The organism is Thioclava sp. ISO4, from assembly GCF_058105145.1.
This window is the reverse complement of record NZ_CM176571.1, coordinates 1-53947: the sequence shown is the minus strand read 5'-3', so window position 1 is coordinate 53947 and position 53947 is coordinate 1. Positions and strand designations below refer to the sequence as shown.

Genomic DNA, 53947 nt, shown 5'->3' with positions numbered 1-53947 from the left:
TCGTGCCGGTCGATGCGACGGGCGCGGGCGATCAGTTCGCGGCGGGCTTCCTCTACGGCTACGCGACGGGGCAGGGCCTCGAGACCGCGGGCAAGATGGGGTGTGCTGCGGCGGCCGAAGTGATCGGCCATTACGGCGCACGGCCCGAGATCGATGTGAAGGCGCTCTTCGCGGAGCGCGGGCTCATCTGAGCCTGTCTGGCGCGCCCGGGATAAGGGCGCGCCGCAAGACTTAACGCATCAGCAGCATCGGCCCGAGCGGGCGACCTGCGAGGATATGCAGGTGGTAATGCGGCACTTCCTGCACGCCGTTCTCGCCCGCATTGGTGATGCCGCGATAACCCTCGCCGCCTTCGCCCGGGCTCGCGCCGGTCATCTTGCAGATTTCGGCCACGGTGCGGTGGAAATCGACGATCTCGGCATCGCTCGCCTCGGCGCAGAAATGATCGAGCGCGACATAGGCGCCTTTCGGAATCACCAGCACATGCTCGGGCGCTTTCGGGGCGATGTCGCGGAAGGCCAGCGTATGTTCGGTCTCCAGAACGGTGTCGTTCGGGATCTCGCCGCGCAGGATCTTGGCGAAGATGTTCTGATCGTCATAGGTATAGGCCATGGCCTCTCTCCTCAGTCGCGGAAGATGTAGTCGAGTTCGGCCAATTCCTGCGCCATATCGGAGGGGATGTCGAGCGCATGGGCCAGCGCGCGGGCGTTGTCTTCGATCTCGCCGCCCTCGCGCATGAGGGCGTAATTCTCGAACTCGGCATCGCGGAGCCGCTCGGATTCGTGGTGCAGATCGGCGCGGATCGTCGGCAGCATCTGATCGAGCACCTGCGGCGGCGTATGCTGCCCCGCGAGGCCGACGCGCTGCGCGTGCCCCTTGAGATAGTCGTCGGAGAACTGACATTCGATCTCGAGGATGCGGGTCTGGCATTTGTCGCGGGTGAAGTCCTCGATCACGTCCAGCTCGGCGGGATCGACGCAGATCACCATGCGGTCGGCGTTCTCGTGGTCGAAGACCATCCGCATCAGCGCGCGGCGGTGACGGTTGCGCTTTTCCGGGCTGGTCTCGATGCCGCCGAGATCGGGCAGGGGGCCCATCTCGTTGAAGACGTAATCGAGCGCGGGGATCGAGGAGCGTTTGCGGAACTCGGCCACCAGCCGTTTCGCGACATGCCATTTCTTGCACAGGATCAGGGTCAGCGTGCGTTCGCGGCCCAAGGTCGCCTCCGCCTCCCAGAAGCGCGGCGCGAAGCGACGGCCGACGCGACCGCGCCCGGTGAGGAAGCGATGCAGCGCGCGGCCTTCGTTCGAGACGGCGAACTCGACGCCCTCGCGCGTCCACAGCTCGCCCAGACGCTGCTTCAGGTCGCGCGCTTCGGGGCTGATCTTGCGCGCAAACAGGTAATCCTGCGCCAGCAACAGATCGTAATGGTCGTTGTAGAAATTCGCGGGCATCCCGTAATCGGTGAACATCAGGAAGGTCAGCGTCCGGGTGCGGATCTCTGTCTCGGGGATCAGGTGATGGACGATGGTCTGGAAGAAGGTCTCGTCCGGGATCCATGTCGTGCGGAAGAACCGCATCACATCGGGCCGCGCCTTGATGAAATCGAGCACCTGCTCCATCGTCCGGCGGCGCAGGCACCACCATTGCGAGCCGATCATCATCTGCAGATCGCCGGGCACCTCGCGCGACAGCTTCAGCTGCTTTTGCAGGTTATAAGCGAAGTAGAACCGCTTGGGCTGATTGCGCTCGTTGAACCAGTGGCGATAGACCAGCCGGTCTTCCTTCATCCCCGTCTTGATCCAGCCCGACGAGAAGAAGTCGAAGCTTTCGATATAGTCGACCTCTTCCGCATCGAGGAAGTTATGCGCGTATTCGGCCGATTTGATCTGCATGCAATCGCCCGAGAGCATGTAGAAATGCGTGGCACGCGGGAAATCGGCGACGGCGGCTTTTACCGCCTCCAAGGTCGCGGCGACGAGGCTCCATTCGCCCCAGCCGCATTTGACGCGCTTTTTCGCGAAGGTGACATTGGGATTGGCATCGAGCGCGCTGCGTAGCTTGCGGTAATGTTCGGGCTTGGCGCGCGCGTCGAAATGGATCGCCACATAATCGCCCGTCTGCGTCAGCCGTTCCGCCTGCGCGATGATCCCGTCAGGATCCTTATGGGTCAGAAGAATAAAGGCGATTCGGGCCATACGGGAAACGATGCGATGTCACTTGCTGGTATTATCCGACTTGTTAGCCGGAATGAGCGTTGAAAAGACAGGACTTCTTTGCTCTTTACTCGATATTTATTATGTCTGCGTTACCCGGTCACGGGTATGCGACCTTCTGGAGGGCTTTGAATGGGATTTCCCGGAACCTGGATGACCGAGAGCGAAAGCATGGTGTATCGCGTCGTGCCGAAATGCGCCTGCTCCTCCATCGGGCAGATCATGTTCTATTCCGATCACGGGAAATTCTTCGACGGCGACATCCACGATTCCAAGACCGGGCTGCATAAGTGGTCGCAGGACGAAAGCCAGCAGCCGATCACCGAAAACGTGCTGGCGCACAAAAGCTACGCCTTCACCTGCGTGCGCAATCCCTATCAGCGCATCCTGTCGTCCTTCTTCGACAAGATCGCGGGCATCCAGCGCAACGGCAAACGATATCGCGGCAAGCTGGTGCCGCAGCTGATCCAGAAATACGGGATCGAAGTCGGCTCTCCGGAGGACAATTTCGATTTCGACCAGATCGCCTCGTTTCGCCGCTTCCTGCTGTTCGCGCGCGACACGATCCGCTGGCGCCGCCCGATGGAGCCGGACATTCACTGGTCGGCCATGTCGGGCCATATCTCGACCTTCATCGTCAACGGCGGGCGCTACGACAACATCTTCTTCACCGAGAAATTCAACGAAGGCATGCAGTCGGTGCTCGACGCGGTCGAGACGCCGGTGAAAGTCGATCTGGCCAAGGTGCCGCGGTTCAACGAGTCCGAGGGGCACGGGCCGAAGCGCGCGCATAAGGTCAGCGATTATTTCGACGACCTGTCGCGCCACTTGATCTGGGAAATCTACAAGAAGGATTTCCAGCTTTTCCAATACGATTTCGACGATCCGGACAACAAGATGCCGGTGGGCGAGGTCGATCTGGACGAGGTGCACGCCAAGCTGGGCGACTGATCACCAGCGTTTCAGGGCGTCCTCGTCTTCATCCTTCGCAGCGACCCAGGAGGTGCCCTCGGGGCCGTGTTCCTTCTTCCAGAAGGGCGCGCGGGATTTCAGGTAATCCATCAGGAATTCGGCGGCTTCAAACGCCGCGACGCGGTGGCGCGCGGCGGTGGCGACCATCATGATCTGCTCGCCCACGCCCAGCCGTCCGTGGCGGTGGATGACGGTCACGTCCGACAGGTTCCAACGCTCGACCGCCTGATCGACGATACCCGCGATCGCGCGTTCGGTCATGCCGGGGTAATGCTCCAGCTCCAGCGCCTCCATCGCGCCGGTGTCGTCGCGCACGATGCCGGTGAAGCTGACGACGGCGCCGACATCCGCGCGGCCGGTGCCGAAATCGGCAAGCTCTGCGCCCAGATCGAAGGGCTCGGCCTGAACGGAGACTTTCATCTCAGCCCCCCGTCATCGGCGGGAAGAAGGCTACCTCGCGCACGCCTTCGAGCGGCGCGTCGAACTCCGCCAGATCCTGATCGAGCGCCACGCGCAGCGCCGAAATGTCGGCAAAGGCCGCCTCGTAGCGCGGCTCGCGTGCCTTCAGCTCCTCGACGAGATCGGCCACGGTCTTGGCCTGCGTCTCGACCTTCTCGCGCGGCAGGCCGATCCGCTCACGGACCCAAGCGAAATAGAGCACGTCAATCATGGCTCGGCTCCTTCAGATAGGGCAGGGCCTTGCGGAAATAGTCCCAGCCGGTGATCGCGGTCAGCACGGCGGCGATCCAGATCAGCGCAAGGCCCATATGGGTCGCGATATCGGCAAGGCTCGCGCCCATCCGGATATCGCCTTCGCCGGCGCGCGGGGCCTGCCCCTGTTCGAGATAGGCGAGCCCGGTGCCGAGGAACAGCACGGCAATCGCCACCATCTGTGCGGTCGTCTTCCACTTCGCGAGCTTCGTGACCCGCAGTCGCCCGGCATCCGCGCCGAGGAATTCGCGCAGCCCCGAGACGAAGACTTCGCGGAAGAGGATTACGGTGGCGGGCAGGATCAGCCACGGGTTCATGCCCGAATAACCGGTCAGTACCACCAGCGCGATCACCACCATCGCCTTGTCGGCGATCGGGTCGAGCATCGCGCCGAAGCGGCTCTCCTGTTTCCACGCCCGGGCGAGATAGCCATCGAACCAGTCGGTGATCGCCGCGCTGATGAAGAGCGCAAGCGCCAGCCAGTCGGCCCAGGGGCGAGAAAAATAAAGGAACAAGACCGCCACACCGGGGGCAGCCAAGAGCCTGAGTACAGTCAGGATATTGGGAAGGGTCCATTTCATGGGAGGCAACCTAGCTGCGTGGTTCGCAAAGCGGAAGAGGGCGCGTTAACAGGTCGCGGGATCGCGATACGCGTGCACCGTCCCATTGCGGTCGGTAACGCACCAGTCTCCGGGGCTGTCGCCCGGTGTGAAGTGGTCCGAGGTGATCGGGACCTTGCCGTGCCCGCCGGGGATATCGAGCACGTAGGTCGGCAGCATCGTCCCCGAGCAGCGGCGGCGCAGTTCGGCCATCAGCGCGCGACCCTCTGCGATGGTGGTGCGGAAATGCGAGGTGCCGCGGGCGAGGTCGCAATGGTGCAGGTAATAGGGTTTGACCCGTAGCTTGGTGAGGGCGCGGAACAGCGCCTCCAGCGCGTCGGCACGCGCGTTGACGCCCCGCAGCAGCACGGTTTGCGACAGCATCGGAATGCCGCGATCCACCAGTCGCGCAATAGCATCGCGGGCGGCGGGCGTGAGTTCCTGCGCGTGGTTGGTGTGCAGCACGATCCACGCGGTCGGCGCGGCGCGCAGGATGGTGCAAAGCTGCTCGGTGATCCGCTCGGGGGCGACGACCGGCACGCGGGTATGCAGCCGGATCTGGTCGAGATGCGCGATTGCGGAGAGGCGGTCGAGCACCGCGCCCAGCCTGCGCGTCGACAGCGTCAGCGGATCGCCCCCGGTCAGGATCACCTCGCGAATGGCCGGGGTCGCCGCGATATAATCGAGCGCCTGCGTCAATTGGTCTTCCGGCAGCGGCCCGGTTTCGCCCACCGTCTCGCGGCGGAAGCAGAAGCGGCAATAGACGTCGCAGGTCTTGGTGATGTGGAGGATCACCCGGTCGGGATAGCGATGCGTCAGCCCGGGTGCGGGGGAATGGGCGTCGTCGCCGATCGGATCTTCCAGTTCTTCGGGACGGGTGACCAGCTCGGCAGCCGAGGGCACGAATTGCGCGGCCACTGGATCGGTCGGATTGGCAATCGCCCCGCGCATCTCGGGTGTCACGCGGATGCGGAACTCTTCGGCTACGCGCTCCAGATCGGCGCGGGTGTCCGAGGCGGTCAGCCCGTCGCGTTCGAGATCGGCCACGCGGGTCAGCGCGCGGGGGTGGCGGCTGTGATCGGTCATCTCAGCCCTTCTCGTTGAAGAAATTGTGGATCGTCTCGGCCATCGCCTCGGAGATGCCGTCGACCTCCATCAGGTCGATGGGGGCGGCGCGGCTGACCGCCTTGGCGGAGCCGAAATGCGCGAGCAGCGCGCGTTTGCGGGCGGCCCCGATGCCCGGAACCTCGTCCAGCGGGTTCGCCATCTGCGCCTTGGCGCGTTTCGCGCGGTGGGTGCCGATGGCCCAGCGGTGTGCCTCGTCGCGCAGGCGCTGGATGTAATAGAGGACCGGCGATTGCCGGGGCAGGGCGATCGGCCGCTGGCCGGTGCGGTGGAACTCTTCCTTGCCGTGGTCGCGGTCCACGCCCTTTGCGACGCCGACCATCGCGACGTCGCTCACGCCCATCTCATCCATGATCTCGCGCACCGCCGAAACCTGCCCGGCGCCGCCGTCGATCAGCAGCAGATCGGGCCAGGCCTCGGATTTCCGCTCTGGGTCTTCCTTCAGCAACCGGGTGAAGCGGCGCGTCAGCACCTCCTTCATCATCCCGAAATCGTCGCCCGGCGTCAGGTCCGCGTTCTTGATGTTGAACTTGCGGTACTGGCTTTTGATGAAGCCCTCGGGCCCTGCGACGATCATCCCGCCCACAGCATGCGCGCCCTGAATATGCGAGTTGTCGTAGACCTCGATGCGTTGGGGCGGTTTCTCCAACCCGAAGGCCTCCGCGACGCCCGCCAGCAGTTTCGCCTGCGCGGCACTTTCGGACATTTTCCGACCGAGGCTCTCGCGGGCATTGCGCGCGGCATTCTCGACCAGCTCGGCCTTTTCGCCGCGCTGCGGGACGGTGATCTCGACCTTGCGCTCGGCGCGCTCGGACAGGAATTCGCTCACCAGTTCCTCATCCTCGACCGGGTGCGACAGCAGGATCAGCTTCGGCGGCGGGCGGTTGGTGTAGAACTGCGCGATGAAGGCCTGCAGGATTTCGGGCGCCTCGGCCCCGGAGCCGGTCTTGGGGTAGAAGTCGTGATTGCCCCAGCTCTGATTTGCGCGGATGAAGAAGACCTGCACACAGGCCTGCCCGCCCTCCTGATGAAGCGCGATCACATCGGCCTCGGCGGTGGTGCGCGGGTTGATTCCCTGACTTTGCTGCACATTGGTCAGCGCCTTGATCCGGTCGCGGAGCGCAGCGGCGCGTTCGAACTCCATCTCGTCGGAGGCCTTCTGCATCTCCTCGGCCAGTTCGCGCTGGATCGTGGTGGACTTGCCCTGCAGGAAGCGCTTCGCGTCGTCGACCAGCGCCGCGTAATCCTCCTCGGAGATTTTGCCGACGCAGGGCCCGGAGCAGCGCTTGATCTGATATTGCAGGCAGGGGCGCGTGCGGGTCTCGAACATCGAGTCCGAGCAGTTGCGCAGCAGGAAGACCCGCTCCAGCTGGTTCAGCGTGCGGTTCACCGCGCTCGCGCTTGCGAAGGGGCCGAAGTAATGGCCCTTCTCTTTGCGCGCGCCGCGATGCTTCTTGATCATCGGATAGGGGTGGTCCGTCGCGATCAGGATATTGGGGAAGCTTTTGTCGTCCCGCGCGAGCACGTTGTAGCGCGGTTTGAGCTGCTTGATCAGGTTCTGCTCGAGCAGCAGCGCCTCGGTCTCGGTCCGCGTCGTGAGAAACATCATCGAGGCGGTCTCATGGATCATCCGGGCGATCCGCGCCGAGTGTCCCGAGGGGCGTGCATAGTTCGAGACGCGCGCCTTCAGGTTGCGCGCCTTGCCGACATAGAGAACCTCGCCCTTCGCGTTCAGCATCCGGTACACGCCCGGCGAGCCGTCGAGACGCTTGAGATAATCCGCGATCAGCGCATGGCCCGTCAGCCCGTGTTGCGGGCGCGTGGCCGCCGGGGGATCGAGGGCGTCGTTGCTGTCTACGTCGTCATTCATGGGCAGGCTTCGATTCTCCCCTGTGGCTGCAACCTCGCGAAGACGTTTTCAAGGAAAAACATGTCCACGAAATTTGGGGATAACTCTGTTGGCAAACATGTGGGACCGTGGGTTCCGACCTTAATATAAGGGTTGATAGAGTGTTTGCCCATTTTTTGAGCAATTCATGAGTGCGTTGATTTCATTGAGAAATTTTCTGCACATTTGCCAAGCTATTGAAAGGATTAATACTTTTGTGACGGTCCTGTTACAAACCGTCGCGCAGTGCACAACTTTGGCCTGCGATTCGATTTTAGGCTCATTCCGGACCTAATACATCGGGCGTCCGCCAGCCCAGATGTTGGCCGCCATCGACGCAGAGCAACTGCCCTGTGACGGCGGGTGCGTCCATGAAATACCCCAGCGCCGCGACGATATCGGCGGGGTCCGCGCCGCGTTCTAGGATCGTCGCCGCGCGCTGCCGGTTGAAGTGATCTTCCGACTGGCGCGCGCCTTGAAGGGTCGGGCCGGGGCCGATCGCGTTCACCCGTATAGCGGGAGCAAGCGCCTGCGCGCTGGTCTGCGTGAGTGTCCACAGTCCCATCTTCGCGAGCGTGTAGGTCATGAACTCCGGCGTCAGCTTGCGCATCCGCTGGTCGACCATGTTGATCACCAGCGCGCGGGCCTTGGGCTCCGCACCCGAGCGATCGGCTTGCGGGGCCTGTGCCGCGAAATGCTGGATCAGCACGAAGGGCGCGCGCAGGTTCGAGCCGATATGCCGGTCCCAGCCTTCGCGGGTGGCCGAGCGGATCGTGTCGTATTCGAAGATCGAGGCGTTGTTGATCAGCAGATCGAGCGGCCCGTCGAGCGCCTGCGCCGCGCGCGGCACCAGTTCCGCCGTCGCGGCCTCGTCCAGCAGATCGGCTTGCACGACCTCGGCGCGTACGCCTTTCGCGCGGGCTTCTGCCGCCGTTGCCTCCGCCTCCTCTGCGGAGCCGTGATAATGGATTGCGACGTCCACGCCGCGCTCGGCCAGATAAAGCGCCATCGCGCGTCCCAGCCGTTTCGCGCCGCCTGTCACCAATGCTCGTTTCATGCGCTGCCTCCAATGAAGAGGGCCACCATATAGGCCAGGTACGCGGCGGTGAAAGCGATGCCGATGCCGCGGGTGATCACGCGATTGCCGAAGATGAACGGGGCCAGCGCGATCGAGGCCGCCGCCATCACCCAAAGGTCGACATGCAGCATCTGGCTCGGCACCGGAATGTCGCCGAACAGGCCCGCGACGCCGATGATGCAGAGCAGGTTGAAGATGTTCGAGCCCACGACATTGCCGAGCGCGAGGTCCGACCGGCCCTTCAGTGCCGCGGTGATGGACGTGGCCAGCTCCGGCAGCGAGGTGCCGAGCGCGACCAGCGTCAGGCCGATCACCGCATCCGAGACGCCCATCGCGCTGGCGATCTCGGAAGCGCCGCTGACCAGCCAGCTCGCCCCCAGAGGCAGCCCGATGAGCCCCGCGAGAACATAGAGCCCGATGCGCCAGAGCGGCATATTCGGATCGACGCTTTCGACCTCTTCATCGGCTTCGGTCTCGGGGTCGGAGCCTGCGCCGCGATTGGCGCGATGGGCGCGCGCTTCGCGGACCTGCCGGAACAGGATGATGCCAAGCGCGAAGAGCAGGAGCAGCGCCTGCGCCCAGCCGATCGGCCCCATGAAACAGACGAGGATGAAGAGGACCGTCGCGCCCATCATCAGCACGAAGCTCTCGCGCGTGTCGTGCAGATCGGTGCGGATCGCGGAGATGATCGCGGGAAGGCCCAGCACCAGAAGGATATTGGCGATATTCGAGCCCACGACATTGCCGAGCGCCATGCTGGGCGCCTTGTCGAGGACGGCCGCGACCGAGACCATCAGCTCGGGCGCGGAGGTGCCGAAGGCCACCACGGTCAGGCCGACGATCAGCGCAGGAATGCCAAGGCGCAGCGACATCGCCACTGCGCCTTTCACCAGCAGGTCACCCGCCACGACCAGCAGCACCAGCCCGGCGATGATCTCGCCGAAATCCCAGATCATTTTCGGCGCTCCGTCTTCTTGGCACTCTTGCTGTTGGAGGCCGTCTTGCAGGGGCAGGGGCCCCGGCCGATTTTCGGACGACCGCAGTCGGGACAACGCGCCGACAGCCTGCCGGGTCCGCGCGGGCCCTTGATCTTCGGCATCCGCAGCTTGCCGAACATGGCGAGCACCGCCATGACGACGAGGAAGAGTGTCATGCCCTTGATGAGCATCCGGTTACAGCCCGTAGCGCGCCCAGAGTGCGCGCTCCTCGGTCGTGTCGATCAAAGCGCCTGCCGTGGCCGCAGCCATCTCGCCTCCGATCTGTGCGCCGAAGCGCCGGAAGATCGAGCGTTTGGGCGCGTAAGGCACGATGCGGGTCTTCTCGCCGTAGATCTCTTTCAGCTTCGGCACCGCATGGCCGAGCCCGTCGATCAGCCCGGTGTTCTCGGCCAGCGCCTGCCGCCCGGTCCAGATATCGCCGGTAAAGAGGTCGCGATCCTCGGGCAGTTTCGCACCGCGCCGCGACTGCACGTGCTCCTTGAAGCTGACATGCATGTCGTCGAGCAGCTTGTTGAGCCGCGCGACGTCTTCGTCCTTCTCGGGGCGGAACGGGTCCATGAAACTTTTCGAGCCGCCTGCGGTATGAACGCGGCGCTGGATGCCGTGGCGGTTGATGAACTCGTCGAGGCCGAAGCCTGCCGAGATCACCCCGATCGAGCCCACGACCGAGGTCGGATCGGCCCAGATCTGGTCGGCGGCGCAGGCGAGCCAATAGCCGCCTGAGGCCGCGACGTCTTCGACGAAGGCATGGACGGGAATGTCTTTTTCATCCGCAAGCCTGCGGATGCGTCCCGCGATCAGCGCCGATTGCACGGGCGATCCGCCGGGCGAATTGATCAGCAGCGCGACCGCGGCCGGTTTGCCGCGCGCGAAGGCACGCTCGATGATCGGGGCCATGGCGGCATCCGACAGGCCGGGTGCACCGGGGCGTGAGACGCCGATGGCGCCGTGCAGACGGATAACCGCGACGAAGGGCGATTTCTTGACGAAAGGGAGGCGTTGGATCAGGCTCATGTGAGGGATGTAGAGGCTCACCCCTGCCCGCGCAAGCACGGCGATGACGGTTCCTGTCCGCGCCTGTTCGCGATTGAACCAGTCGTGACTTGCTGGCCGGGGCATGCTCGCCCCATCATCGGGGCCGGGAGGATGGATATGACCGAAGACGACAGGCTCGCCGCGATTCTGGCGGATCATGCGGGGCGCGAGGGTGCGCTGCTGCCCATTCTTCACGATGTGCAGGCCGCTTACGGCTGCGTGCCCGCCGATTGCTTCCAGTCGATCGCCGATGCTTTGCGGCTGAGCCGGGCCGAAGTGGCGGGCGTCGTCTCCTTCTATCACGACTTCCGCGATGCGCCCGCGGGCAAGCATGTGATCAAGCTGTGCCGCGCCGAGGCGTGCCAGTCGATGGGCGGGGCCGAGATGATCGCGCGGCTTGAGCATGCGCTGGGAATGAAAGTCGGGGAAACGAAGGGCGATGTGACCCTTGAGGCGGTCTATTGCCTCGGGCTGTGTGCCTGCGCGCCCGCCGCGATGGTGGGCGATCAACTGGTCGGGCGGGCGACGCCCGAGCGGATCGAGGCTCTGGTTGCGGAGGTCTCGGCATGAAGGTCTGGGTTCCCTGCGATGCCGCTGCCGTAGCCTGTGGGGCCGATGAGGTCGCTGCCGCGATCGCGTCGGCGGCTGGCCTGCGCGGCGAAGAGGTTGAGATCGTCCGCAATGGCACGCGCGGGATGATCTGGCTGGAGCCTCTGGTCGAGATCGAACGCGACGGCGTGCGCCACGGCTTCGGTCCGATGACGCCCGAGGACGTGCCCGCGCTGTTCGAGGGCGGCGATCAACCGAAGGCGCTCGGCCCGGTCGAGGAAATCCCCTTCTTCGCGCAACAGACCCGCCTGACCTTCGCACGCTGCGGGCGCACCGATCCGCTGTCTCTGGCCGATTACGAGGCGGACGAGGGCTGGCAAGGCCTGAAGCGTGCGCTGGAACTGGGCGGCGCGGATACCATCGAGGAGGTCACCACCTCGGGTCTGCGCGGTCGCGGCGGTGCGGGCTTCCCGACGGGTATCAAGTGGAAGACCGTCGCCGGGGCCGAGGCCCCGCAGAAATACATCGTCTGCAACGCGGATGAGGGCGATAGCGGCTCTTTCGCGGACCGGATGCTGATGGAAGGCGATCCCTACTGCCTGATCGAGGGCATGGCGATTGCCGGTCTCGCAGTCGGTGCGACCAAGGGCTTCATCTATGTCCGTTCGGAATACCCCCATGCGATCCGTACGCTGAACGCGGCGATCAAGGCCGCGCGCACGGGTGGGATCATCGGCGACAGCCTGATGGGGCAGGGACCGGCCTTCGATCTGGAGGTGCGCGTCGGCGCGGGCGCCTATATCTGCGGCGAGGAAACGTCGCTCCTGAATTCCCTCGAAGGCAAGCGCGGCATGGTCCGCGCCAAGCCGCCGCTGCCTGCGCTGGAAGGCGCGTTCGGCAGGCCGACCGTGGTCAATAACGTGCTTTCGCTGGCAGCCGTGCCGTGGATTCTGGTCCATGGCGGCGCAGCCTATGCGGAGTTCGGGCTGGGCCGCTCGCGCGGGACGATCCCGATCCAGATCGCGGGCAATGTCAAACATGGCGGACTGTTCGAGACCGGTTTCGGGATGTCGCTTGGCACGCTTGTGAATGAGATCGGCGGCGGCACGGCTTCGGGCCGTCCGTTCAAGGCGGTGCAGGTGGGCGGGCCGCTGGGCGCCTATCACGGGTCGGACGATTTCGATCTGCCGGTCTGCTACGAGGCTTTTGCCGATCAGGGCGGTCTCGTAGGCCATGCGGGCTTCGTGGTGCATGACGACAGCGCCGACATGCTCGCGCTCGCCCGCTACGCGATGGAGTTCTGCGCCATCGAGAGCTGCGGGAAATGCACACCCTGCCGGATCGGCGCGGTGCGCGGCATCGAGACGCTCGACCGCGTGGCGGCGGGCGACCCGGCGGCGATCGAGTTGCTGCATGAGCTATGCGAAGTGATGGAGAAGGGCTCGCTCTGCGCGATGGGGGGCTTCACGCCTTACCCGGTGCGCTCGGCGATCCGGCTTTTCCCGCAAGAATTCTCGCTCTCACAGGAGGCTGCGGAATGAAGGATTTCATCATCCCCGACGGCGTGCACGGGCCGAAACTCTCCGATATGGGCACGCCTGAAAAATCGGGCCCGCCCGTGACGCTGGTGATCGACGGCATGGATGTGAGCGTACCCGAGGGCACCTCCGTGATGCGCGCCGCCGCCGAGGCCGGGATCACCGTGCCGAAGCTGTGTGCTACCGATATGCTGGATGCTTACGGATCGTGCCGCCTCTGTGTGGTCGAGATCGAAGGGATGCGCGGCACGCCTGCGTCCTGCACCACGCCCGTGCGCGAGGGCATGGTCGTGAAGACCCAGACCGATCAGCTCGCGCGGCTGCGGCGCGGGGTGATGGAGCTTTATATCTCCGATCACCCGCTGGATTGCCTCACCTGCGCGGCCAATGGCGATTGCGAATTGCAGGATATGGCGGGGGCCGTGGGCCTGCGCGACGTGCGCTATGCGCCGGGTGAGAACCATGTCGAGACGCGCGCGGCGGAGGGGGCCAATCCGCTCTACATCCCGCGCGACGATTCCAATCCGTATTTCTTCTATGACCCGTCGAAATGCATCGTCTGCATGCGCTGCGTGCGCGCCTGCGAAGAGGTGCAGGGCACCTTCGCGCTGACCGTGGACGGGCGCGGCTTCGACGCCCGCATCTCGACCGGGACGGAGGATTTTCTGAACTCGGATTGCGTCAGCTGCGGCGCCTGCGTGCAGGCCTGCCCGACCGCAACCCTGCAGGAAAAGACCGTCGACGAGATCGGCGTGCCGGAGCGTTCGGTGGTCACGACCTGCGCCTATTGCGGCGTGGGCTGCTCCTTCGAGGCGCAGATGCGCGGCGACCAACTGGTGCGCATGGTGCCGTGGAAAGAGGGCAAGGCGAACCGCGGCCATAGCTGCGTGAAGGGCCGTTTCGCCTGGGGCTATGCGAACCACGGCGATCGCATCCTGAACCCGATGATCCGCGACAGCATCACCGATGCGTGGCGCGAAGTGTCGTGGGAAGAGGCGCTGGAGTTTGCCGCGAACGGCATCAAGCGTGCGCAGGCCAAACACGGCAAGGATTCCGTCGGTGTCATCACCTCCTCGCGCTGCACGAACGAGGAAACCTTCCTCGTGCAGAAACTCGCCCGCGCGGTGATGGGCACGAACAACACCGACACCTGTGCCCGCGTCTGCCATTCGCCCACCGGCTACGGGCTGAAGCAGACCTTCGGGACCTCGGCTGGCACACAGGATTTCGACTCTGTGGAGCAGGTGGATTGCGCCGTGGTGATCGGGGCGAACCCGACCGACGGACACCCGGTCTTCGGCTCGCGGCTGCGCAAGCGGCTGCGGCAGGGGGCGAAGCTGATCGTGGTCGACCCGCGCCGGATCGACCTGCTGGAGACTCCGCATATGGGCGAGGGGCATCACCTCCCGCTGCGTCCGGGCACCAATGTCGCGGTGCTGACCGCGATGGCCCATGTGATTGTGACGGAAGGGCTGTTCGACGAAGCCTTCATCCGCGAGCGCTGCGATTGGGACGAATGGACGGACTATGCCGAATTCGCCGCCGATCCGGCCCATTCGCCGGAAGCCGTCGAAGAGCTGACAGGTGTCGCGCCCGAGGCGCTGCGCCAAGCCGCGCGCACCTATGCCGCCGCGCCGAACGGGGCGATCTATTACGGGCTGGGCGTGACCGAGCATAGCCAAGGCTCGACCACCGTGATCGCCATCGCCAACCTCGCGATGATGACCGGCAATATCGGCCGTCCCGGCGTGGGCGTGAACCCGCTGCGCGGCCAGAACAACGTGCAGGGCTCCTGCGATATGGGCTCGTTCCCGCACGAACTGCCGGGTTATCGCCATGTCAGCGACGATGCGGTGCGCGCGATCTTCGAGGCCGAATGGGGTGCCACGCTCGACCCCGAGCCGGGGCTGCGCATCCCCAACATGCTCGACGCGGCCGTCGCGGGGGATTTCAAGGCGATCTACATTCAGGGCGAAGACATCCTGCAATCCGATCCCGACACCCATCACGTGGCCGCGGGCCTCGCCGCGATGGACTGCGTGATCGTGCATGATCTCTTCCTCAACGAGACCGCGCGCTACGCCCATATCTTCCTGCCGGGCTCGACCTTCCTCGAGAAGGACGGGACCTTCACCAATGCCGAGCGCCGCATCAACCCGGTGCGCAAGGTGATGGCACCGAAGGCGGGGCTGGCCGATTGGGAGGCGACGCAGGCGCTGGCCAATGCGCTGGGCGCGGGGTGGAGCTACACCCACCCCTCAGAGATCATGGACGAGATCGCGCGCACGACGCCGGCCTTCGCGGGCGTCACCTACGATCTGATCGACCAGATGGGCTCGGTGCAATGGCCCTGCAACGACGCGCATCCGCAAGGCTCGCCGGTGATGCATGAGGATGGCTTCGTGCGCGGCTCGGGGCGGTTCATCCGCACGGCCTATGTCGCGACCGAGGAGCGCACCGGACCGCGCTTCCCGCTGCTGCTGACGACCGGGCGCATCCTGTCGCAGTATAACGTGGGCGCGCAGACGCGGCGGACCGAAAACTCCGTCTGGCATGCCGAGGACCGGCTGGAAATCCACCCGCATGACGCCGAGACGCGCGGCATTCGCGACGGGAATTGGGTGCGTCTGGCGAGCCGTGCGGGCGAGACGTCCTTGCGTGCGACGATCACGGATCGGGTCTCGCCCGGCGTCGTCTACACGACCTTCCACCACCCCGACACGCAGGCCAATGTGGTCACCACCGACAATTCCGACTGGGCGACGAACTGCCCTGAATACAAGGTGACGGCGGTGCAGGTGGGGCTGTCGAACGGGCCTTCCGACTGGCAGGAGCTTTATACGGCGCAGACCAAGCTGACCCGCCGCGTCGAGGCGGCTGAATGACAGCGACGGATTGGGACATGCCCAGCGGCGCGGTGCAGCGGCTCGCGGAGGAAGTGCCGGTCGCGCTGTCCTTCGACGGGGTGACGCAGGCGGTGATGATGGCGAGCCCCGCCGATCTGGAGGATTTCGCACTGGGCTTCGCGCTGTCCGAAGGGCTGATCGCGGACGCGTCCGAGATCACCCGGCAGGAGCTGGAAATGACCGAGGCCGGGATCGAGGCGCGCAACTGGCTGGCCGCGCCCGCGGGCGCACGCTTTGCCGAACGCCGCCGCGCCACGATGGGCCCGGTGGGTTGCGGGCTCTGCGGGATCGAACAGCTGGAAGAGGCGCGGCGCAAGCTGTCGCCGGTTCGCCCGCCGCGATTCACCATGACGCCGGAACAGGCCACGGAGGCGCTCGAGACCCTGCGCGACCACCAGCCGCTGCAGGACGAGACCCGCGCCGCCCATGCGTCGAGCTTCTGGCAGCCGGGCAAGGGAATCGTGCTGACGCGCGAGGATGTCGGGCGGCACAACGCGCTCGACAAGCTGATCGGGGCGCTGATCCGGCAGGGCATCGATCCCGCAGGCGGCGCGCTTGTGATGACCTCGCGGCTCTCGGTCGATCTGATCCAGAAGGTCGTGACGCTCGGCATCCCCGTCATCGTCGGCCCCTCCGCCCCGACCGCGCTTGCGGTGAGCGAGGCGCGGGACGCGGGCCTTACCGTTATCGCGCGCGCAGGCCGGGGCCTCGCGCTTTACACCGCGCCGCAGGAGGCCACCGCATGAAGCCTGAGAAACTCGCCGGGATGGCCAATCAGATCGCACAGTTCTTCGAGAGCCAGCCCGGCGATCAGGCGCATGCCGTCGCCGATCACATCAATGCCAACTGGGCACCCACGATGCGCGACACGTTCCTCGCGGCGGCCGACAAGCTGGACCTGCACCCGCTGGTGAAAGCGGCCTTGCCGGAGATCCGCGCCCCTCAGCGGGGCTGATCGCCGGGCTTCACGACCGGCGCGAAGGAGAGGGTGAAGTTTTTCCCGTCCGCGAAGGGGTAGGGCGCCGCGAGTTGCTGCACCAGCGTCTCGAAGGGGGCGCATTGCGGCTCTTTCCCTGAAAGAAATGGATCGGCAGCGCGATCGCGGCTGGGATTAGCCGCGACAGGAACAGGCGACGGTCGCGGGAAGGGTCTGCCGCGCGTGGCGGACAGGTGGTCGATACCACTTTCGACAGGCGGGCCAAAGCGCGAGATGTCCGAGTTTCGCCGGGCGTGGCCGCGATGCCGCGCCCTCGGCGAGCGCGGCTCTGCGATGGCTCAGGCCTCTTTCGAGCGCTCGATATAGGCGCGCAGTTCCTCGGCCTCGTGGCGCGCGTCGCGTAGACCATCCATCGCCGCGCGCAGTTCCGCCTCGGTCTGGCTGAGCTGATTGGCCAGTTCCGCCTCGCGCTGCTCGACATAGACGAGCGCCTGATCGCGGGTCTCTTCGGCTTCATGCAACGCCTGCGCCATCTGCTCCAGTTCGCCCATATCGGCCTGGCTCACGCGGGTGAGGCGGTGGATCAACCAGCTCGCGAACCAGCCGAGCGCGAAAGCCACGAAAAGGATGATCGCTGTGGCGATGATGAATTCGGTTCTGTTCATATGACGTCCCTTCAGCCCTTCGACAGGTCCTCCGGCCGCGATTGCGGGCGCGGCGTTTCATCGCCGGGCGTCTCGACCGGAATTTCTTCTTCTTGCGGAGCGTCTTGCTCCGGTTTGGCGGCGGTGTCCCCATCGCCGGATTGGTCTTGCGCGCCTTCCTCGGTGGCGGGCGCGCCGTCATCGGTCACGGCGCCGTTCCAATGCGGCTCGCCGTCGTCAGCGCCTGCCGTGGCGTCTGCCGTGGCATTGGGCAGCGCGTCGTCGCCCACCGGCGTCTCGTCCAGCAGGACGAATTCGATCCGGCGGTTCATCTCGCGGCCCTGCTCGGTGTCGTTCGAGGCGATCGGCTGCGCTTCGCCATAGCCCTTCGCTTCGAGATTGCCGATCAGCACGCCACGGTCCAGAAGTCCGCGGATCACCGCCTGTGCGCGCTGTTGCGACAGCTGCAGGTTCATTTCCTCGCGGCCCTGATTGTCGGTGTAGCCGGCCACTTCCATCTTGAAATCGGTGCAGTTCTTCATCGACTTCGCCAGTGCGTCGAGCGCGTCCAGGCTTTCCGATGCGACCTGCGCCGAACCCGGATCGAAATCGACCTTCTTCTTTTTCAGCGTGTCATTGAGGCGTGCCACACATTCCTTGCCGGTCGGCAGGGCCAGTACCTCGTCGAGGCGTTTGTCGTACTTCACGCTCAGGTCGATCTGCGCGTCTTCGCCAAGCTGGCTCGTCAGGATACGCGAGATCGTGTCGGAGGCCTGCGGATCGCCCGAGACGCCGTTGACCGAGATGCCGTCGCGGGTGACCGTGACCTTGCCGTCATGGAGCACCGACAGCGCATCGAGCGCGGCCAGCGTGCGCACCGGCCAGCCGGCGGGAAGCTCCTCGTCGACGCGGGTTGCGCCGTGGACATTGTCATGGCCGAGCTTGGCGCGTGCGTAGCTTTCGATGGTCTGGCGTTCGCGCGCATCGGTCACGCGGCCCTTGAGCTCGACATGGCCGTCGCCGTCGCGGGTCGCGGTGAAGCTGGCCTCGGCGGCTTTCGCATCGGGGGACGGTTCGCGCTTGGCCTTGAGCGAGAACACTCCGGGCAGGTTCGATTCCAGCTCGCCCACGATATCGTCGAACTTCTGCTGATCGACGGTCGAGGGCACGTCCAGCGCGATATCGGCATCCGAGAAGGTCACCGAACCCGCGCCGAGATCGCCGACCGCCTTGATCGCCATCTGCGCGGCCTTGGCCCAGTCGGGCGACGGGGTGCCCATGCCGATGGTGCAGGTCAGCGTGCCTTTCGCGCCTGCGCCGCGGGCGGCGGCCAGGATGTGGTCGCGTGCGCGCTCGGTATCGGCGGAGCAGGCGTCGAAATGCGGGCCTTCCTCTTTGTCGATGAGGAAGCGCAGGGTGAAGGGGGTTATCACGGGGCGCGGCGCGGAGATGTCGAAGCTGAGCTTGAGATCGGTGGGGCGGCGGCGCGCGAGCGACGTCTCCACTCGGCCTTTTTCGGAGGGGCTGTCGGTGATCGCCTGTACCGAGACCTTGCCAGCGGTGACCGACACTTTCGAGCGCGGCAGCGTCTCGATCGTGGTCATCGCGAATTGCATCGCTTCGTCCCAGCCGCCCGGCACCGGGTAATCGGCGCTCTCGAGCATGTCGGTGACGCCATCCTCGCCCGCGACTTTCGAGAGCTTCTCGACGATCGCATCGCGGTCGACCGAAGAGGGCACCAGCCCGATCAGCGAGATGCCGTTCTCGTTGCGCAGCATCTCCAGCGAGAAGGCGGGGGGCGTGATCGGCTTGGTGATCTGCGTGTCGGTATTGTCGACGACCCGCGAGCTGTCGACGTATTTGTCGACCTCGGAGACGGCGCGGAACCGTTCGGCCTCGGTCGGGGCGGTGCCGGAGAGGATCACCTGCAGCCCGTCGGTATGGACCCGCATCCAGCCGTAGCCCTGCGCCTCCATCGCGACGCGCACTTCTTGTTTCGTGGATTTCTCGACAACGGTCGCAGCGCCGCCCGCAATGACTGCGGACACGACGAGTGCGAGGACAAAGGCGGCGATCGTCAACAAGGTGGCGCGGCTGCGCATCGGTCTCAGGCCCTCCCCCGGGGAATCTTTATCCCGTTTCCTTAAGGCGCAGGGGCGCGGGGATCAATCGAAACGCCGTTACACGATTGCGCCAACGGCGAGAAACAGCGCAGCGATGAGGCCGGTGTCGCGGTTCGCGCGGAACAGTTTCAGGCAGGTGTCCGGGTCGTCGATATCGAGCTGGCGCATCTGCCAGAGCATGTGCCACCCCATCGCCCAGGGCGCGAGCAGCGAGATCGCGAGACGCAGCGGCGACGCGCCGGGCATGAGCGCACCCATCACGGCGATGGTCATCAGCGCGACGGAGGTCATCAGGAAACCGCCCAACCATTTTGCGCTGTCGTCGCCAAAGAGCCGCGCGGTGGATTTTACCCCGATCAGCGCGTCGTCTTCCTTGTCCTGATGCGCATAGATCGTGTCGTAGAACAGCGTCCACGCCATGCCCGCGAAATAGAGCACGACCGGCGGCCAGCTCAGGCTGCCGGTATGCGCGACCCATAGCAGCAGCGCGCCCCAGTTGAACGCGATCCCGAGGAAGATTTGCGGCCACCAGGTGAAGCGCTTGGCGAAGGGATAGATCGCGACCGGACCCAGCGAGAGAACCCCGAGGATGATCGCGGGCGTGTTGAAGGTCAGCAGGATCGCAAAGGAAATCAGCGACTGGATCACCGCCCAGGCCAGCGCCTGTTTCGTCGAGACCTGCCCCGAGGGGATCGGCCGCGAGCGGGTGCGGGCCACGCCTGCATCGATGTCGCGGTCGGTGATGTCGTTCCATGTGCAGCCCGCGCCGCGCATCAGGAAGGCCCCGATCGACGCGCCGACTGCGAGCCAGAGGTCCCACCAGATGAAGCCGCCCGTCGAGGCCGCGGCCAGCGCGATCGACCAGTAGCAGGGCAAGAGCAGCAGCCACGTCCCGATCGGACGGTCGGCACGGCTGAGCCGCAGATAGGGCCGCGTCCATGCCGGGGCCAGCCGGTCGACCCAGTTGCCGCGATAGGCATCCGCGACCGTGCCGTTTGCGTCGTTCGGGGGCTCGCCCGTGCTCGCGTTTGCCGCCTCTGGCGTTTCGGTTTTTCCGCTCATACAGTCCGCCTCATGGAACGTGCCAAGATCAGGCTCTGTGTAGAGCACCCGCTGGGCGCGGGGCAAGCCGTGCCTCTGACTCAGGACGAAGCGCATTACCTCTTTGCGGTGATGCGGCTGGCCGTGGGCGCCCGTGTCGCGCTGTTCAACGGGCGCGATGGCGAGTGGACGGCGGAGGTCGTCGAGGCTCATAAGAAGCGCGGCATTCTGGCCTGTGTCGAACAGGCCGCGCCGCAGCTCGCGCCGCCCGATCTCTGGCTGATCTTCGCGCCGATCAAGAAAGAGCGCACCGATTTCATCGTCGAGAAGGCGACCGAGTTGGGCTGCGCCAAGGTGCTGCCGGTGCAGACCGAGTTCACCAATTCCGCGCGCATCCGGCAGGACCGTTTGCAGGCCCATGCCAAGGAAGCGGCGGAGCAATGTCTGGGCACCTATGTGCCCCCGGTCGAGGATTTGCAGGGTCTCAAGAAGCTGCTGGATGGCTGGGATCCGAGCCGTCGCATCCTCTGGGCCGACGAGGCTTTGGTCGGTCCCGCTGAGACGTTGGCAGGGTTGGAACCCGGCCCTTGGGCGATCCTGATCGGTCCCGAAGGCGGGTTCTCGGAGGCCGAGCGCGAGATGCTCCGTGCCCGCGATTTCGTCACTCCGGTCAGCCTAGGTCCGCGCATCCTGCGCGCCGATACGGCGGTCTGCGCGGCGATCACATTGTGGCAATCGGCGCTGGGAGACTGGCGTTGATCCGTCCTGAGGTCGCAGAGGGCTTCAAGCGCTGGGGCGAGGTGATCGCGGCGGGCGTCGTGGTGGCGTTCGGTGCGTGGCTGATCTGGCTCGGCGGATTGATCCTGATGCCGCTGGGACTGGTCGCGGTCGCGCTCGGGCTCGGCTGGGCGCTGATCGGCTGGCGGCGGCTGCGCTTCGCGCGTGAAACAAATGCGCCGGGTCTGGTCGAGATCGACGAGGGCCGCATCTCCTATTTCGCGGCCAGCCGGGCGCGCGCCATTGCGGGGCCGGGCAGCAATGTCTCGGCGCTCGGAATGGGCGGCGAGTTGCCGCTGCGCGAATTGGCGGAAATCCGACTGCTGACGCTGCAGGGCCAGCAATATTGGCGGCTGCGCAGCCTCTCGGGCGAGGCGCTTCTGATCCCGCTCGATGCGGCGGGGGCGGATGCGCTCTACGATGCCTTCGCGAGCCTGCCGGGGATCGACATGGGGAAGATCTCTGCCGCGCTTGACCAAAAGACTGCCGCACAGAGCCTCTGGACCCGCAAACAGGTTTCACGCTTGACTTGAGCCAACCCCCGCGCCACCTGTGGCGCTCCATAAAGCGACGCGAGAAAAGACATGTCCATTCCGCAGCAGGGCGGTGGCCCGATCGAGCGCTTCGAGCAACTGGCCGAATATCTGGCCGAAGGTGAGAAGCCGCGCGACGACTGGCGCATCGGCACCGAGCATGAAAAATTCGGCTATTGCGCGGACAAGCAATTGCCGCTGCCCTATGACGGCCCGCGGTCGATCAAGGCGATGCTGGAAGGTCTGCGCGACCGCTTCGGCTGGAAGCCGGTGGAAGAGCAGGGCAAGATCATCGGGCTGGAACTGAACGGCGCGAATGTGAGCCTCGAGCCGGGCGGTCAGCTGGAACTGTCGGGCGCGCCGCTCGAGACGATCCACCAGACCTGCGACGAGGTGAACGAGCACCTGCGCGAAGTGCAGTCGGTCGCCGACGATATCGGTGTGAAGTTCATCGGTCTGGGCGCGGCCCCGATCTGGACGCAAGACCAGATGCACATGATGCCCAAAGGGCGCTACCGGCTGATGACCGATTACATGGGCCGCGTGGGCGAGCTGGGCACGCAGATGATGTATCGCACCTGCACCGTGCAGGTGAATCTCGACTTCGGTTCGGAAGCCGACATGGTGCAGAAGATGCGCGTGGCGCTGGCGCTGCAGCCGGTCGCGACCGCTCTGTTCGCCAATTCGCCCTTCCTCGACGGCAAGCCCAACGGCATGAAATCGTGGCGCAGCCATATCTGGCAGAACCTAGACGATGCGCGCACGGGCATGCTGCCCTTCATGTTCGAAGAGGGCGCGGGCTACGAGGCTTACGTGAACTACGTCCTCGATGTGCCGATGTATTTCGTCTATCGCGACGGCAAATATATCGACGCGCTGGGCCAGTCCTTCCGCGACTTCCTCAAGGGCGAGCTGCCCGCGCTGCCCGGCGAGAAGCCGACGCTGAGCGATTGGGCCGATCACCTGACGACCGTCTTCCCCGAGGCGCGCGCGAAGAAGTTCATCGAGATGCGCGGTGCCGATGGCGGGCCGTGGCGGCGTCTGTGTGCGCTGCCCGCGCTGTGGGTCGGTCTGCTTTACGACCAGACCGCGCTGGATGCGGCATGGGATCTGGTGAAGGGCTTCGATCACGAGACCCGCGAAGGTCTGCGCCGTGCGGCGGCGGTCGATGCGCTGCAGGGCGAGTTCAACGGCGTGAAGCTGCATGACCTCGCACGCGAGACGGTGGCGATCGCGAAATCCGGTCTGGCGGCGCGGGCGAAACCCGGCGCGGGCGGGATGATCCCCGACGAGACCCATTTCCTCAACGCGCTGGAAGAGAGCGTCGAGACGGGCCGCGTGCCTGCCGATGAGCTTCTCGAGAAATATCACGGCGAGTGGAATGGCGATCTGAGCAAGATCTACGCCGAATACAGCTACTGATTAGAGGGCAGGGCGGTCTGCCGCCCCGCCGTTCCTCTCACCGCGCCCCCAGCCGCTCGCGCACCCATTCCGGGACCAGCATGCTCGCCGGGCCTTGGCGCGATGTGTCGAACATCGTGCTGCCCGCCGAGGGGTCGAGGTTCAGTTCCAGCGTCTCCACCCCGCACATCGCGGCGTCCTGCACGAAGCTTGCCGCGGGGTAGACATTGCCGCTTGTGCCGATCGAGACGAACAGATCCGCCGCCTCCAGCTCGCGGATGATCCGATCCATCTGATAGGGCATCTCGTTGAACCAGACGATGTCGGGTCGCGTGGCCTTGCGCCCGCAGCCGGGGCAGGTGTCTTGCGGCTGCATTGCCTCGGGCGCGGGCCAGCGATGGTCGCAGGCGTGGCACAGCGCGCCGAAGAGCGAGCCATGCATGTGGATCACGTTCTGAGAGCCGGCGCGCTCGTGCAGATCATCGACATTCTGCGTCACCACCAGAACCTCGTGGCCCGGATCGGCCTCCAGCTCGGCCAGCGCGAGATGGGCGGGGTTCGGCTGGGCCGCCCGCGCCGCCGCCCGGCGCGCGTTGTAGAAGCGGTGCACCAGCGCGGGGTCGCGCGCGAAGCCCTCCGGCGTCGCCACGTCCATGATGCGGTGTTCCTCCCAAAGACCGTCGCTTGCCCGAAACGTGCGGATGCCGCTTTCGGCAGAAATTCCTGCGCCGGTCAGAATCACGACCTTGGCCATCGCTGCGCCCTCCGTTATCACTTCCTCTATGCGTATCCTCTTTCTCTGCCTTGGCAATATCTGCCGCTCGCCCGCCGCCGAAGCGGTGACCCGTCACAAGGCCGCCGCAGCGGGGCTCGATATCGAGTTCGACAGTGCGGGCACCGGCTCCTGGCATCTCGGAGAGCCGCCCTATGATCCGATGATCGCGGCGGCGGAAGCGCGCGGCTACGACATGCGCAGCCTGCGCGCACGGCAAATCCAGCCCGCCGATTACGACGGGTTCGATGTGATCCTAGCGATGGATGAGAATAACCTGCGCGATGCGCTCGACGGGGCTCCGCGCGAGATGCGCGCACAGGTGCAGATGTTCATCGACGGGCCGGAGGGGCCGCGCGATGTGCCCGATCCCTATTTCACCCGCAATTTCGATGGAGCCCTCGATCTGATCGAGGCGGGCGCGGATCAGCTGATTGCCGATCTCCTCGCCGACGAGGAAGAACAGCGGCGCGGGCAGTAGGCCGCGCCGCCGGTCAGGCGCTTACTTGCAGAAGCCTTCCGCGGTCGCGGCGAAGTTCTTGTAGCGGTCCCAGAAGTCCGAATCCGACTTGCGGTCGGACATGCGCACTTCCTGCGCGCGGTCGGGATCGTGGAAGAAGCTGGCGGCGCGGCGCTGGTCGCGATGGCTCAGCGTCATGTCCGCGACTTGCTGGATGCAGCCGCAGGTGCCGGGATTGCTGGCGCGGCCCGCTTTCTGACACGCATTGTCGATCGGCCCGGCCGAGGCCATCGAAGCGAGCGCCATCGCGCCCGAGAACGCGCAGATTCCGAGTGTCGTTTTGAAAGTCATCTACTGCCCCTTTGTCGTTGCGGCCGGCATGTGTTTGCCGATCCTGCCTGCTCATTTGTCCGCGATTCTAACTCAAATTCAAAAAGCGGGCAATAAAACAGGCAGGATTCCGCCGGTTCGGGGCAGGGGAGGGAACCCGTTTTCTAGCCGTCGCGTTGCGCGTAAACGGGCCCACTACATCTGGATGGCGTCCGCCCTCCAGATCACTCTTCGACCGGGGTGGCCTCGTAGCCTGCACCTTTCAGGGCGCTGATCACGGTGGATTCGGGCAGCCCTTCCACCTCGATCTCGCGATCTTCCAGATAGACATCGGCCTTGCCGCCGACCTCTTCGATCGCGGCCTCGACCGAGGCTTTGCAGTGCCCGCAGGTCATGTTCGGAACGGAATAGATCATCTTGCGTCTCCGGTATTTCGTGTCTCAGCGATATGTCGGACGCGACCGGGCCGAGGTCAATGGCAGATGGCGTTCAATCCCTCTTCCCGGCCCGCTTTTTCCCCTGTATACGCGCGCCCATGACTGATCTTGATCGCATCCGCAATTTCTCCATCGTGGCGCATATCGACCACGGTAAATCCACGCTTGCCGACCGGCTGATCCAGCTGACCGGCACCGTGGCCGAACGCGATATGAAGGACCAGCTCCTCGACGCGATGGATATCGAGCGAGAGCGCGGCATCACGATCAAGGCCAACTCGGTGCGGATCGACTATCCCGCCAAGGACGGCAAAACCTATGTGCTGAACCTGATCGACACCCCCGGCCACGTCGACTTCGCCTATGAAGTCTCGCGCTCGATGCAGGCTGTCGAGGGCTCGCTGCTGGTCGTGGACGCCTCGCAGGGCGTCGAGGCGCAGACGCTCGCCAACGTCTATCAGGCGATCGATGCGGATCACGAGATCGTCCCGGTCCTGAACAAGATCGACCTTCCGGCGGCAGAGCCCGAGCGCGTGAAAGAGCAGATCGAGGATGTGATCGGAATCGACGCCTCCGAGGCGGTCGAGATTTCCGCGAAGACCGGTCTGGGCATCCCGGACGTGCTGGAAGCTATCGTGCATCGTCTGCCCGCCCCGCAGGGCGACCGCGACGCGCCGCTGAAAGCGATGCTGGTGGATTCGTGGTACGATCCCTATCTGGGCGTCGTGGTTCTGATCCGCGTTATGGATGGCGTGATCAAGAAGGGCGACCAGATCAAGATGATGAAGACGGGGGCGACGTACAAGCTCGACCGTCTCGCCGTTCTGAAACCCGCGATGGTCAATATCGACGAGCTGGGCCCCGGCGAGATCGGCGTCTTCACCGCTTCGATCAAGCAGGTGCGCGACACCAAGGTCGGCGACACGATCACCCATGAGAAGAAGCCCTGCGCCAACGCGCTGCCGGGCTTCAAACCCTCGATCCCGGTCGTGTTCTGCGGCCTCTTCCCGGTCGATGCGAACGATTTCGAGGCGCTGCGCGACGCGATCGAGAAACTGCAGCTGAACGACGCGAGCTTCTCGGCGGAGATGGAAACCTCGGCCGCGCTCGGCTTCGGCTTCCGCTGCGGCTTCCTCGGGCTGTTGCACCTCGAAGTGGTGCGCGACCGTCTGGAGCGGGAATACGATCTCGACCTGATCACCACCGCGCCCTCGGTCGTGTTCAAGATCCACATGAAGGACGGCGAGGTGATCGAGCTTCACAACCCCGCCGACATGCCCGACCTGACCTATGTCGACCATATCGAGGAGCCGCGCATCAAGGCGACGATCCTCGTGCCGGACGAATATCTGGGCGATGTGCTCAAGCTCTGTCAGGACCGCCGCGGCATTCAGCAGGACCTGACCTATGTCGGTGGCCGCGCGATGGTGGTCTATGACCTGCCGCTGGCCGAGGTCGTGTTCGACTTCTATGACCGACTGAAATCGGTCACCAAGGGCTATGCCAGCTTCGATTACCAGATCACCGAATATCGCGAGGATTACCTCGTGAAGATGTCGATTCTCGTCAATGACGAGCCGGTCGACGCGCTCTCGATCATGGTCCACCGCGACCGGGCCGAGGCCCGCGGCCGCGCCATGTGCGAGAAGCTGAAAGACCTGATCCCGCGCCACATGTTCAAGATCCCGATCCAGGCCGCCATCGGCGGTCGTGTGATCGCACGCGAGACGCTGTCGGCGATGCGTAAGGACGTGACCGCGAAATGCTATGGCGGCGACGCGAGCCGGAAGAAGAAGCTTCTGGAAAAGCAGAAGGCCGGTAAGAAGAAGATGCGCCAGTTCGGGAAGGTCGAAATCCCGCAGAGCGCGTTTATTGCGGCGCTGAAGATGGACGAGTGATCTTCCACAAATTGACGACTAAGGGCCCGGCGATTGCGCCGGGCCTTTTCGTTTCAAAGCCCGCGCCGGAAGGGCAGGGCGCGGGTCTTTCTGAGGAACATGGTGCGCCACCCTCACGTTCTCCTCCCAGACCTATTTCAGGAGGAAACGACATGACCGACCAAGCCAAGATCGAGAACGATTTCTGGGACGCGCTCGACTCGGATCGCACCGTGATGCTGGCGCGGGCCGGGGTCGAGACGGCAGCCCCGCGTCCGATGACGGCGATCGTCGAGGAAAAGCCCGGCCCTGTGTGGTTCTTCACCGCGCGCGACACGGAATTGATGGACGGGCTGGCCCCCGGTGCGGGGGCGATGTTCACCTTCGCGGATAAGGGCCACAAGGTCTTCGCGACCGTCACGGGGCGTCTGACCGAGAATGCCGATCCCGCGGTCGTGGAGCGGCTGTGGAACCCCTTCATCGGCGCCTGGTACGAGGGAAAGGACGACCCGAAGCTGGTGCTGCTGCGCTTCGATGCGGATCAGGCCGAGATCTGGGACAGCGGCAACGCGCTGGTCGCGGGCGCGAAGATTCTGCTGTCGTCGGATCCGGGCGAGTCGATGAAAGACCGCGTCGCCCATGTGAATTACTGAGCCGGGCGCATCCCGGAAATCAGAGACAAGAAAAGGCCCCGGAGATCTCCGGGGCCTTTGATTCTTCGCTAAGCTATCAAGCTTGGAATTTAGCGCGCCTGACGCGCCTCGCTTGCGATGGTGCTGCCTGCAACGGACAGATCCTGACCCGCGCCTTGCACCGTGTTGCAGGCCGCGAGGCCCAGAAGGATCACGGTCATTGCTGCCATTTGAACCGATTTCGTCATCTCTTACGCTCTCCTATTAAGCCATTGTCGGCCAACGTACGAAAAAATTTACGGTTCCGTGGAACTGGAGGCAAGAAGCGGCGTTTTGCCATCGAGCACATAAGGGAGAGCCCGAATGAAAAAGCCGCTACGCCTTTTCCTCGCCGCCCTCTCGGCCCTCGTCGTGACCGGGGTCGTGGTGATCGCAGCTCTGACTTTCGGCTTTGTCGGATGGCAGGAATTCGCGTTCGCCGTGATCGTCGGACTTGTCTTAGGAATTCCCGCAGGTCTCTGGACCGAGCGGCGTATCAAAAGGAATGACCCGTTCTGGCCGCCCCGCCAGGCATGATCCCTGTCAGAACGGTCTTGCGGCCCCTGCTTTGTCCCTCGCGGGGGCCGCACACTCCGCCCGAGCTGGTTAACTTCTTGTTAATTAAGCTCTGAAAGGCTCCGGGTTGTCCCTCCCCGGAGCCTTTCAATGTCTAAAGCCCTGTTTTTTCTGAGCCTCTGCCTTCTCGCGGCCTGTGCCTCCCCGGCGCCGCAGTTCCTCGGCGCGTCCCGGCATGACATCACGCTCGACGGCATCGATTTCGTCGTCTTCCTCAAGGGCGACCGGGCGGAGGTGGTGCGCATGGGTTATCTGCGTCGGGCAGAGCGGGCGCGCGTGCCGCCCCTGATGATCCGCGCGGCAGAGCAGGTGTCGGGTTGCAAAGTCGCGGGACCGGCGGGCGGGCTCTATCGGTCGCCCTCGCTGCCCGGAGATACGGGGGAGGCGCGCTTCCAACTCGATTGCTGATGCGACGCCCTGCCGCAGCGGCGACCGCGCGGACTTGATGCGGATCAAGGTCACATCCGCGTGATCGGAGTCAGTCTGGCGACCGAAATGCGCCGTTCAATGGAGATCAGACATGCGCCTCTTCGGTATCATCTACGCCCTCGTCGGACCGACCCTCGCGGGTATTCTCATCACTGCCGCGCTGACGATGAACATGTTCACGACCAACGCGATGATCGTTTCTGCGGTGATCGGGTTCCTCGTCGCCGTGCCAGTTGCGTGGTATATCGCCAAAATGATCCGCGAAAACGCCTGACGGCGCGGCGCGGCACAGGCGTCGGGACAATCCCAACTTCGTGAAGGGTGGAACCTCTGCGCCTTCGCCGCGCTAGTCCGGCGAGGCGCGGCGGCGTTTCGTCAATTCAAAGAGGTAATATGTCCTACGCTCCCGGCTATTCGAAAACCCAGATTTGGCTCCACTGGGCCGTCGTTTTGCTGCTCATCGTCCAATATCTGTTCAATGACGCGATGGGCCATACCTTCCACGATCTGATGGAGAGCGGATCGGCTGACGCCGGTATCCTGACCTATGGCCACATCGTCTTGGGGATCGCGGTGCTCGTGCTTGCGATCTGGCGCCTGATACTGCGCGCGACCCATGGCGCACCCGAGCCGCCGGAGAACGACCCCGCCATTTTCCGGCGCGGCGCGGCCACAGTCCACGGGCTGCTCTACGTGACGCTGTTCGCGATCCCGATTGCGGGGCTCGTGGCCTATTACGGGCAGCTTGGATGGGCGGCAGAGACGCACTCGATCCTGACGACCCTGTTGCTGTGGCTGGCCGGGCTGCATGTGGCGGCGGCGCTTTATCACCAATACGTCAAGCGCGATCACCTGATCCGGCGGATGATGAAGCCGGGCGCGTGAGCGCAGCGGCGCGGTTTCCTCAGCTTGTGGAGTTGAGGAAACGCGCCACGTCGGCTTCGAACTCGCGGGGTTTCTCGGCGTGCAGCCAGTGCCCCGCATTGTCGATTTCCTCGAAGCGCGCCTGCGGGAAGAAGCCGCGGATACGGTCGTGCATTTCGGGCCGCACGTAATGCGAGTCCGCGCCCGACAGGAACAGCGTCGGGCCGTCGTACTGCTTGCCGTCCAGCGCCTCGGGCCAGCCGAGGATGTCGTCCATATTCGCCTTCAGCGCGGCAAGGTTGAACTTCCAGCGCGGCGGGCCGTCGCGCAGCACCAGAGATTGCAGCAGGAAGGCGCGGGTGCCCGGATCGAAGACTTGCTCTCCCAGCCGCTCATCCGCGGCAGAACGCGAGGTGAGGTCGGCGATATCCATCCCCTGCATCGCCTCGATCAGCGCGCTGTGGTTGTCGCCGTGGTCGTAGTTCTCGGGCGCGATATCCGCGACGATGAGATGCACCACGAGTTGCGGTCGCGTCAGGGCGAGGGTCATTGCCGCCTTGCCGCCCATCGAATGGCCCAGCACATCCGCGACCCCGCCATTCGCCTCGATCACCTCGGCGATGTCGTCGGCCATCGCCTGATAGCTGTGATCGTCGTTCCAGAAGCTGTCGCCATGATTGCGCATATCGAGCGCGATGACGGGGCGATCCGCGCTCAGCCGCTTGGCGATCGCGTTCCAGTTCCGGGCCGATCCGAAAAGACCGGGGGCGATGATCAGCGGTCGCGCGCCGGGATTGCTGTCGGAGGAGTAGGGGGTCGTGTTCAACATGGGGCTAAGCTAGATCGCCGCTCGGGGGGCTTCCAGAGCGGATGCGAAAAAATCTGCGGCCATGCGCGCAGTTGCGCTGATCTCGCGCGGCGGATAGCGTCCGGTGCGGAATTGCTGAGCGCGGCGTAAGGGAGAGGGCCGGATGGGGCCGGAGAAGATCAATCAGATGGCGGGGCAGGTCTCGCGGCTTCTGGCGCAGCGGCTGGGGGCGAAGGGGCCGACGCTCGAGGCGCGGGTCGCCTCGCGGGCCCGGGCGCTGCCGCGCAAGGTGCGCAAGGCGGCGCTGGTGCTGGTCGATGCCGAGCGCAAAGCGCAGGCGCCCAAGATCGCCCGGCAGTTGGATGCCCGCAGGGTGGAGGGCGCTTTCGCGACCTGTCGCGACTATCTCGAACCGCTGGGTGCGGCGGAGCGGCTGCGCGCTGCGGCGCTTGGCCTCGCCAGTTCGATCGCCGTGATCGTGGTGATCGTGGGCGGCACCTTGCTGGCCGCGATGGTCTGGACCGGGGCGATCTGATCGGGCCGCGATCCCAGACATGAAAAAGGCCCCCGGATCGCGGGGGCCTTCAACTCAATCTCGAAACCGGATCACAGTTCGGGGTAGATCGGGAAGCCGCTGAGCAGGGTCGCGACCTTGGCTTTCACGGCCTCTTCGACCTCGCCATTGCCCTCTTCGCCATTCGCGGCGAGCCCGTCGACCACTTCGACGATCAGGCGTGCGATCTCGCGGAACTCTTCCTCGCCGAAGCCGCGGGTGGTGCCCGCCGGGGTGCCCAGACGGATGCCCGAGGTGACCATCGGCTTTTCCGGGTCGAACGGGATGCCGTTCTTGTTGCAGGTGATATGCGCGCGGCCCAGAGCCTTCTCGGTCGCGTTGCCTTTCACGCCTTTCGGGCGCAGGTCGACCAGCATCACGTGGGTGTCGGTGCCGCCGGTGACGATGTCGAGGCCACCCTTCATCAGCTCGTCTGCCAGCGCCTGAGCGTTCTTCACGACCTGCTCGGCATAGCCCTTGAACTCGGGGCGCAGCGCCTCGCCGAAGGCCACGGCCTTGCCGGCGATGACATGCATCAGCGGACCGCCCTGGATGCCCGGGAAGATCGCCGAGTTCACCTTCTTCGCAATCTCCTCGTTATTGGTGAGGATCATGCCGCCACGCGGACCGCGCAGGGTCTTGTGCGTCGTGGTGGTCGCGACATCGGCATAGGGGAAGGGCGAGGGGTGCTGGCCGCCGGCCACGAGACCCGCGAAGTGGGCCATGTCGACCATCAGATACGCGCCGACCTCATCCGCGATCTCGCGGAACTTGGCGAAGTCGATCTGACGCGGGATGGCCGAGCCGCCCGCGATGATCAGCTTCGGCTTGTGCTCGAGCGCCAGTTCGCGGACCTGATCGTAGTCCAGCAGGCTGTCTTGCTTGCGCACGCCGTATTGCACCGCGTTGAACCACTTGCCCGACTGGTTCGGCTTGGCGCCGTGGGTCAGGTGGCCGCCCGCATCGAGGCTCATGCCGAGGATGGTGTCGCCCGGCTTCACGAGCGCGGTGAACACGCCCTGGTTCGCCTGCGAGCCCGAGTTCGGCTGGACGTTGGCGAATTCGCAGCCAAAGAGTTCCTTGGCGCGGTCGATCGCGAGGTTCTCCGCGACGTCGACATATTGGCAGCCGCCATAGTAGCGCTTGCCCGGGTACCCTTCGGCGTATTTGTTCGTCAGCACCGAACCCTGCGCCTCCATCACCGCCTTCGAGACGATGTTTTCCGAGGCGATCAGTTCGATCTCGTCGCGCTGGCGACCGAGTTCATCGGTGATCGACTTGAAGAGTTCGGGGTCACGGCTGGAGAGGCTTTCGGTGAAGAAGCCCGCATCGCGTTGGTCTTTCATGGCCATTCCTCGCAAAGATCCGGTCGCCGACCGTTTAGCGCAGATTTCACAGGGCTGAAAGCAGACAAACGACCAAATCGGTCATTTCCGCGCCGGATTGACGCTTGTCTTTCGTCCAAGCCCTTGCAACACCTTGGACATGCAGGAGGAACGCGCCGTGGCGAACCAGTATACCCATATCCATTTCGCGGCCTCCCACGCCGAGACGGCGCAGGCGGCGCAGGCCGATCTGGTCGCGCGCTACGGGCAGGTGCCGCGTTATGCGGCCGATGTAATCGTGGCGCTTGGCGGTGACGGGTTCATGCTGCAATGCCTGCACGAGGGCACGGGGCTGCCGGTTTACGGGATGAATCGTGGCTCGGTCGGCTTCCTGATGAACGACTATGTCGCAGACGATCTGCCCGCGCGGCTCGAGGCGGCGGAGCAGGCGGTGATCAATCCGCTGTCGATGAAGGCCGAGACCCAGGACGGGCTGCTGCATGAGGCGCTCGCCATCAACGAGGTCTCGCTGCTGCGTGCAGGCCCGCAGGCGGCGAAGCTGAAGATCTCGATCAACGGCAAGGTGCGGATGCAGGAGCTGGTCTGCGATGGCGCGATCGTCTCCACTCCCGCCGGATCGACCGCCTATAATTTCTCCGCGCACGGGCCGATCCTGCCGATCGGCTCGGACGTGCTGGCGCTGACCGGAATCGCGAGCTTCCGGCCGCGGCGGTGGCAGGGCGCGATCCTGCCATCCTCCGCGCTGGTGCGCTTCGATATTCTCGAACCCGACAAGCGCCCGGTCATGGCCGATGCGGACAGCCGCTCGGTCAAGCCGGTCAAATGGGTCGAGGTGCGCTCCGAGCCGGAGATCGAGCATTGCATCCTCTTCGACCCCGGTCACGGGCTCGAAGAGCGGTTGATGCGCGAACAGTTCGCCTGAGGCTCAGCCCTTCGACAGCCACGCCTCGCGCTTGCGATAGATCGTAGAGGGCGCGACCCCCAGTTCCAGCGCAGCGCGCGGGATCGATCCGTCATGCCGGGTGATCGCGGCCTCTATCGCCGCACGTTCGATCTCGGCGAGGGTGCGGTTCGCGAAGGGATCGGAAGTCTGCACAGCGGTGGACGCGGCGCGGCTCATCGCCGGATCGAATTCCGGCAGCATATGAGCGCGCAGCACCGGTCCGTCATGCATCACGATCGCGGCGCGGATCACGTTCATCAGCTGGCGGACATTGCCGGGCCAGGGATGGTCTTCCAGACGGGTGATTGCCTCCGGCTCGATCTCGCTGAAGTCGCGCTCCTCCTGGGACGCGAACCGCTCCAGCGCCATCCGCGCCAGAGGGCCGATGTCCTCGCGATGCAACCGGAGCGGCGGCATCTCGATCGCGAGCACCATCAGCCGGTAATACAGGTCTTCGCGGATCACGCCGCTTTGCAGCATGGCGGTGGGCGAACTGGTGGAGGCGCAGACGATGCGCACATTGACGTCGATCGGTTGGTTCGCGCCGAGCGGTTTGATCTGGCCGCTTTGCAAGAACCGCAGCAGCTTGATCTGCGCGGTGGGGGCAAGTTCGCAGATATTGTCGAGCAGAAGCGTCCCGCCGTTGGCCTCAGAGAACGCGCCGGGCTTGTCTTCCGAGGCGCCGGGGAAGGCCCCGCGGCTATGACCGAACAGCTCGCTATCGGTGCGCTCGGCAGTCAGTGCGCCGCAATCGAGCGCGATGAACGGCCCATCGGCGCGCGGGCTCACGGCGTGTACCGCTTGGGCGCAAAGCTCCTTCCCGGTGCCGCTTTCGCCCCAGATATAGACCGGGGCGGTCGAACGCGCTGCGGCGCGGATCCGGGCGTAGAGCGCCCGCATCTGTGGTGCGTTGCCGATGAAATCCCCGACCGTGTCTTCGCCGGAGTTCGCGTCGTCGAAATCCGCCCGCAGAGACAGGCTGCGCGCGCTCTTGATGGCGCTGCTGAGACGCGGTTCGTCGATCGGTTTCACGAGGAAGTCGATCGCGCCCTCCTGCATCGCCCGCACCGCGCGGTCGATCGAGCGGTCGGCGGTGACCGCGATGATCGCCGTGTAGGGGCGCAGAGCGAGCATTTCGGCGATCAGCGAGTCGCCGTCGCGATCGGGCAGCATCAGGTCCAGCAGAACCATGCGGATCGGGTTCTCGCGGAAGATGCGCATCCCTTCCTCGGCGCTTGCCGCGAGGTGGGTGATGAAGCCGGCGTTGCGCAGATAGGCGTCATAGATCGCCCGGAGCGATCCCACATCTTCGATCAATAGAAAATGTTCGGCCTCGGAGTCGACGCTGTTCCGCCCGCTTCGGCTGAGGCCGTATTGCGGGCTATCCGTCTCGGAGCTGGTATCCCTGTCCGGGGTGGTCGTATCGGAGTCACTAGTTCTCATGCTGTAAATCAGTCTTCGCGTTCAAATTATTTTGGGTGGTGGCTATCAGCCGGTCGATGAAAATGAGGGCGACCCGGCCAAGATTTTGAATATCTTCATAAGTCCCATGTCGGGTTGCACTGTCAAGCGCGCGTGCATGCCGCGAGAGGGGGTGGTCACCCGCCACTCCGGCCACCGCACTGAGCTTGTGGCTCAGCAATTGCAGGGCGCAGAGGTCGAAAGGGGGCAGTGCGAGCGACAGCCCGTGACGTACCGTCTCGAGATCGGCGATCAGTTCCTGTCCGAGCCCCGCTGGCAATGCCTTATCAGCCAGACGTAGGTGGGCGAGCAAACCGCGCGGCGGCGTAGTTACGCGTGGTACGGTCGTCATGCAACCAGCCTCTTCCAAGGCGCGCAGGATCGGCTGTAGGCCCAGCACGGGCTTGATCAGGCAGGCATCGGCCGCGCCTTTCTCCACGTCGCGATGGCCACTGCACTGGATGATCGGAAGCTCCGCCCAAGGCAGACCGGAGCGACGAATGGTGGCGATCACCTCGGGGCCGCGGCTGCCGGGCATTTCGACATCCAGCACCGCGAGATCGAACCGTTCGGCCAGCAGTTGCGCGGCTGCGGTGTCGCCGCGGCGCAGCCCGGTCACCTGCGCGCCCATCGCGCTCAGGAACTGCTCGAGCACGGCGCGGCTCATCTCGCTGTCATCGGCGACGAGCACGTTCCACCCGCTCAGATCGGGCAGGGGGGCATCGCGCATCGTGGAGCTGATATCGATGGGGCGAGCGGGGAGCGACACGCGGATTTCGGCCCCGCCTTGCGGCGTGTTGGCGAGGTCTATCTTGCCGCCGGCCTCTGCCACCAGCGCGTGACAGATCGCAAGGCCCAGACCTTGCCCCTCGGGGTTGCGGAAGGTGGCGGGTTCGCTGCGTTGCCATGCACAGGCGGGCGCGCGCAGGCGCTCCTCGGGGAAGCCATCGCCCTCGTCGCGCACGGTCAGCAGCAGCCCCTCGGCCGGGTCGAAACCGAGCGACAGGTGGATCGTGCCGCGCCCGGCATAGCACAGCGCGTTGCGCATCAGGTTGGCGAAGATGCGGTTGAGCGGCACGCGATCGATCGCCAGCACCGGCGGCAGATCCGGGGCCATTTGGATCGCGAGCGACATGCCCCGGGCGGCGGCCGCGCCCGTCCAGCGGCGGCGCACCCGTTCGAGCGCGTCGGCAATGACCAAGAGCGGCGCAGCGGGCGTCGCTTCAGTCTCGCTGGCCGGATCGCTTGGGGCATCCTCGCTCGGAGCGGCGGGTGCGCGTGTATCCGCCCCGTCCAGATCCAGCAGCTGCGCCAGATCGCTCGCCGCTTCGCGCGCACGTTCGAGTTGCCCATGCGTGCCTTTGCCGCCCGGATCGGCCAGCGCCGCGTCCAGACCACACATTACATCGGCCAGAGCGGCGCGCAGATCGTGCTGCCATAAAGGACCCAGATCGCATCGCAACGTCGCGAGAGGCGTTTGGTCAGTGGGATCGGGCAGCTTCCGGTTCGTCAAAATAACCCCTCGATGGATGATTCCGGGGTGCGGTTCTCAAATTAACCTTCCATAGCATAAACAATAACATAAAGCCGCACCCATTGTGGATGCGGCTTCTTAACTCGGCGTAAACTTTTGATGTGGCGCTTCTCCGCGTCGCCCGCGATAAGCGCCACTCATGATCAGCGTTGTCTATTTCTTCGGATAACCTAGCCCTTTCAGCGCCTCGGTAATTTCGTCGAGGATCGCGGGATCGTCGATCGTCGCGGGCATTTTCCACTCCTGCCCATCCGCGATCTTCACCATCGTGGCCCGCAGGATCTTGCCCGAACGTGTTTTCGGCAGGCGGTCCACCACGGTGGCGAGCTTGAAGGCCGCGACCGGGCCGATCTGTTCGCGCACGCGGCTCACACATTCCTTGATCACCTCGCCATGCGGGCGGTTGCAGCCCGAATTGAGGCACAGGAAGCCCATCGGCGTCTGGCCCTTCAGGTCGTCGGCCACACCGATCACCGCGCATTCGGCGACGTCGCTATGCCCGGCAAGAACCTCTTCCATCGCCCCGGTCGAGAGGCGGTGGCCCGCGACGTTGATGACGTCATCGGTGCGCGCCATGATGTAGAGATAGCCGTCCTCGTCGACATAGCCCGCGTCGCCCGTCTCGTAATAGCCGGGGAATTGTTCGAGGTAGCTTTTCTTGAAGCGCGCCTCGGCGTTCCACAGCGTCGGCAGCGTGCCCGGAGGCAGCGGCAGCTTGATCGCGATGGCGCCAAGCTGGCCCGTCTCGACCGGGTGGCCGCCCTCGTCGAGTACCTGAATGTCGTAGCCCGGCATCGGCACCGAGGGGCTGCCTACCTTGGTCGGCAGCTCTTCGATCCCGATCGGGTTCGCGGCGATCGCCCAGCCGGTCTCGGTCTGCCACCAGTGATCGACCACCGGAACGCCGAGATGTTTCTGAGCCCATTCGACGGTCGCGGGATCGGCCCGCTCGCCTGCGAGGAACAGCGCCTGCAGATCGTGCAGCGCGTAACGCTTGATCCATTCGCCGTTCGGGTCTTCGCGCTTGATCGCGCGCAGCGCCGTGGGGGCGGTGAAGAAGCTCTTGATGCGGTTGTTCTGAATGATCCGCCAGAACACGCCCGGATGCGGGGTGCCGATCGGCTTGCCCTCGAAAACCACCGTGGTCGCGCCCGCGATCAGGGGGCCGTAGCAGATGTAGGAGTGGCCCACGACCCAGCCGACATCCGAGGCCGCCCAGAACCGGTCGCCCGCCTCGATGTTGTAGATGTTCTTCATCGACCATTGCAGCGCGACGAGATGGCCGCCGGTATGGCGCACGACGCCCTTGGGCTGGCCGGTCGTGCCGGAGGTGTAGAGGATGTAGACCGGGTGGTTGCCCTCGACCGGAACGCAGTCCGCGGGCTTCACGCCATATTGGAAGCCGTGCCACGAGAAGTCGCGCCCCTCGATCAGCTTCGCCACTTCCTGTTCGCGCTGGAAGATGACGCAGAATTCCGGCTTGTGCTCGGCCTGTTCGATCGCCTCGTCCAGAAGCGGTTTGTAGTGCACGGTGCGCCCGGGCTCGAGGCCGCAGCTTGCCGCGATGATCGCCTTGGGGGTGCAGTCGTCGATCCGCACCGCGAGTTCATGCGCCGCGAAGCCGCCGAACACGACCGAATGGACCGCGCCGATCCGGGCGCAGGCGAGCATCGCCTCCAGCGCCTCGGGGATCATCGGCATGTAGATGATGACGCGGTCGCCCTTTTCGACGCCGCGCATCTTCAGCGCGCCAGCGAGCGAGGCCACACGGGTCTGCAATTCCTTGTAGGTGATGCCCTTGGTCGAGTGGGTGATCGGGCTTTCATGCATGATCGCGATCTGATCACCGCGCCCCTGCTCGACATGGCGGTCGACCGCGTTCCAGCAGGTGTTGACCATCCCGTCCGAGAACCACTCGTAGAGCGGCGCGTTTCCGTCAAACAGGGCCTTCGAGGGCTTCTCGTCCCAGTCGATCTTCTCGGCGGCGTCCATCCAGAATTTCTCGGGATCGGCCTGCCAGGCGGAATAGACCTCTTTATAGCCCATGCGAACATCTCCTCCTCAGGAATTTGGAGATGTGTTACGGAGCGCAACGCGTTGGCGCAAGAATGTTACCGCGCACAATCGGGTGCGACGCCAAAAAATTTGCAGAAAGCGCGATAAAACGCCCGCAAACTTTTGCAAACTGCGGGCGAGTTTTCAGCTTCTTTGCAGCCCGGGAGGGGTTTGCAAATTTCGCAGGTTAGCGCGACTCAGCTGTAATGAGCGACCGGCGTGCCTGCGATGGCCGACATGTTCAGCAACCCGCGCGAGGTGATCGAGGGCGTCACGATATGCGCCTTGTTGCCCATCCCCATCAGGATCGGCCCGACTTCGAGGCCGCCTGCTTTCATCTTGAGGATGTTGCGCACGCCCGAGGCCGCGTCGGTATTCGCGAAGACCAGCACGTTCGCCGCCCCCTCGAAGCGCGAATTCGGCATCAGCCGGGCGCGGGTCTCGGGGTCGAGGGCCGCATCGACATGCATCTCGCCCTCGAAGTCGAAATTCACCTCGCGCCGGATCAGCAGGTTCATCGCGGCGCGCATCCGCTCGCCCGAGTCGCTGTCGAGATTGCCGAACTGGCTGTGCGAGCACAGCGCGATCTTCGGCGTCAGGCCGAAGCGCGAGACGTGACGCGCGGCGCCGCAGACCGTCTCCATGATCTGCTCGGGCGTGGGCGCGTGATGGACATGGGTGTCGGCCACGAAAAGCGGGCCATCCTCGAGGATCATCAGGCTCAGCGCGCCCTGGGCATGCAGCCCGTCGCGGGCGAGGATTTCGCGCACGTATTTCAGGTGCCAGAGATATTGCCCGAACGTGCCGCAGATCATCGAATCCGCTTCCTCGCGATGGACCATGACGCCGGCGATGGCGGTGGAGTTGGTGCGCATGATCGCACGCGCCAGATCGGGCGTGACGCCGCGCCGGGCCATCAACTCGTGATAGGTGCCCCAATAGTCGCGATAGCGCGGGTCGTTTTCCGGGTTCACGATCTCGACCGCGCCCAGATCGAGCGGCAGACCCGCCCGTTCGCAGCGCATCTCGATCACGTCGGGACGGCCGATCAGGATCGGTGTGTCGGTGGTCTCTTCGATCATCGCGTTGGCGGCGCGCAGCACGCGCTCATCCTCGCCCTCGGCGAAGACGATACGACGTCTCGCGGTCGCGGCGGCATCGAAGACCGGACGCATCAGCAGCGCGGATTTGAACACCGAGCCGTCGAGCTGAACCTTGTAGCTGTCGAGGTTTTCCAGCGGGCGGGTCGCCACGCCGGTCTCCATCGCGGCCTTCGCCACGGCAGAAGCGACGATGCCGATCAGCCGCGGATCGAAGGGTTTCGGGATCAGGTAATCCGCCCCGAAGGTGAGCTTCTCGCCGCGATAGGCGGCAGCGGCCTCGGCGGAGGTCGTCTGCCGCGCGAGCTTGGCGATCCCCTCGACGCAGGCGATCTGCATCTCGTCGTTGATCGTGGTCGCGCCCACGTCCAGTGCGCCCCGGAAGATGAAGGGGAAGCACAGCACGTTGTTGACCTGGTTCGGGAAATCGCTGCGCCCGGTCGCGATGATCGCATCGGGCGCGACCTCGCGGGCCACGTCGGGCAGGATTTCCGGGTTCGGGTTCGCCAGCGCGAAGATGATCGGCTGCTTGGTCATCTTCTGCACCATTTCCGGCTTGAGCACGCCGGGGCCGGAGAGGCCGAGGAACATATCCGCGCCTTCGATCACCTCGTCGAGCGTGCGCAGCTCGCTGTCCTGCGCATAGTCCGCCTTTTGCGGCGTCATGTCAGCTTCGCGACCCTCGTAGACCAGACCCTCGATGTCGCAGAGCCAGACATTCTCGCGCTTCACGCCCAGCTTCAGCAGCATGTTGAGGCAGGCGATGCCCGCCGCGCCGCCACCGGTCGAGACGATCTTGATATCCTCGAAGTTCTTCTTCGCGATGCGCAGCGCGTTGGTCGCAGCCGCGCCCACCACGATCGCGGTGCCGTGCTGATCGTCGTGGAAGACCGGGATGTTCATCTTTTCGCGGCAGATCTTCTCCACGATGAAGCAGTCGGGCGCCTTGATGTCTTCGAGGTTGATCGCGCCGAAGGAGGGCTCGAGCGCGCAGACGATCTCAGCGAGCTTCTCGGGGTCGTTCTCGGCGACTTCGATATCGAAACAGTCGATATCGGCGAATTTCTTGAACAGGACTGCCTTGCCTTCCATCACCGGCTTCGCGGCGAGCGGGCCGATATTGCCCAGGCCCAGTACGGCCGAGCCGTTGGTGACGACGGCGACCAGATTGCCCCGCGCGGTGTAGTCGCGTGCGGTGTCGGGGTCTTCCTTGATGGCAAGGCTCGCCTCGGCCACGCCCGGCGAATAGGCGCGGGCCAGATCGCGCCCGTTGGCGAGCGGCTTCGTCGCGCGGATTTCCAGTTTTCCGGGTTTCGGCTTGGCGTGATAGTCCAGTGCCGACTGACGCAGGTTGTCCTGACGCAGCTCTTCCATGAGATCCTCCCGAAACTGGTTTAGCGCTAAACTAATTTTTCGCGCGCGACTCTCCCGTCGTTCTAGATAGCACGAAGGGGGTGATTGCAACCCCTCCGAATTACGTTGCGGCATGAACTCCACGCGAGGCGGCGGGGTGGCGCGAGGTGAGCGCTTGCATCCGACGCAGGCGCGGCGCAGGATCGGGAGAACTCAACCGGCTGGACAAATTTTACGCTCCGGCCATGGCCCGGAGACCGCCGATGTCGTTGCTCGATTCTGCCCGTCAGGTGCGTGAAAACGCCTATGCGCCCTATTCGAAATTCAAGGTCGGTGCGGCGGTGCGCGGGGCGTCCGGCACCATCTATAGCGGCGTGAATGTCGAGAACGTGGCCTATCCCGAAGGCACCTGTGCCGAGGCCGGCGCGATCGCCGCGATGGTGGCGGCAGGCGAGACCGAGATCACCGAGGTCGCCGTGGTCGCCGACAGCCCGACGCCCGTGCCGCCCTGTGGCGGCTGCCGTCAGAAACTGGCGGAATTCGCGCGCCACGACACGCCGGTGACGCTGGCCACCACCGAAGGTGAGCGGCTCGACACGACGGTGGGCGATCTGCTGCCCGGTCGCTTCGACATGAGCCATATGGAAAACATCTGATGGACGCCCGCAGCATTATCCAATCGGTGCGCGACGGCAAAAGCCTGAGCGCAGATCAAGCCCAATGGTTCGCGCGCGGTCTGGCCGATGGCTCGGTCTCGGACGCGCAGGCGGGGGCCTTCGCGATGGCCGTTCTGCTGAAAGGCATCGGCACCGGGGGGCGCGTCGCGCTGACGCAAGCGATGCGCGATTCCGGCGAGGTCCTGCGCTGGGACATGCCTGGCCCGGTGATCGACAAACATTCGACCGGCGGGGTGGGGGATTCCGTCTCGCTGCTGCTCGCACCCGCGCTGGCGGCCTGTGGCTGCTACGTTCCGATGATCTCGGGGCGGGGTTTGGGCCATACCGGCGGCACGCTCGACAAGATGGAAGCGATCCCCGGCTATGACGCGACGCCCGGCATCGGCGCTTTGCGCAAGGTCGTGGGCGAGGTCGGTTGCGCCATCGTCGGCGCCACGGGCGAAATCGCCCCCGCCGACAAGCGCCTCTACGGTATCCGCGACATCTCCGGCACGGTAGAGAGCATCGATCTGATCACCGCCTCGATCCTGTCGAAGAAGCTCGCCGCCGGGCTGGAAGGGCTGATCCTCGACGTGAAGGTCGGCTCGGGCGCGTTCATGGCGCGGCCCGAGGATGCGAAGGCGCTGGCGCAGAGCCTTGTCGCCACCGCGAATGGCGCAGGCTGCAAGACCTCGGCGCTGATCACCGACATGGATCAGCCGCTGGGCCATTCGGCGGGCAATGCGCTGGAAGTGATCGAGGTGATGGAGACACTGACCGGCACCGGCGTGAACGAGGCGCTGTGGGACGTGACCGCGGCGCTGGGCGGCGAGGCGCTGGTGCTCGCGGGGCTGGCCAAGGACGCGGTCGACGGTACGGCGCGGATCGACGAAGTGCTCAGCAACGGGCGCGCAGTCGAGGTCTTCGGCAAGATGGTGGCGGCGTTGGGTGGTCCGAGCGATTTCGTCGAACGCTTCTTGGATCGTCTGCCCTCGGCCCCGGTCATGCGCGCAGTAGAGGCCCCGCGCGCGGGCTTCGTCAGCCGCATCGACACCCGCGCGGTGGGCGAGGCGGTGGTGCATCTGGGCGGCGGGCGTCTGGTCGGCACCGACAAGATCAACCCCTCGGTCGGTCTGTGGGAGATCGTGGCTCTGGGCGAGGACATGGCCGCGGGCGACCCGCTGGTGACGATCCATGCCGCGAATGACCGCGATGCAGATGCCGCCGAAGCCGCCCTTCTGGCCGCGATCGAATTGAGCGACGAGGCCCCCGAAGAGCCGCCCCTGATCCACGAACGGATCGGCCCGGAGGATGTGCAATGAGCCGCGCCTTTCTGATCGTGATGGACAGCGTCGGGATCGGCGGCGCGCCCGATGCGGATCGTTTCTTCAACGACGGTGCGCCGGATACCGGCGCGAATACCGTGGGCCATATCGCGCAGGCCTGCGCGGAAGGGCGCGCGGAGGAAGGCCGTTCCGGTCCGCTGAATATGCCCACGCTGGCGGGGCTTGGTCTGGGTGCGGGCGTGAAGCTCGCCTCGGGCGAGGACGCGCCGGGGCTGATGGTCGAACCCGTCGGGCTCTGGGGTGCGGCCACCGAGGTCTCTCCCGGCAAGGACACGCCTTCGGGCCATTGGGAACTGGCCGGTGTGCCAGTGCCATGGGAATGGCATTACTTCCCCGATCAGACGAACAGCTTCCCGCCCGATCTGGTCGCGAAAGCCTGCGAGATCGCGGGCACGGACGGCATCTTGGGCAACTGCCATGCCTCGGGCACCAATATCATCGAAAGCCTCGGCGACGAGCATATCCGCACCGGCTGGCCGATCTGCTACACCTCCGCCGATAGCGTCTTCCAGATCGCAGCCCATGAGGAGCATTTCGGCCTCGACCGCCTTTTGAAGCTCTGCGAGGGACTCGCGCCGACGCTGCATGCGATGAAGGTGGGGCGCGTGATCGCGCGGCCGTTCATCGGCGAGAACGGGCAGTTCACCCGCACGCCCAATCGCCGCGACTACGCGATCCCGGCGCCGTCTCCGACACTTCTGGACTGGGCCTATGATGCGGGCCGCGTGACCCATGCGATCGGCAAGATCGGGGATATTTTCTCGCATCGCGGCATCACCCATCTGCACAAGGGCAAGGGCGATGCCGATCTGGCCGATCACCTGATCCGGCTGGCGGATGAGGCCGAGGAGGGCTCGCTCACCTTCGCCAATTTCGTGGAATTCGACAGCCTCTACGGCCATCGCCGCGACATCTCGGGCTATGCCCGCGCGCTGGAATGGTTCGACACGGTGGCGGCGCAATTCCTCGACCGCCTGCAACCGGGCGATCTGGCGATCTTCACCGCCGATCACGGCAACGATCCAAGCTGGCGCGGCACCGATCACACCCGCGAACGCGTGCCGGTTCTGGGCGCGGGCCCCGGTATCGGGTCGCGCAGCGTGGGCAATGTGGGCTATGTGGATCTCGCGGCTTCGCTCGCCACGCATCTGAACATTCCGGCGCAAGGGCCGGGCAAAAGCTTTCTGTGAGGGACAACACAATGAGTGACCATCTGACCGTCGTCAAACATCCGCTGGTGCAGCACAAACTGACCCTGATGCGCGAGAAGGATACGTCGACCGCGTCCTTCCGTCGTCTGCTGCGCGAGATCAGCCTGCTGCTGGCCTATGAGATCACCTCGGAGCTGGAACTGACCTCGAAGAATATCGAGACGCCGCTTCAGGAGATGGACGCGCCGATCCTCGCAGGCAAGAAGCTCGCGCTGGTCTCGATCCTGCGGGCGGGCAACGGGCTGCTGGATGGCGTGCTGGAACTGATCCCGGCGGCGCGCGTGGGCTTCGTCGGCCTCTACCGCGACCCCGAGACGCTGAAGCCGGTCGAATACTATTGCAAACTGCCGAGCGAGCTTGAGGATCGTCTGACCATCGTGGTCGATCCGATGCTCGCCACCGGCAATTCCTCGGTCGCAGCGATCGACCTGATCAAGAAAAAGGGCGCGAAGAACATTCGCTTCATGTGCCTGCTGGCCGCCCCGGAAGGCGTCGCGCGCATGAAAGAGGCGCATCCGGACGTGCCGATCGTGACTGCAGCGCTTGATGAGAGGCTCGACGATCACGCCTATATCGTGCCGGGTCTGGGCGATGCGGGCGACCGGATGTTCGGCACGAAGTAAGGCCAACCCCCTTTACTCAAAGGCAAACCCGTCTATCCTCCCCTTGAAAACATCAGGGGGTGGATATGCGACTGAAAGCAGGAGCGGCGGCCGGTCTGGGCGCGATTCTCACGCTGGGGCTGGGAGGCTTCGCATCGGAGTCGCAGGCGCAGCAATATGTGCCCGCCGAAATGCCCCCGGCGAGCTATACCGATCCGCAATATGTCGACAGTCAGGGCTGCGTGTTCGTGCGCGCGGATTATGGCGGGGCCGTGCGCTGGGTGCCGCAGATGAATAGCGACCGCGGCATCGTCTGCGGCCATACGCCCAGCCTGGCGCCCACCGTGCCGGTTGCTTCGGTAACCGTGGCTCCGAACCCTGCGGCCCGCGCCACGGCGGCGATGCGCGCGCCCTTTTCGCCGACCCCGACCTCTCCGCCTGTGCCGCGCGATCCGTCGCGCGTCTCTCACAGCGTGAGCGTCGGTGGGCTCGCCCCGGTTGTGACCCGCGCGCCCAAGCCGCAGAACGGCTGGACGACTGCGTTCGAAGATGGGCGGCTGAACCCTTATCGCGGCCCGCGCACCGTCCATGGCAACGCACAGATGCGCGCGCGCTGGACCGAAGAGACGCCGATGCAGCTTCGCCCCACCGCAACGCCTGATCAGGTCTATGTCGAAGGCTCTCATCCGCCGGTGCCGAACTCCCGGATCGTGGTGGTGCCGACCGTCACCGTGTCGAGCAAATCGGTCGCGCCGGTCGGTTCGAACGGCAAGCAATATGTGCAGGTCGGCAGCTTCGCCAATGTCGCGAATGTCGCGACAGCGACGAAGCGTCTGCAGGCGCTGGGCCTTCCGGTCGCGACCTCCAAGACGCAGGAGCTGACGGTGGTCTATGCCGGGCCGTTCTACGATACCGCGAAGCTGAATTCGGCGCTGGCCTCGGCGCGTCGGGCTGGCTTCCCGGATGCGCTCGTGCGCTGAAGAGGCGTGAAGGCGTAAGACGGATCAAGCGGCCCTTCGGGGCCGTTTTTATTGTGCCGAGCAGATGTCCTGCAGCGCCACCCATTGCGCATCTTCCAAAACCGGCTTCGGCGCAGGCTGGCCCTTGAACGGGTCGGCCTCGATCAGGCCCAGCACCGACTCTCCGGTCGGGTCGAGCGCATAGGCATAGGGCGTCGCGCTGACCCCGGCATCGCGGAAGGCGCGCAGCAGCGTGTCGCCATCGGCCCGCGCCGGGGGGTGCTGCAGCAGGTCCTGCGCATATTCGGCAAGGCCGCTCTCGGGAAGATCGCCCGTCGTCAGCAGCCGCAGCGCAGCCGCGGGGCCGAGACGGTCGAGCATCCGATGCAGCGGGCGCCCTCCGGCGGCGCTGTTCTGCGCGGCGATGATGTAGCCCGCGACGACCTCGGGCGTATCCGGCCCGTCGATCGTGTCGCGTCCGACGACCGTCATCCCGCCTGGCAGAAGCCGCGCCCCTTCGAGCGCCTGCGGCAGGACCGCGATGACCGATTGTCCGGGCAGTCGCTCCGCCAGCGCGGAGAGCGCGCGATTGCCGCCGGGGCTGTGACAGGCCGAGCCGGTCATCTTCACCATTTCCCCAAGCAGCTTGCGGCCGATCTCGACGCGTTTCGCCTGTGGCGCGACGCGCGCGGCATGATCGACCAGCGCCGAGGGCAACCAGAACAGCGCCACGGCGCCAACTGCCAGCAGCACCGCCCCGATGAGCACGCCGCGCAGCCGCCCCGGATGCGGGCGCTTTGCCTCGATCATCGCATGGACCTTCTCGATCGCGGCGATCATCGTCTCGTCTTCGATCTCGAGTTCTTCGCCCGGCTCCTCGGAGGGGGCGAAGATCGCGGGGCGTTTGCCGGGATTGCGGCGATGCATGGCCGGCAGCGACCAATGCGCGAGCGCCGTGCCGGAGCGCGCCTCCGACAGCACAAGCGTCGCGTCGCCCAGCGAGAGGATCACCTCGCGGCGCTGCGCGTCCGCATCGGGACGCCATATACCGATCGCCTCGAGGCGTTCATATTCGGAGAGGGCGGTCATGCGGGCCCGTTTCTGCTCTTGTTTGTCAAGAGGATAGCCGATCCTGCCCGGGGGTCAATCACACAGCCCCGCGTGGAACGACGCCGCCCCGCACGAGATGCCGTGCGGGGCGAGTTGGTCGCAATTCAATTCGAAGCGCGCGGGACACGAAGCGCCACCCGCGCGGTCGTCCGTCAGGGCCGCAGATAGGCGTAGCCATCGCGTTGCAGATCGACGAGATAGGCCGCGCCGGAGGGGACGATTTCCGCCTCTTCGACCATCGGAGGCTCCTTCCCGAGCTTCTTGGTCATCGCCGCGAGCGTGTTGGCGCAGGCGCGGAAATGGATCGGCTGACCCAGCATCGCCATTTCCTCGACGCGGGCTTTCACCGGCGAGGTGTCGGCGCGCAGCATGTTGAGGCCCGGCCCGTAGGTGACCAGCTCGATTTGGACGTCTTCGCCCTGGTCTTTGTAATATTTGATCATGTTGAGCGCGTTGTTCAGCGCCATGTTCATGACTTTTGCGTCGGAGCTGTTCACCTGAATGGCGATCTTCTCACTCGCCAGTGCGGGCACAGCCCAAACCATCGCCGCGAGCGCAAGCCCGAGGCGGAGTCCTCCCTTTACCATCGTGATCTCCCTTTCACTTCATGGAGGACCAGCGTCAACGTGCCGCAGTCGAAAAGCAAGAGATTGCACGGATTGCTCCCGAAATTTCACGGCCTCGTGATGCGAGGGGCGCGTCTTGGCTGAAGAAAAGACGCCCGCGAAGCGTGCGCAGGGGCGATTGACCGCGCGGGGGCGAGTGTCTATCTGCTGCCTTGCGCGGATGGCTGGATGGCCGCGAGTTCCCGTAGCCCCGTGAATGCGGGTAGCCGGGGGCCCGAGGAAAGTCCGGACTCCATGAAGCAACGGTGCCGGGTAACGCCCGGGCGGGGAAACCCGACGGAAAGCGCCACAGAAAACAGACCGCCTCGGTTTCGGCCGGGGTCAGGGTGAAACGGTGGGGTAAGAGCCCACCGCGGGACTGGTAACAGGACCGGCACGGCAAGCCCCACCGGGAGCAACGCCGAATAGGGATCGCGCGCTGCGCCGCTTGCGGTGACGGCAGGGGAGCTTCGCCCCGAGCGGTCCGGGTTGGCAGCTAGACCCTGTGAGCAATCGCAGGGCGAGAGGAATGGTCATCCATGGGGGTGCAAGCCTCCGGGACAAAATCCGGCTTACAGGCCATCCGCGCAAATTCTTCTTCCGCTTCAAGATCGAGGGAAAGGAACAAGCCCCCGCCCGCACGGGTTCCCGCCACTGCGGCACAGTGAGCGCGCATTGAAGCACAGGCCTCTCCATGATCGTGACTTGCGTTTCGCATCGAATTGGCCACGCTCGACGCAAAGGCGCGAACAGCCGAGACCAACTAGGGGAGAGAGATTGCCATGGGCTATACGATCGACAAGGTGATGACCGGGGCATTCGACGAGGTCGAGGCGAAAGTGCGCGAGGCGCTGGCCGAGGCGGGCTTCGGCGTGCTGACCGAGATCAACGTGTCCGCCACGATGAAGGCCAAGCTCGACAAGGACATGCCACGCTACAAGATCCTCGGCGCCTGCAATCCGAAGCTTGCCTATGAGGCGATCGGCGTCGCGCCGCGGATCGGGGCGATGCTGCCGTGCAATGTGGTGCTGCGCGAGGTGGAGGATGGGATCGAGGTCAGCGCCGTCGATCCCGTGGCCTCAATGCTCGCGGTCGAGAATGACGACCTCGCCGAGGTCGCGAGCCAGGTGCGCCAGATGCTCGCCGACGTTGTTGCCAAGCTGTAAATCGCGTGAGTTTTTCCTAGCCAAGCGCGCCCCTGCGCGCGAAGCTGTCGTAACAGGAATCCGCATTTCGGGGGAATGATATGAGCTTCGTGAAGACATTGGCTACGCTCGCGGTGGGTTTCGCCGCCGCCAAGGGCGTGGAGCGTTTCAACAAGATGGGCGGCCTCGACGGTATGAAGGACGCGCTCGGCAAGGCGGGCGAGCCCGGCGGTATGGGCGACCAGATGGGCGAGTGGGCCGAGAAGATGGGCATGCCCGGCGGCAAGGAAACCGTGCGCGGTCTCTTCGGCCAGTTCGGCTCTCAGGCAGCCTCCGCGACGGCGGCGACCGAGGCGGGGCTTGGCGCGCTGATCGGGGCCATGACCGGCGCCGCGAAAACGGGCGCGGGCAATATCTCGGAGATGCTCGGGGCCGTGACTTCCGGCACGCCGGTCAACGCGATGATGGAAGATCAGGCCAAGCTGATGATCCGCGCGATGATCCAGGCCTCGAAGGCCGATGGCGAGATCGACGAGACCGAGCGCCAGACCATCCTCGATCACCTGTCCGACGCCTCCGACGAAGAGATCGCCTTCGTGAAATCCGAACTCGACGGCCCGATCGACATCACCGCTCTGGCCAATGCCACCTCGGACCACATGAAGTCGCAGGTCTATTCCGCAGCGCTTCTGCCGATCACCGTCGATACCGAGGCGGAGAAGCAATATCTGGCGAATCTCGCTGCGGCGCTGGGCCTCGAGACGGAGAAAGTCGCCCAGATTCACGCGACGATGGGCAAGCCGCTGATCTGAGCGGAAAAGGGCGTCACCGCTTTATGAGCCGTGGGCGAAGAATTTTCAGCCTGCGGCCCGGTTTGCCGGTTGACTCCGCATCGCGCATCGCTAAAAGGCGGGCTTCAAGGATTCCGCGGGTGCGTAGTTTTTTCGATGCCCGGAGCTAGGAGATAAACAATGGCGAAGCCGACGACGATCAAGATCCGTCTGAACTCGACGGCGGGCACCGGGCACTTCTATGTGACCAAGAAGAACGCCCGCACCATGACCGAAAAAATGACCGTGAACAAATACGATCCGGTCGTGCGCAAGCACGTCGAATACAAGGAAGGCAAGATCAAGTAAGATCGCCTGACCTTGACGGTTAGAAGGCCGTGCCTCCGGGCACGGCCTTTTCTTTTTGTATTGGAAACTCGCTGCCCGGATCAGCCGCGAAGCGGCCCGGGCCGCGCCCGACCTCCCTCCGGGGAGGGCGCATTGGCGATGTCAGTGCGGGTACGTGTGCCTTTCGGGCTTGAGGGATAAAGCACCCAGCCACAGGCGGAGCAAAGCGCCCACCCGAGGTCGGGCGCGGCCCTCTGGAGGCTTAAGGCGGAGTTAGCGGGTTTCCCCGGCGCATTGCTTGCGCAATCTGGGTTCGCCGCTTCGGTGGCTCCACTGGCGCCCCCGACCTGCGCTTTCAACAATCGCGCCCCGGCGCCTCCACGGTCGGCGCGTTCGCCGCTGAGGGCTTCCACTGGAAGCCCTCCGGGACGCGGCTCACCCCACCAGCCACAGCGACAGGTAAAGCGCGGCGAGCCCGCTGAGAATCGCCCACAGCGTGTTGCGCGTGGTGATCCCCACGCCCAGCGTCGCGAAGGCTGCGATCATCCGCGCGGGGTCGGTCTCGCCGCCCGTGCTCGCAGGCCACAGCACCAGCGGCGCCACAAGACCCGGCAGGACCGCGACCGGCGTGTAGCGCAGGTAGCGCAGCGCCCATTCCGGCAGTTGCCGATCGCCGAGAAAACCCATGAAGGAATAGCGCAGGAAGAACGTGCCGATCCCCAGCGCGATGATGATTCCCCAGACCAGGGCGTCCGAATACCCGGTCATTCCTTCACCGCCTTTCTACGCGCGACCCAAAGCTCGACCTGCGCACCCGTCACCATTGCGGCGACCGCAGCGATCATCAGTCCCACACCCGAGGGCAGGAAGCTCAGCGCCAGCGCGCCGACGACCGAGACCGCCGCCGCCGCGACATGGGCGAGCGTGCGCAGCGCCGGCCCGATCATCGCGAGGAAGGTGATCGGCACCGCGAAATCGAGCGCGAATTCCGGCGGGATTTTCGCGCCCACCAACGCGCCGACCAGCGTCGCCACATACCAGTTCGGGCAGACCGGGGTGCAGACGCCCGCGTAATAGGCCAGCTTCTCGGCGCGGCTCATCTCCGGCTCGGCCTCGTATTCATTGGCCGCCATCGCATAGGCCTGATCGACCATGAAATAGGCCACCAGCGCTTTCTGCCATGTCTTCGCCTTGCCGAAATGCGGGGTCAGCGCCGCCGAATACATCGCCATGCGCAGATTGACCGCGAGCGAGGCCGCGAGGATCAGCAGAACCGGCGCGTGATCGCCCATCAATTGCAGCGCGGTGAACTGCGCGGCCCCCGCGATGACCATCACCGAGAAGCCCATGACCTGCGCCAGATCGAGCCCCGCATTGGTCGCCGCCACGCCGAACAGCAGCCCGAAGGGCACGATTACCAGAAGGAACGGCAGGCCATGCCGAAATCCGCGCCAATAGGCGGCCCGGATCGTGCCTTTCGGGGTCGTCCCGTTCGCGGTCATGTCCGACATGATGCTTGTCTCCCGTTCTCAGTTGCGGGACAGATAGGGAAGGATGCGGGCAAAGGCAAAGCGCGCGATTGTATTGGAGGCAATCATCTTGACCGCTGGCGAAGATGTCGGGCCGCGTGTGGTCGCGGTGATCCTTGCGGGCGGGCAGGGGCGGCGCATGGGCGGCGTCGACAAGGCGATGGTTATGCTCGCCGGGCGTCCGCTGTTTGCCCATGTCGCGGCCCGGATCGGCCCGCAGGTGGCCAGACTCGCGATCTCCGCCAATGGCGCGGCGCTGCGATTCGCCCCGATCCCCGTGCTGTCCGATCCGCCCCAGCGGCGCGGCGAGGGGCCTCTGGCGGGGCTCCTGAGCGCGCTCGACTGGGCGGCAGAGCAGGGCGCGCAGAGGCTGCTCTACGTGCCGGTCGATACGCCCTTCCTGCCCCATGATCTGGTCGCGCAGCTCGACGCCCCCGGCGTTGCGGCCTGTGCCGCCTCGGGTGGCCGCGATCATCCGAGCGTGGCGCTGTGCCCGGTCGAAGATCGCGCGCGCATCGCAGAGCTGTTCGCCTCGGGCGAGCGGCGCTTGCGCGCGGCCTTCCCGGACGCGGCGCGGGTGGCGTTCGAGGGCCACCCCGACCCGTTCACCAATCTCAACACGCCGGAAGATCTGGCAGCGGCGGCCGCGCATCTGGCGGAGGCGACACGGTGACTCAGGTGTCGATCCGGCACGGGCTCGCACGCGAGCATCGCACGGCTGCAGCAGGGCTCTACTGGCAGGCCTTCGGTGGCAAGCTGGGGCGCGTGATGGGCCCCGAGCCGCGCGCCTTGGGCTTCATCGCCGACGTGATCGACCCCAGCCACGCGCTCTCGGCGCTCGACGGCAACGGCGCGCTTGTCGGGGTGGTCGGGTTTCGCACCCATCGCGGCTCTTTCGTCGGCGGAAGCTGGTCCGATCTGCGCAGCCATTACGGGCGCAGCGGCGGGCTTTGGCGCGGGGCTTGCCTGCATCTTCTGGCGCATGACCTGCCCGCGGGCGGGATGATGGTCGACGGTATCGCGGTGCGGCCCGAGCTGCGCGGGGCCGGTATCGGGCGCGCGCTGATCGAGGCGCTGTCCCATGAGGCGCGCAGGCGCGGCTATGCGGCGCTCTGCCTCGACGTGATCGACGAGAACCTGCGCGCACGTGCCCTGTATCAGCGGCTGGGCTTCGAGGTCACGGGGCGGCGAACGTCACGGCTGACGCGGCTCGTCTTCGATTTCCGTTCGGTGCAACTGATGCGCCGCGCGCTCTGACGGCTCTGCCTCCGCCGCGCCCATTCGTATTGGCCAAAATATCCCGGGGGTGAGGGCGAAGCCCGAGGGGGTTGCCCCCCTCAGTCGAAACTTCCGGTGACGCGCCCCAGCAGCATGAAGGCGCGCGCGGTGCGGGTCTCGGCCATCTCGGCGATGTCCTGATCCGAGGCGTTCTTCTCGAATTCCGCGAAGGTGCGGTCGAACTGGCGCAGGAAGTGATGCGCCACGTCGCGGAAGATCGTGTCGCCGCGCATCCGGCCCGCGCTGAGCGCGAGCGACGAGCGGTCGCGGATGCCGCCCAGGCTGGTGATCTCGCGCCCGCGCTCGCCTTGTGCGAAGCGACGCCAAAGCTCGGGCCGGGCGCGGTCGGGTTTGAGGTCGTCCATGTAGATGCCGTCCTGCGCGAGCAGGTTCAGCACGTCCTGCGCCGAGCGCAGCAGCTTTGCCGTGGCGCGGTCCTCGAGGGCGCGGCGCAGCGCGCGGAAGCCCTCGGTGTCGTCGGGCGAATCCGGGAAGTTCAGGGCGCGGACGAAATCCGCGACCGAGAGCGGCGCGCGCAGCTCCTCGGCAGGGGTGCCGAGCGCCAGCATCGGTTCGCTGTCATCGGGCCGCGGCGGGGGCGGCGCGACCAGCGCCGCCTTGCGATCGGCCGAGGGCTGGCTCGCCTGTACATCGCGGCGCGAGGCGAAGGTCGCGATCGTGGTCTCCGCCTGCCGGGCCACGGCGGCGATCTCGTCGAGCTTCTTCTCGACATTCTGATCGGTGCGCAGCGCCTGCTGATTGAGCCAGGCCGTGCGCATCGCCTCGATGGATTGCTTGAGAGCGGCGGTCTCGGCGCGCATCTCGCGGGTTGCGCGCGCGGTGACGGCGGCGACCCAGATCATCACGATCGGCACCGCCATCCCGACCACGAGGCTGACGGTGGCGAACAGCGATGCGGCGCGCGCGATCCCCGGGGCGAAGAACCAGAAGGCCACGACCATGAGGACCCACAGGAGGCTCAGCCCCAGCGCGATCCATTCCGGCGCGCCGGGATATCGCGTCTTGAGGCGTGGACGACCGGCAGGCGGTTGTGGTCCGCCGGGCATGGCGAACCGGTCCTTGTCCTGCTCTGCGGGTCCTTCCATTCAGGCTCTCCGTCAGTGGCGCGCGGTCAGATGCTCACCGCACAGGGGACGACCGCGTCAGGCGAAAACGATCTTGAGGATTTCGTAAGCCTTGTCGCCACCCGGCGTGCGAACCTCGACCGAGTCGCCCTCGTCCTTGCCGATCAGCGCACGCGCCAGCGGCGATTTCATGTTGAGCTTGCCCTTCTCCAGATCGGCCTCGGGCTCGCCGACGATCTGGTAGGTCTTCTCTTCGTCGGTGTCCTCGTCGACGATGGTGACGGTCGCGCCGAATTTGACGGCGCCCGACATCTTCGACGGGTCGATCACCTCGGCCCGGCCCAGAAGCCCTTCGAGCTCCTTGATCCGGCCTTCGATAAAGCCCTGCTTCTCGCGTGCCGAATGGTATTCGGCATTCTCCGAGAGGTCGCCCAATTCCCGCGCTTCCGCGATCGCAGCAATGATCGCGGGCCGCTCTTCGGACTTGAGCTTTTTCAATTCTGTATTGAGCGCGTCGAAACCCGCGCGCGTCATCGGTTGTTTGTCCATGGAAGGCTCCCGAATTCGGAACTGTCCCCAATTCAGGGCATCTAAATCTGCTCTGACCCCCGGAAGTCAAGTGGACAGCGCGATTTTCGCGGCGATTTGCCGATCTTGCCGCTC

The 53947-nt window shown here is 65.2% G+C and carries 59 protein-coding genes and 1 other RNA gene (1 of these 60 cut by a window edge); 30 read left to right on the top strand and 30 right to left on the bottom strand.

The features are described from left to right. Nucleotides 1-191, top strand: the end of a protein-coding gene (locus tag AC2TZ7_RS00300) for an adenosine kinase (protein WP_489865494.1). It extends 796 nt beyond the left edge of the window; 191 of the gene's 987 nt are visible here — the last part of the coding sequence; the start codon falls outside the window, past its left edge; it ends in the stop codon at nt 189-191. Between the two features lie 40 nt (nt 192-231). Here AC2TZ7_RS00300 and AC2TZ7_RS00295 read toward each other — a convergent pair whose 3' ends face one another. Together AC2TZ7_RS00295 and AC2TZ7_RS00290 are read right to left on the bottom strand one after the other, a co-directional pair. After that, nucleotides 232-612, bottom strand: a complete 381-nt coding sequence (locus tag AC2TZ7_RS00295) for an HIT domain-containing protein (protein ID WP_078604859.1) — start codon at nt 610-612, stop codon at nt 232-234. Between the two features lie 11 nt (nt 613-623). Continuing rightward, entirely contained in the window at nt 624-2198 is a 1575-nt protein-coding gene (locus AC2TZ7_RS00290; protein ID WP_489865493.1) for a DUF5928 domain-containing protein, read from the bottom strand. 150 nt (nt 2199-2348) lie between these two features. On the opposite strand from AC2TZ7_RS00290, the gene AC2TZ7_RS00285 reads away from it, so the two are divergent. After that, nucleotides 2349-3167, top strand: a complete 819-nt coding sequence (locus AC2TZ7_RS00285; RefSeq protein ID WP_489865492.1) for a sulfotransferase family protein — start codon at nt 2349-2351, stop codon at nt 3165-3167. On the opposite strand, the gene AC2TZ7_RS00280 is transcribed toward AC2TZ7_RS00285, so the two are convergent. From AC2TZ7_RS00280 to AC2TZ7_RS00240, 9 genes are all read right to left on the bottom strand, one after another. After that, nucleotides 3168-3608, bottom strand: coding sequence for a molybdenum cofactor biosynthesis protein MoaE (locus AC2TZ7_RS00280; RefSeq protein WP_078604856.1), 441 nt, complete (start codon nt 3606-3608; stop codon nt 3168-3170). A gap of 1 nt (nt 3609) precedes the next feature. Beyond that, on the bottom strand, nt 3610-3858 hold the full coding sequence (moaD, locus tag AC2TZ7_RS00275; RefSeq protein WP_098412020.1) for a molybdopterin converting factor subunit 1: 249 nt from the start codon (nt 3856-3858) through the stop codon (nt 3610-3612). Continuing rightward, nucleotides 3851-4480: a CDP-diacylglycerol--glycerol-3-phosphate 3-phosphatidyltransferase gene (gene pgsA / locus AC2TZ7_RS00270; RefSeq protein WP_078549075.1), complete on the bottom strand. Its 630-nt coding sequence runs from the start codon at nt 4478-4480 to the stop codon at nt 3851-3853. Before pgsA ends, moaD begins: the two co-directional genes overlap by 8 nt. A gap of 45 nt (nt 4481-4525) precedes the next feature. Beyond that, a complete protein-coding gene (locus tag AC2TZ7_RS00265) occupies nt 4526-5584 on the bottom strand; it encodes a lysine-2,3-aminomutase-like protein (protein WP_489865491.1) in 1059 nt (352 codons plus the stop codon). A 1-nt stretch (nt 5585) separates the two neighbouring features. Then, nucleotides 5586-7493, bottom strand: coding sequence for an excinuclease ABC subunit UvrC (gene uvrC / locus AC2TZ7_RS00260; protein ID WP_098412018.1), 1908 nt, complete (start codon nt 7491-7493; stop codon nt 5586-5588). 298 nt (nt 7494-7791) lie between these two features. Further along, nucleotides 7792-8568: an SDR family oxidoreductase gene (locus AC2TZ7_RS00255; protein WP_489865490.1), complete on the bottom strand. Its 777-nt coding sequence runs from the start codon at nt 8566-8568 to the stop codon at nt 7792-7794. Next, on the bottom strand, nt 8565-9545 hold the full coding sequence (locus tag AC2TZ7_RS00250) for a calcium/sodium antiporter (RefSeq protein WP_489865489.1): 981 nt from the start codon (nt 9543-9545) through the stop codon (nt 8565-8567). The genes AC2TZ7_RS00255 and AC2TZ7_RS00250 overlap by 4 nt, the downstream gene beginning before the upstream one ends. Further along, nucleotides 9542-9757, bottom strand: a complete 216-nt coding sequence (locus AC2TZ7_RS00245; RefSeq protein ID WP_489865488.1) for a hypothetical protein — start codon at nt 9755-9757, stop codon at nt 9542-9544. The genes AC2TZ7_RS00250 and AC2TZ7_RS00245 overlap by 4 nt, the downstream gene beginning before the upstream one ends. A 4-nt stretch (nt 9758-9761) precedes the next feature. Further along, on the bottom strand, nt 9762-10595 hold the full coding sequence (locus tag AC2TZ7_RS00240; protein WP_489866768.1) for a S49 family peptidase: 834 nt from the start codon (nt 10593-10595) through the stop codon (nt 9762-9764). 144 nt (nt 10596-10739) lie between these two features. Here AC2TZ7_RS00240 and AC2TZ7_RS00235 point away from each other — a divergent pair, with 144 nt between their 5' ends. Genes AC2TZ7_RS00235 through AC2TZ7_RS00215 form a run of 5 tightly spaced genes read left to right on the top strand, consistent with a single transcriptional unit; the run spans nt 10740 to nt 16570 of the window. Continuing rightward, nucleotides 10740-11192, top strand: a complete 453-nt coding sequence (locus AC2TZ7_RS00235) for a formate dehydrogenase subunit gamma (protein ID WP_489865487.1) — start codon at nt 10740-10742, stop codon at nt 11190-11192. Then, nucleotides 11189-12712: a formate dehydrogenase beta subunit gene (locus tag AC2TZ7_RS00230; RefSeq protein ID WP_489865486.1), complete on the top strand. Its 1524-nt coding sequence runs from the start codon at nt 11189-11191 to the stop codon at nt 12710-12712. Before AC2TZ7_RS00235 ends, AC2TZ7_RS00230 begins: the two co-directional genes overlap by 4 nt. After that, nucleotides 12709-15594: a formate dehydrogenase subunit alpha gene (gene fdhF / locus AC2TZ7_RS00225; RefSeq protein ID WP_489865485.1), complete on the top strand. Its 2886-nt coding sequence runs from the start codon at nt 12709-12711 to the stop codon at nt 15592-15594. Before AC2TZ7_RS00230 ends, fdhF begins: the two co-directional genes overlap by 4 nt. Further along, a complete protein-coding gene (fdhD, locus tag AC2TZ7_RS00220) occupies nt 15591-16361 on the top strand; it encodes a formate dehydrogenase accessory sulfurtransferase FdhD (protein ID WP_489865484.1) in 771 nt (256 codons plus the stop codon). Before fdhF ends, fdhD begins: the two co-directional genes overlap by 4 nt. Further along, entirely contained in the window at nt 16358-16570 is a 213-nt protein-coding gene (locus AC2TZ7_RS00215; RefSeq protein ID WP_078569797.1) for a formate dehydrogenase subunit delta, read from the top strand. Before fdhD ends, AC2TZ7_RS00215 begins: the two co-directional genes overlap by 4 nt. Before the next feature lie 320 nt (nt 16571-16890). Here AC2TZ7_RS00215 and AC2TZ7_RS00210 read toward each other — a convergent pair whose 3' ends face one another. The 3 genes from AC2TZ7_RS00210 to ubiA form a co-directional block, all read right to left on the bottom strand. Beyond that, nucleotides 16891-17217, bottom strand: a complete 327-nt coding sequence (locus tag AC2TZ7_RS00210) for a hypothetical protein (RefSeq protein WP_078522484.1) — start codon at nt 17215-17217, stop codon at nt 16891-16893. Nucleotides 17218-17228: 11 nt separating this feature from the next. Next, nucleotides 17229-19298, bottom strand: coding sequence for an OmpA family protein (locus AC2TZ7_RS00205; RefSeq protein ID WP_489865483.1), 2070 nt, complete (start codon nt 19296-19298; stop codon nt 17229-17231). Nucleotides 19299-19376: 78 nt separating this feature from the next. After that, nucleotides 19377-20381, bottom strand: a complete 1005-nt coding sequence (gene ubiA / locus AC2TZ7_RS00200) for a 4-hydroxybenzoate octaprenyltransferase (protein ID WP_489865482.1) — start codon at nt 20379-20381, stop codon at nt 19377-19379. A gap of 12 nt (nt 20382-20393) precedes the next feature. Here ubiA and AC2TZ7_RS00195 point away from each other — a divergent pair, with 12 nt between their 5' ends. From AC2TZ7_RS00195 to AC2TZ7_RS00185, 3 genes are read left to right on the top strand one after another with little or no spacing between them, the layout of a single operon-like run. Further along, entirely contained in the window at nt 20394-21119 is a 726-nt protein-coding gene (locus tag AC2TZ7_RS00195; RefSeq protein WP_347431482.1) for a 16S rRNA (uracil(1498)-N(3))-methyltransferase, read from the top strand. Further along, nucleotides 21116-21670, top strand: coding sequence for a hypothetical protein (locus tag AC2TZ7_RS00190; RefSeq protein WP_489865481.1), 555 nt, complete (start codon nt 21116-21118; stop codon nt 21668-21670). The genes AC2TZ7_RS00195 and AC2TZ7_RS00190 overlap by 4 nt, the downstream gene beginning before the upstream one ends. 51 nt (nt 21671-21721) lie before the next feature. Beyond that, entirely contained in the window at nt 21722-23092 is a 1371-nt protein-coding gene (locus AC2TZ7_RS00185) for a glutamate--cysteine ligase (protein ID WP_078522489.1), read from the top strand. Nucleotides 23093-23129: 37 nt separating this feature from the next. Here the strand turns inward: AC2TZ7_RS00185 and AC2TZ7_RS00180 are convergent, their stop codons facing one another. After that, a complete protein-coding gene (locus tag AC2TZ7_RS00180) occupies nt 23130-23825 on the bottom strand; it encodes an NAD-dependent deacylase (protein WP_489865480.1) in 696 nt (231 codons plus the stop codon). Between the two features lie 28 nt (nt 23826-23853). Here AC2TZ7_RS00180 and AC2TZ7_RS00175 point away from each other — a divergent pair, with 28 nt between their 5' ends. Then, nucleotides 23854-24324 carry a low molecular weight protein-tyrosine-phosphatase gene (locus tag AC2TZ7_RS00175; protein WP_489865479.1) on the top strand — a complete coding sequence of 157 codons (471 nt, stop codon included), beginning with the start codon at nt 23854-23856 and terminating at the stop codon, nt 24322-24324. 21 nt (nt 24325-24345) lie between these two features. Here the strand turns inward: AC2TZ7_RS00175 and AC2TZ7_RS00170 are convergent, their stop codons facing one another. Then, on the bottom strand, nt 24346-24654 hold the full coding sequence (locus AC2TZ7_RS00170; protein WP_489865478.1) for a hypothetical protein: 309 nt from the start codon (nt 24652-24654) through the stop codon (nt 24346-24348). Between the two features lie 203 nt (nt 24655-24857). Further along, the gene (locus tag AC2TZ7_RS00165) at nt 24858-25049 is read right to left on the bottom strand and encodes a heavy-metal-associated domain-containing protein (RefSeq protein WP_088719522.1); all 192 of its coding nucleotides are present in this window, start codon (nt 25047-25049) and stop codon (nt 24858-24860) included. Between the two features lie 119 nt (nt 25050-25168). Here AC2TZ7_RS00165 and lepA point away from each other — a divergent pair, with 119 nt between their 5' ends. Next, nucleotides 25169-26968, top strand: coding sequence for a translation elongation factor 4 (lepA, locus tag AC2TZ7_RS00160; RefSeq protein ID WP_088725431.1), 1800 nt, complete (start codon nt 25169-25171; stop codon nt 26966-26968). Nucleotides 26969-27120: 152 nt separating this feature from the next. Continuing rightward, the gene (locus AC2TZ7_RS00155) at nt 27121-27600 is read left to right on the top strand and encodes a pyridoxamine 5'-phosphate oxidase family protein (RefSeq protein ID WP_489865477.1); all 480 of its coding nucleotides are present in this window, start codon (nt 27121-27123) and stop codon (nt 27598-27600) included. Between the two features lie 89 nt (nt 27601-27689). Here AC2TZ7_RS00155 and AC2TZ7_RS00150 read toward each other — a convergent pair whose 3' ends face one another. After that, nucleotides 27690-27827 carry an entericidin A/B family lipoprotein gene (locus AC2TZ7_RS00150; protein ID WP_098412000.1) on the bottom strand — a complete coding sequence of 46 codons (138 nt, stop codon included), beginning with the start codon at nt 27825-27827 and terminating at the stop codon, nt 27690-27692. A gap of 115 nt (nt 27828-27942) precedes the next feature. On the opposite strand from AC2TZ7_RS00150, the gene AC2TZ7_RS00145 reads away from it, so the two are divergent. The 4 genes from AC2TZ7_RS00145 (at nt 27943) to AC2TZ7_RS00130 (ending at nt 29508) form a co-directional block, all read left to right on the top strand. Beyond that, complete coding sequence (locus AC2TZ7_RS00145; protein ID WP_098411999.1) at nt 27943-28155, top strand: hypothetical protein; 213 nt, start codon at nt 27943-27945, stop codon at nt 28153-28155. 129 nt (nt 28156-28284) lie between these two features. Next, the gene (locus AC2TZ7_RS00140) at nt 28285-28602 is read left to right on the top strand and encodes a hypothetical protein (RefSeq protein ID WP_489865476.1); all 318 of its coding nucleotides are present in this window, start codon (nt 28285-28287) and stop codon (nt 28600-28602) included. 112 nt (nt 28603-28714) lie between these two features. Then, the gene (locus AC2TZ7_RS00135) at nt 28715-28897 is read left to right on the top strand and encodes a hypothetical protein (RefSeq protein ID WP_078522498.1); all 183 of its coding nucleotides are present in this window, start codon (nt 28715-28717) and stop codon (nt 28895-28897) included. Nucleotides 28898-29016: 119 nt separating this feature from the next. Continuing rightward, the gene (locus AC2TZ7_RS00130) at nt 29017-29508 is read left to right on the top strand and encodes a cytochrome b (RefSeq protein WP_489865475.1); all 492 of its coding nucleotides are present in this window, start codon (nt 29017-29019) and stop codon (nt 29506-29508) included. 19 nt (nt 29509-29527) lie between these two features. Here AC2TZ7_RS00130 and AC2TZ7_RS00125 read toward each other — a convergent pair whose 3' ends face one another. Then, nucleotides 29528-30316, bottom strand: a complete 789-nt coding sequence (locus AC2TZ7_RS00125) for an alpha/beta fold hydrolase (RefSeq protein ID WP_489865474.1) — start codon at nt 30314-30316, stop codon at nt 29528-29530. Nucleotides 30317-30458: 142 nt separating this feature from the next. Here AC2TZ7_RS00125 and AC2TZ7_RS00120 point away from each other — a divergent pair, with 142 nt between their 5' ends. Further along, the gene (locus tag AC2TZ7_RS00120; RefSeq protein WP_489865473.1) at nt 30459-30830 is read left to right on the top strand and encodes a hypothetical protein; all 372 of its coding nucleotides are present in this window, start codon (nt 30459-30461) and stop codon (nt 30828-30830) included. Nucleotides 30831-30901: 71 nt separating this feature from the next. On the opposite strand, the gene glyA is transcribed toward AC2TZ7_RS00120, so the two are convergent. After that, the gene (gene glyA, locus AC2TZ7_RS00115) at nt 30902-32194 is read right to left on the bottom strand and encodes a serine hydroxymethyltransferase (protein ID WP_489865472.1); all 1293 of its coding nucleotides are present in this window, start codon (nt 32192-32194) and stop codon (nt 30902-30904) included. Between the two features lie 157 nt (nt 32195-32351). On the opposite strand from glyA, the gene AC2TZ7_RS00110 reads away from it, so the two are divergent. Beyond that, a complete protein-coding gene (locus AC2TZ7_RS00110) occupies nt 32352-33116 on the top strand; it encodes an NAD kinase (RefSeq protein WP_232621656.1) in 765 nt (254 codons plus the stop codon). Nucleotides 33117-33119: 3 nt separating this feature from the next. Here AC2TZ7_RS00110 and AC2TZ7_RS00105 read toward each other — a convergent pair whose 3' ends face one another. The 4 genes from AC2TZ7_RS00105 to AC2TZ7_RS00090 all read right to left on the bottom strand — a co-directional run bounded on the left by AC2TZ7_RS00105 (nt 33120) and on the right by AC2TZ7_RS00090 (nt 40661). Next, nucleotides 33120-34580 carry a sigma-54-dependent transcriptional regulator gene (locus tag AC2TZ7_RS00105; protein WP_489865471.1) on the bottom strand — a complete coding sequence of 487 codons (1461 nt, stop codon included), beginning with the start codon at nt 34578-34580 and terminating at the stop codon, nt 33120-33122. Beyond that, nucleotides 34570-36111, bottom strand: a complete 1542-nt coding sequence (locus AC2TZ7_RS00100; RefSeq protein WP_489865470.1) for a hybrid sensor histidine kinase/response regulator — start codon at nt 36109-36111, stop codon at nt 34570-34572. Before AC2TZ7_RS00100 ends, AC2TZ7_RS00105 begins: the two co-directional genes overlap by 11 nt. Nucleotides 36112-36285: 174 nt before the next feature. Further along, nucleotides 36286-38178, bottom strand: coding sequence for a propionyl-CoA synthetase (locus AC2TZ7_RS00095; protein ID WP_098411990.1), 1893 nt, complete (start codon nt 38176-38178; stop codon nt 36286-36288). A gap of 206 nt (nt 38179-38384) precedes the next feature. Continuing rightward, nucleotides 38385-40661, bottom strand: coding sequence for an NADP-dependent malic enzyme (locus tag AC2TZ7_RS00090; protein WP_489865469.1), 2277 nt, complete (start codon nt 40659-40661; stop codon nt 38385-38387). Between the two features lie 242 nt (nt 40662-40903). Between AC2TZ7_RS00090 and AC2TZ7_RS00085 the strand changes: the two genes are divergently transcribed. From AC2TZ7_RS00085 to AC2TZ7_RS00065, 5 genes are all read left to right on the top strand, one after another. Next, nucleotides 40904-41296: a cytidine deaminase gene (locus AC2TZ7_RS00085; protein ID WP_489865468.1), complete on the top strand. Its 393-nt coding sequence runs from the start codon at nt 40904-40906 to the stop codon at nt 41294-41296. After that, nucleotides 41296-42618, top strand: a complete 1323-nt coding sequence (locus tag AC2TZ7_RS00080) for a thymidine phosphorylase (protein ID WP_489865467.1) — start codon at nt 41296-41298, stop codon at nt 42616-42618. Before AC2TZ7_RS00085 ends, AC2TZ7_RS00080 begins: the two co-directional genes overlap by 1 nt. Then, the gene (locus AC2TZ7_RS00075) at nt 42615-43832 is read left to right on the top strand and encodes a phosphopentomutase (RefSeq protein ID WP_489865466.1); all 1218 of its coding nucleotides are present in this window, start codon (nt 42615-42617) and stop codon (nt 43830-43832) included. The genes AC2TZ7_RS00080 and AC2TZ7_RS00075 overlap by 4 nt, the downstream gene beginning before the upstream one ends. 11 nt (nt 43833-43843) lie before the next feature. Continuing rightward, a complete protein-coding gene (upp, locus tag AC2TZ7_RS00070; RefSeq protein WP_098411985.1) occupies nt 43844-44476 on the top strand; it encodes a uracil phosphoribosyltransferase in 633 nt (210 codons plus the stop codon). A gap of 65 nt (nt 44477-44541) precedes the next feature. Beyond that, entirely contained in the window at nt 44542-45435 is an 894-nt protein-coding gene (locus tag AC2TZ7_RS00065; RefSeq protein WP_489865465.1) for an SPOR domain-containing protein, read from the top strand. A gap of 48 nt (nt 45436-45483) precedes the next feature. On the opposite strand, the gene AC2TZ7_RS00060 is transcribed toward AC2TZ7_RS00065, so the two are convergent. Together AC2TZ7_RS00060 and AC2TZ7_RS00055 are read right to left on the bottom strand one after the other, a co-directional pair. Beyond that, nucleotides 45484-46503 carry a hypothetical protein gene (locus tag AC2TZ7_RS00060; RefSeq protein ID WP_489865464.1) on the bottom strand — a complete coding sequence of 340 codons (1020 nt, stop codon included), beginning with the start codon at nt 46501-46503 and terminating at the stop codon, nt 45484-45486. A gap of 173 nt (nt 46504-46676) precedes the next feature. Beyond that, a complete protein-coding gene (locus AC2TZ7_RS00055; protein ID WP_489865463.1) occupies nt 46677-47111 on the bottom strand; it encodes a DsrE family protein in 435 nt (144 codons plus the stop codon). Nucleotides 47112-47306: 195 nt separating this feature from the next. Here AC2TZ7_RS00055 and rnpB point away from each other — a divergent pair. The 4 genes from rnpB to rpmG all read left to right on the top strand — a co-directional run bounded on the left by rnpB (nt 47307) and on the right by rpmG (nt 49413). Then, an RNA gene (gene rnpB, locus AC2TZ7_RS00050) (RNase P RNA component class A) lies at nt 47307-47720 on the top strand. Between the two features lie 191 nt (nt 47721-47911). Next, nucleotides 47912-48295 carry a DUF302 domain-containing protein gene (locus AC2TZ7_RS00045; RefSeq protein ID WP_489865462.1) on the top strand — a complete coding sequence of 128 codons (384 nt, stop codon included), beginning with the start codon at nt 47912-47914 and terminating at the stop codon, nt 48293-48295. Nucleotides 48296-48375: 80 nt separating this feature from the next. Further along, nucleotides 48376-49086, top strand: a complete 711-nt coding sequence (locus tag AC2TZ7_RS00040; protein ID WP_489865461.1) for a tellurite resistance TerB family protein — start codon at nt 48376-48378, stop codon at nt 49084-49086. A 159-nt stretch (nt 49087-49245) separates the two neighbouring features. After that, nucleotides 49246-49413, top strand: coding sequence for a 50S ribosomal protein L33 (rpmG, locus tag AC2TZ7_RS00035; RefSeq protein ID WP_011750518.1), 168 nt, complete (start codon nt 49246-49248; stop codon nt 49411-49413). Nucleotides 49414-49827: 414 nt separating this feature from the next. Here rpmG and AC2TZ7_RS00030 read toward each other — a convergent pair whose 3' ends face one another. Together AC2TZ7_RS00030 and AC2TZ7_RS00025 are read right to left on the bottom strand one after the other, a co-directional pair. Beyond that, a complete protein-coding gene (locus tag AC2TZ7_RS00030; RefSeq protein ID WP_489865460.1) occupies nt 49828-50160 on the bottom strand; it encodes an AzlD domain-containing protein in 333 nt (110 codons plus the stop codon). Next, nucleotides 50157-50903, bottom strand: coding sequence for an AzlC family ABC transporter permease (locus AC2TZ7_RS00025; RefSeq protein ID WP_489865459.1), 747 nt, complete (start codon nt 50901-50903; stop codon nt 50157-50159). The genes AC2TZ7_RS00030 and AC2TZ7_RS00025 overlap by 4 nt, the downstream gene beginning before the upstream one ends. Nucleotides 50904-50991: 88 nt before the next feature. Here AC2TZ7_RS00025 and mobA point away from each other — a divergent pair, with 88 nt between their 5' ends. Together mobA and AC2TZ7_RS00015 are read left to right on the top strand one after the other, a co-directional pair. Continuing rightward, nucleotides 50992-51594, top strand: a complete 603-nt coding sequence (gene mobA / locus AC2TZ7_RS00020) for a molybdenum cofactor guanylyltransferase MobA (RefSeq protein ID WP_489865458.1) — start codon at nt 50992-50994, stop codon at nt 51592-51594. Beyond that, the gene (locus AC2TZ7_RS00015; RefSeq protein WP_255266528.1) at nt 51591-52178 is read left to right on the top strand and encodes a GNAT family N-acetyltransferase; all 588 of its coding nucleotides are present in this window, start codon (nt 51591-51593) and stop codon (nt 52176-52178) included. The genes mobA and AC2TZ7_RS00015 overlap by 4 nt, the downstream gene beginning before the upstream one ends. 80 nt (nt 52179-52258) lie before the next feature. Here the strand turns inward: AC2TZ7_RS00015 and AC2TZ7_RS00010 are convergent, their stop codons facing one another. Both AC2TZ7_RS00010 and greA read right to left on the bottom strand, forming a co-directional pair. After that, on the bottom strand, nt 52259-53305 hold the full coding sequence (locus AC2TZ7_RS00010) for a hypothetical protein (protein WP_255266527.1): 1047 nt from the start codon (nt 53303-53305) through the stop codon (nt 52259-52261). A 57-nt stretch (nt 53306-53362) separates the two neighbouring features. Next, nucleotides 53363-53833 (bottom strand): transcription elongation factor GreA, encoded by a 471-nt coding sequence (gene greA, locus AC2TZ7_RS00005; protein ID WP_078522518.1) that lies wholly within the window; start codon nt 53831-53833, stop codon nt 53363-53365. Nucleotides 53834-53947 lie beyond the last annotated feature (114 nt).

Coding starts and splice junctions, on each gene's coding strand:
- lepA (WP_088725431.1), top strand. CDS start 25,169: ATGACTGATCTTGATCGCATCCGCAATTTCTCCATCGTGGCGCATATC.
- AC2TZ7_RS00135 (WP_078522498.1), top strand. CDS start 28,715: ATGCGCCTCTTCGGTATCATCTACGCCCTCGTCGGACCGACCCTCGCG.
- AC2TZ7_RS00185 (WP_078522489.1), top strand. CDS start 21,722: ATGTCCATTCCGCAGCAGGGCGGTGGCCCGATCGAGCGCTTCGAGCAA.
- pgsA (WP_078549075.1), bottom strand. CDS start 4,480: ATGAAATGGACCCTTCCCAATATCCTGACTGTACTCAGGCTCTTGGCT.
- AC2TZ7_RS00090 (WP_489865469.1), bottom strand. CDS start 40,661: ATGGAAGAGCTGCGTCAGGACAACCTGCGTCAGTCGGCACTGGACTAT.
- moaD (WP_098412020.1), bottom strand. CDS start 3,858: ATGATTGACGTGCTCTATTTCGCTTGGGTCCGTGAGCGGATCGGCCTG.
- AC2TZ7_RS00235 (WP_489865487.1), top strand. CDS start 10,740: ATGACCGAAGACGACAGGCTCGCCGCGATTCTGGCGGATCATGCGGGG.
- fdhD (WP_489865484.1), top strand. CDS start 15,591: ATGACAGCGACGGATTGGGACATGCCCAGCGGCGCGGTGCAGCGGCTC.
- AC2TZ7_RS00105 (WP_489865471.1), bottom strand. CDS start 34,580: ATGAGAACTAGTGACTCCGATACGACCACCCCGGACAGGGATACCAGC.
- AC2TZ7_RS00250 (WP_489865489.1), bottom strand. CDS start 9,545: ATGATCTGGGATTTCGGCGAGATCATCGCCGGGCTGGTGCTGCTGGTC.
- AC2TZ7_RS00195 (WP_347431482.1), top strand. CDS start 20,394: ATGGAACGTGCCAAGATCAGGCTCTGTGTAGAGCACCCGCTGGGCGCG.
- AC2TZ7_RS00205 (WP_489865483.1), bottom strand. CDS start 19,298: ATGCGCAGCCGCGCCACCTTGTTGACGATCGCCGCCTTTGTCCTCGCA.
- AC2TZ7_RS00130 (WP_489865475.1), top strand. CDS start 29,017: ATGTCCTACGCTCCCGGCTATTCGAAAACCCAGATTTGGCTCCACTGG.
- AC2TZ7_RS00140 (WP_489865476.1), top strand. CDS start 28,285: ATGTCTAAAGCCCTGTTTTTTCTGAGCCTCTGCCTTCTCGCGGCCTGT.
- AC2TZ7_RS00255 (WP_489865490.1), bottom strand. CDS start 8,568: ATGAAACGAGCATTGGTGACAGGCGGCGCGAAACGGCTGGGACGCGCG.
- upp (WP_098411985.1), top strand. CDS start 43,844: ATGAGTGACCATCTGACCGTCGTCAAACATCCGCTGGTGCAGCACAAA.
- AC2TZ7_RS00245 (WP_489865488.1), bottom strand. CDS start 9,757: ATGCTCATCAAGGGCATGACACTCTTCCTCGTCGTCATGGCGGTGCTC.
- AC2TZ7_RS00040 (WP_489865461.1), top strand. CDS start 48,376: ATGAGCTTCGTGAAGACATTGGCTACGCTCGCGGTGGGTTTCGCCGCC.
- greA (WP_078522518.1), bottom strand. CDS start 53,833: ATGGACAAACAACCGATGACGCGCGCGGGTTTCGACGCGCTCAATACA.
- AC2TZ7_RS00085 (WP_489865468.1), top strand. CDS start 40,904: ATGTCGTTGCTCGATTCTGCCCGTCAGGTGCGTGAAAACGCCTATGCG.
- AC2TZ7_RS00155 (WP_489865477.1), top strand. CDS start 27,121: ATGACCGACCAAGCCAAGATCGAGAACGATTTCTGGGACGCGCTCGAC.
- AC2TZ7_RS00025 (WP_489865459.1), bottom strand. CDS start 50,903: ATGTCGGACATGACCGCGAACGGGACGACCCCGAAAGGCACGATCCGG.
- AC2TZ7_RS00075 (WP_489865466.1), top strand. CDS start 42,615: ATGAGCCGCGCCTTTCTGATCGTGATGGACAGCGTCGGGATCGGCGGC.
- AC2TZ7_RS00080 (WP_489865467.1), top strand. CDS start 41,296: ATGGACGCCCGCAGCATTATCCAATCGGTGCGCGACGGCAAAAGCCTG.
- rpmG (WP_011750518.1), top strand. CDS start 49,246: ATGGCGAAGCCGACGACGATCAAGATCCGTCTGAACTCGACGGCGGGC.
- AC2TZ7_RS00125 (WP_489865474.1), bottom strand. CDS start 30,316: ATGTTGAACACGACCCCCTACTCCTCCGACAGCAATCCCGGCGCGCGA.
- AC2TZ7_RS00145 (WP_098411999.1), top strand. CDS start 27,943: ATGAAAAAGCCGCTACGCCTTTTCCTCGCCGCCCTCTCGGCCCTCGTC.
- AC2TZ7_RS00030 (WP_489865460.1), bottom strand. CDS start 50,160: ATGACCGGGTATTCGGACGCCCTGGTCTGGGGAATCATCATCGCGCTG.
- fdhF (WP_489865485.1), top strand. CDS start 12,709: ATGAAGGATTTCATCATCCCCGACGGCGTGCACGGGCCGAAACTCTCC.
- AC2TZ7_RS00170 (WP_489865478.1), bottom strand. CDS start 24,654: ATGACTTTCAAAACGACACTCGGAATCTGCGCGTTCTCGGGCGCGATG.
- AC2TZ7_RS00065 (WP_489865465.1), top strand. CDS start 44,542: ATGCGACTGAAAGCAGGAGCGGCGGCCGGTCTGGGCGCGATTCTCACG.
- AC2TZ7_RS00280 (WP_078604856.1), bottom strand. CDS start 3,608: ATGAAAGTCTCCGTTCAGGCCGAGCCCTTCGATCTGGGCGCAGAGCTT.
- AC2TZ7_RS00210 (WP_078522484.1), bottom strand. CDS start 17,217: ATGAACAGAACCGAATTCATCATCGCCACAGCGATCATCCTTTTCGTG.
- AC2TZ7_RS00175 (WP_489865479.1), top strand. CDS start 23,854: ATGCGTATCCTCTTTCTCTGCCTTGGCAATATCTGCCGCTCGCCCGCC.
- AC2TZ7_RS00095 (WP_098411990.1), bottom strand. CDS start 38,178: ATGGGCTATAAAGAGGTCTATTCCGCCTGGCAGGCCGATCCCGAGAAA.
- AC2TZ7_RS00165 (WP_088719522.1), bottom strand. CDS start 25,049: ATGATCTATTCCGTTCCGAACATGACCTGCGGGCACTGCAAAGCCTCG.
- AC2TZ7_RS00180 (WP_489865480.1), bottom strand. CDS start 23,825: ATGGCCAAGGTCGTGATTCTGACCGGCGCAGGAATTTCTGCCGAAAGC.
- AC2TZ7_RS00055 (WP_489865463.1), bottom strand. CDS start 47,111: ATGGTAAAGGGAGGACTCCGCCTCGGGCTTGCGCTCGCGGCGATGGTT.
- AC2TZ7_RS00285 (WP_489865492.1), top strand. CDS start 2,349: ATGGGATTTCCCGGAACCTGGATGACCGAGAGCGAAAGCATGGTGTAT.
- AC2TZ7_RS00045 (WP_489865462.1), top strand. CDS start 47,912: ATGGGCTATACGATCGACAAGGTGATGACCGGGGCATTCGACGAGGTC.
- AC2TZ7_RS00290 (WP_489865493.1), bottom strand. CDS start 2,198: ATGGCCCGAATCGCCTTTATTCTTCTGACCCATAAGGATCCTGACGGG.
- AC2TZ7_RS00295 (WP_078604859.1), bottom strand. CDS start 612: ATGGCCTATACCTATGACGATCAGAACATCTTCGCCAAGATCCTGCGC.
- AC2TZ7_RS00150 (WP_098412000.1), bottom strand. CDS start 27,827: ATGACGAAATCGGTTCAAATGGCAGCAATGACCGTGATCCTTCTGGGC.
- uvrC (WP_098412018.1), bottom strand. CDS start 7,493: ATGAATGACGACGTAGACAGCAACGACGCCCTCGATCCCCCGGCGGCC.
- AC2TZ7_RS00120 (WP_489865473.1), top strand. CDS start 30,459: ATGGGGCCGGAGAAGATCAATCAGATGGCGGGGCAGGTCTCGCGGCTT.
- AC2TZ7_RS00060 (WP_489865464.1), bottom strand. CDS start 46,503: ATGACCGCCCTCTCCGAATATGAACGCCTCGAGGCGATCGGTATATGG.
- ubiA (WP_489865482.1), bottom strand. CDS start 20,381: ATGAGCGGAAAAACCGAAACGCCAGAGGCGGCAAACGCGAGCACGGGC.
- AC2TZ7_RS00215 (WP_078569797.1), top strand. CDS start 16,358: ATGAAGCCTGAGAAACTCGCCGGGATGGCCAATCAGATCGCACAGTTC.
- glyA (WP_489865472.1), bottom strand. CDS start 32,194: ATGAAAGACCAACGCGATGCGGGCTTCTTCACCGAAAGCCTCTCCAGC.
- AC2TZ7_RS00010 (WP_255266527.1), bottom strand. CDS start 53,305: ATGGAAGGACCCGCAGAGCAGGACAAGGACCGGTTCGCCATGCCCGGC.
- AC2TZ7_RS00265 (WP_489865491.1), bottom strand. CDS start 5,584: ATGACCGATCACAGCCGCCACCCCCGCGCGCTGACCCGCGTGGCCGAT.
- AC2TZ7_RS00230 (WP_489865486.1), top strand. CDS start 11,189: ATGAAGGTCTGGGTTCCCTGCGATGCCGCTGCCGTAGCCTGTGGGGCC.